Annotated in this window: 58 protein-coding genes, 1 tRNA gene and 1 pseudogene (1 of these 60 only partly in view); 29 read left to right on the top strand and 31 right to left on the bottom strand. The window is 61.4% G+C overall.

The features are described from left to right. The 6 genes from urtB to EC86_RS0100595 all read right to left on the bottom strand — a co-directional run. On the bottom strand, window positions 1-1477 hold the 5' portion of the coding sequence (gene urtB, locus EC86_RS0100615; protein ID WP_029523787.1) for an urea ABC transporter permease subunit UrtB. Its footprint begins 98 nt before the window's first position; 1477 of the gene's 1575 nt are visible here — the first part of the coding sequence; its start codon is at window positions 1475-1477; the stop codon falls past the left edge of the window. Between the two features lie 269 nt (window positions 1478-1746). Further along, the gene (urtA, locus tag EC86_RS0100610; RefSeq protein ID WP_029523786.1) at window positions 1747-3030 is read right to left on the bottom strand and encodes an urea ABC transporter substrate-binding protein; all 1284 of its coding nucleotides are present in this window, start codon (window positions 3028-3030) and stop codon (window positions 1747-1749) included. 251 nt (window positions 3031-3281) lie between these two features. Next, the gene (locus tag EC86_RS27415; protein ID WP_084181075.1) at window positions 3282-3863 is read right to left on the bottom strand and encodes an RES family NAD+ phosphorylase; all 582 of its coding nucleotides are present in this window, start codon (window positions 3861-3863) and stop codon (window positions 3282-3284) included. A gap of 8 nt (window positions 3864-3871) precedes the next feature. Next, a complete protein-coding gene (locus EC86_RS0100600; protein ID WP_029523784.1) occupies window positions 3872-4342 on the bottom strand; it encodes a MerR family transcriptional regulator in 471 nt (156 codons plus the stop codon). 24 nt (window positions 4343-4366) lie between these two features. Further along, a complete protein-coding gene (locus tag EC86_RS27410) occupies window positions 4367-4720 on the bottom strand; it encodes a hypothetical protein (RefSeq protein WP_084181073.1) in 354 nt (117 codons plus the stop codon). A 124-nt stretch (window positions 4721-4844) separates the two neighbouring features. After that, the gene (locus EC86_RS0100595; RefSeq protein WP_232229742.1) at window positions 4845-5540 is read right to left on the bottom strand and encodes a PDDEXK nuclease domain-containing protein; all 696 of its coding nucleotides are present in this window, start codon (window positions 5538-5540) and stop codon (window positions 4845-4847) included. Window positions 5541-5742: 202 nt separating this feature from the next. Here EC86_RS0100595 and EC86_RS0100590 point away from each other — a divergent pair, with 202 nt between their 5' ends. Next, complete coding sequence (locus EC86_RS0100590; protein WP_029523782.1) at window positions 5743-6051, top strand: EthD family reductase; 309 nt, start codon at window positions 5743-5745, stop codon at window positions 6049-6051. A gap of 17 nt (window positions 6052-6068) precedes the next feature. On the opposite strand, the gene EC86_RS0100585 is transcribed toward EC86_RS0100590, so the two are convergent. Beyond that, window positions 6069-6656, bottom strand: coding sequence for a hypothetical protein (locus EC86_RS0100585; protein WP_156955151.1), 588 nt, complete (start codon window positions 6654-6656; stop codon window positions 6069-6071). A 290-nt stretch (window positions 6657-6946) separates the two neighbouring features. On the opposite strand from EC86_RS0100585, the gene EC86_RS0100580 reads away from it, so the two are divergent. Further along, window positions 6947-8035 (top strand): NAD(P)-dependent alcohol dehydrogenase, encoded by a 1089-nt coding sequence (locus EC86_RS0100580; protein WP_029523780.1) that lies wholly within the window; start codon window positions 6947-6949, stop codon window positions 8033-8035. Window positions 8036-8100: 65 nt separating this feature from the next. On the opposite strand, the gene EC86_RS0100575 is transcribed toward EC86_RS0100580, so the two are convergent. Further along, complete coding sequence (locus EC86_RS0100575) at window positions 8101-9177, bottom strand: AI-2E family transporter (protein ID WP_036771668.1); 1077 nt, start codon at window positions 9175-9177, stop codon at window positions 8101-8103. Window positions 9178-9423: 246 nt separating this feature from the next. Continuing rightward, window positions 9424-9810, bottom strand: coding sequence for a hypothetical protein (locus EC86_RS27405; protein WP_029523778.1), 387 nt, complete (start codon window positions 9808-9810; stop codon window positions 9424-9426). On the opposite strand from EC86_RS27405, the gene EC86_RS28425 reads away from it, so the two are divergent. The 4 genes from EC86_RS28425 (at window position 9794) to EC86_RS28420 (ending at window position 13111) form a co-directional block, all read left to right on the top strand. Further along, the gene (locus tag EC86_RS28425) at window positions 9794-10063 is read left to right on the top strand and encodes a hypothetical protein (protein ID WP_156955148.1); all 270 of its coding nucleotides are present in this window, start codon (window positions 9794-9796) and stop codon (window positions 10061-10063) included. The genes EC86_RS27405 and EC86_RS28425 overlap by 17 nt on opposite strands. A gap of 19 nt (window positions 10064-10082) precedes the next feature. Continuing rightward, entirely contained in the window at window positions 10083-10493 is a 411-nt protein-coding gene (locus EC86_RS25765; protein WP_198026734.1) for an EF-hand domain-containing protein, read from the top strand. Between the two features lie 63 nt (window positions 10494-10556). After that, entirely contained in the window at window positions 10557-12947 is a 2391-nt protein-coding gene (locus EC86_RS0100560) for an ATP-dependent DNA helicase (RefSeq protein WP_084181071.1), read from the top strand. After that, a complete protein-coding gene (locus tag EC86_RS28420) occupies window positions 12944-13111 on the top strand; it encodes a hypothetical protein (protein ID WP_156955146.1) in 168 nt (55 codons plus the stop codon). The genes EC86_RS0100560 and EC86_RS28420 overlap by 4 nt, the downstream gene beginning before the upstream one ends. Before the next feature lie 274 nt (window positions 13112-13385). On the opposite strand, the gene EC86_RS0100550 is transcribed toward EC86_RS28420, so the two are convergent. Beyond that, a complete protein-coding gene (locus EC86_RS0100550) occupies window positions 13386-13613 on the bottom strand; it encodes a hypothetical protein (protein WP_029523775.1) in 228 nt (75 codons plus the stop codon). A gap of 303 nt (window positions 13614-13916) precedes the next feature. Between EC86_RS0100550 and EC86_RS0100545 the strand changes: the two genes are divergently transcribed. Beyond that, window positions 13917-15260, top strand: a complete 1344-nt coding sequence (locus EC86_RS0100545) for a dicarboxylate/amino acid:cation symporter (protein ID WP_029523774.1) — start codon at window positions 13917-13919, stop codon at window positions 15258-15260. Window positions 15261-15361: 101 nt separating this feature from the next. On the opposite strand, the gene infA is transcribed toward EC86_RS0100545, so the two are convergent. After that, the gene (infA, locus tag EC86_RS0100540; RefSeq protein ID WP_026780839.1) at window positions 15362-15619 is read right to left on the bottom strand and encodes a translation initiation factor IF-1; all 258 of its coding nucleotides are present in this window, start codon (window positions 15617-15619) and stop codon (window positions 15362-15364) included. Between the two features lie 62 nt (window positions 15620-15681). Continuing rightward, window positions 15682-15921: a hypothetical protein gene (locus tag EC86_RS0100535; protein WP_029523773.1), complete on the bottom strand. Its 240-nt coding sequence runs from the start codon at window positions 15919-15921 to the stop codon at window positions 15682-15684. A 166-nt stretch (window positions 15922-16087) separates the two neighbouring features. Here EC86_RS0100535 and EC86_RS28415 point away from each other — a divergent pair, with 166 nt between their 5' ends. Continuing rightward, a complete protein-coding gene (locus EC86_RS28415; RefSeq protein ID WP_156955144.1) occupies window positions 16088-16234 on the top strand; it encodes a hypothetical protein in 147 nt (48 codons plus the stop codon). Between the two features lie 30 nt (window positions 16235-16264). Here EC86_RS28415 and EC86_RS0100530 read toward each other — a convergent pair whose 3' ends face one another. Continuing rightward, window positions 16265-17302 carry a response regulator transcription factor gene (locus tag EC86_RS0100530; protein WP_051675651.1) on the bottom strand — a complete coding sequence of 346 codons (1038 nt, stop codon included), beginning with the start codon at window positions 17300-17302 and terminating at the stop codon, window positions 16265-16267. Continuing rightward, window positions 17286-20801, bottom strand: a complete 3516-nt coding sequence (locus EC86_RS0100525; RefSeq protein WP_029523771.1) for a hybrid sensor histidine kinase/response regulator — start codon at window positions 20799-20801, stop codon at window positions 17286-17288. Before EC86_RS0100525 ends, EC86_RS0100530 begins: the two co-directional genes overlap by 17 nt. 136 nt (window positions 20802-20937) lie before the next feature. Here EC86_RS0100525 and EC86_RS0100520 point away from each other — a divergent pair, with 136 nt between their 5' ends. The 8 genes from EC86_RS0100520 to EC86_RS0100485 all read left to right on the top strand — a co-directional run bounded on the left by EC86_RS0100520 (window position 20938) and on the right by EC86_RS0100485 (window position 26147). Then, on the top strand, window positions 20938-21240 hold the full coding sequence (locus EC86_RS0100520) for an urease subunit gamma (protein WP_029523770.1): 303 nt from the start codon (window positions 20938-20940) through the stop codon (window positions 21238-21240). Between the two features lie 94 nt (window positions 21241-21334). Then, window positions 21335-21928 (top strand): HupE/UreJ family protein, encoded by a 594-nt coding sequence (locus EC86_RS0100515; RefSeq protein WP_029523769.1) that lies wholly within the window; start codon window positions 21335-21337, stop codon window positions 21926-21928. A gap of 13 nt (window positions 21929-21941) precedes the next feature. Next, a complete protein-coding gene (locus EC86_RS0100510; RefSeq protein ID WP_029523768.1) occupies window positions 21942-22247 on the top strand; it encodes an urease subunit beta in 306 nt (101 codons plus the stop codon). Continuing rightward, on the top strand, window positions 22247-23965 hold the full coding sequence (gene ureC, locus EC86_RS0100505) for an urease subunit alpha (protein WP_029523767.1): 1719 nt from the start codon (window positions 22247-22249) through the stop codon (window positions 23963-23965). The genes EC86_RS0100510 and ureC overlap by 1 nt, the downstream gene beginning before the upstream one ends. Before the next feature lie 7 nt (window positions 23966-23972). Beyond that, window positions 23973-24587 carry an urease accessory protein UreE gene (gene ureE / locus EC86_RS0100500; protein ID WP_029523766.1) on the top strand — a complete coding sequence of 205 codons (615 nt, stop codon included), beginning with the start codon at window positions 23973-23975 and terminating at the stop codon, window positions 24585-24587. Window positions 24588-24624: 37 nt separating this feature from the next. Beyond that, entirely contained in the window at window positions 24625-25302 is a 678-nt protein-coding gene (locus EC86_RS0100495; protein WP_029523765.1) for an urease accessory protein UreF, read from the top strand. Between the two features lie 38 nt (window positions 25303-25340). Then, on the top strand, window positions 25341-25997 hold the full coding sequence (ureG, locus tag EC86_RS0100490) for an urease accessory protein UreG (protein ID WP_029523764.1): 657 nt from the start codon (window positions 25341-25343) through the stop codon (window positions 25995-25997). Window positions 25998-26057: 60 nt separating this feature from the next. Beyond that, window positions 26058-26147: transfer RNA gene (locus tag EC86_RS0100485), tRNA-Ser, on the top strand. Window positions 26148-26346: 199 nt separating this feature from the next. On the opposite strand, the gene EC86_RS0100480 is transcribed toward EC86_RS0100485, so the two are convergent. The 7 genes from EC86_RS0100480 to EC86_RS0100445 form a co-directional block, all read right to left on the bottom strand. Next, a complete protein-coding gene (locus EC86_RS0100480; RefSeq protein ID WP_156955142.1) occupies window positions 26347-26580 on the bottom strand; it encodes a hypothetical protein in 234 nt (77 codons plus the stop codon). A gap of 30 nt (window positions 26581-26610) precedes the next feature. Beyond that, on the bottom strand, window positions 26611-26841 hold the full coding sequence (locus EC86_RS0100475; protein ID WP_156955140.1) for a hypothetical protein: 231 nt from the start codon (window positions 26839-26841) through the stop codon (window positions 26611-26613). Between the two features lie 112 nt (window positions 26842-26953). Further along, on the bottom strand, window positions 26954-27184 hold the full coding sequence (locus EC86_RS0100470) for a hypothetical protein (RefSeq protein WP_029523761.1): 231 nt from the start codon (window positions 27182-27184) through the stop codon (window positions 26954-26956). A gap of 17 nt (window positions 27185-27201) precedes the next feature. Further along, window positions 27202-28404 carry a radical SAM family heme chaperone HemW gene (gene hemW / locus EC86_RS0100465; RefSeq protein ID WP_029523760.1) on the bottom strand — a complete coding sequence of 401 codons (1203 nt, stop codon included), beginning with the start codon at window positions 28402-28404 and terminating at the stop codon, window positions 27202-27204. Next, a complete protein-coding gene (gene rdgB, locus EC86_RS0100460) occupies window positions 28401-29030 on the bottom strand; it encodes an RdgB/HAM1 family non-canonical purine NTP pyrophosphatase (RefSeq protein WP_029523759.1) in 630 nt (209 codons plus the stop codon). Before rdgB ends, hemW begins: the two co-directional genes overlap by 4 nt. Window positions 29031-29193: 163 nt before the next feature. Beyond that, window positions 29194-30096 (bottom strand): PP2C family protein-serine/threonine phosphatase, encoded by a 903-nt coding sequence (locus EC86_RS0100450; protein ID WP_029523758.1) that lies wholly within the window; start codon window positions 30094-30096, stop codon window positions 29194-29196. Beyond that, window positions 30093-31100: a serine/threonine protein kinase gene (locus tag EC86_RS0100445; protein ID WP_029523757.1), complete on the bottom strand. Its 1008-nt coding sequence runs from the start codon at window positions 31098-31100 to the stop codon at window positions 30093-30095. The genes EC86_RS0100450 and EC86_RS0100445 overlap by 4 nt, the downstream gene beginning before the upstream one ends. A 68-nt stretch (window positions 31101-31168) precedes the next feature. Between EC86_RS0100445 and EC86_RS0100440 the strand changes: the two genes are divergently transcribed. From EC86_RS0100440 to EC86_RS0100425, 4 genes are all read left to right on the top strand, one after another. Continuing rightward, window positions 31169-32086: a YicC/YloC family endoribonuclease gene (locus tag EC86_RS0100440; RefSeq protein WP_029523756.1), complete on the top strand. Its 918-nt coding sequence runs from the start codon at window positions 31169-31171 to the stop codon at window positions 32084-32086. Between the two features lie 53 nt (window positions 32087-32139). Beyond that, window positions 32140-32760, top strand: coding sequence for a guanylate kinase (gene gmk, locus EC86_RS0100435; protein WP_029523755.1), 621 nt, complete (start codon window positions 32140-32142; stop codon window positions 32758-32760). Between the two features lie 39 nt (window positions 32761-32799). Further along, complete coding sequence (gene rpoZ, locus EC86_RS0100430; protein ID WP_029523754.1) at window positions 32800-33003, top strand: DNA-directed RNA polymerase subunit omega; 204 nt, start codon at window positions 32800-32802, stop codon at window positions 33001-33003. 109 nt (window positions 33004-33112) lie between these two features. Then, on the top strand, window positions 33113-35359 hold the full coding sequence (locus tag EC86_RS0100425; protein ID WP_036771655.1) for a RelA/SpoT family protein: 2247 nt from the start codon (window positions 33113-33115) through the stop codon (window positions 35357-35359). Window positions 35360-35393: 34 nt separating this feature from the next. On the opposite strand, the gene greB is transcribed toward EC86_RS0100425, so the two are convergent. Further along, the gene (greB, locus tag EC86_RS0100420; protein WP_029523752.1) at window positions 35394-35966 is read right to left on the bottom strand and encodes a transcription elongation factor GreB; all 573 of its coding nucleotides are present in this window, start codon (window positions 35964-35966) and stop codon (window positions 35394-35396) included. A gap of 210 nt (window positions 35967-36176) precedes the next feature. Between greB and EC86_RS0100415 the strand changes: the two genes are divergently transcribed. Continuing rightward, entirely contained in the window at window positions 36177-36980 is an 804-nt protein-coding gene (locus EC86_RS0100415; RefSeq protein ID WP_029523751.1) for a class I SAM-dependent methyltransferase, read from the top strand. A gap of 142 nt (window positions 36981-37122) precedes the next feature. After that, a complete protein-coding gene (locus tag EC86_RS0100410) occupies window positions 37123-38121 on the top strand; it encodes a CysB family HTH-type transcriptional regulator (protein ID WP_051675650.1) in 999 nt (332 codons plus the stop codon). 9 nt (window positions 38122-38130) lie between these two features. Here EC86_RS0100410 and EC86_RS0100405 read toward each other — a convergent pair whose 3' ends face one another. The 8 genes from EC86_RS0100405 to EC86_RS0100370 all read right to left on the bottom strand — a co-directional run bounded on the left by EC86_RS0100405 (window position 38131) and on the right by EC86_RS0100370 (window position 45349). After that, window positions 38131-38352, bottom strand: coding sequence for a TOBE domain-containing protein (locus EC86_RS0100405; RefSeq protein WP_029523749.1), 222 nt, complete (start codon window positions 38350-38352; stop codon window positions 38131-38133). A gap of 102 nt (window positions 38353-38454) precedes the next feature. After that, window positions 38455-39270: an ATP-binding cassette domain-containing protein gene (locus EC86_RS0100400; RefSeq protein ID WP_029523748.1), complete on the bottom strand. Its 816-nt coding sequence runs from the start codon at window positions 39268-39270 to the stop codon at window positions 38455-38457. Window positions 39271-39324: 54 nt separating this feature from the next. Further along, on the bottom strand, window positions 39325-40227 hold the full coding sequence (ssuC, locus tag EC86_RS0100395) for an aliphatic sulfonate ABC transporter permease SsuC (protein ID WP_029523747.1): 903 nt from the start codon (window positions 40225-40227) through the stop codon (window positions 39325-39327). 45 nt (window positions 40228-40272) lie between these two features. Next, the gene (gene ssuD, locus EC86_RS0100390) at window positions 40273-41436 is read right to left on the bottom strand and encodes an FMNH2-dependent alkanesulfonate monooxygenase (protein WP_029523746.1); all 1164 of its coding nucleotides are present in this window, start codon (window positions 41434-41436) and stop codon (window positions 40273-40275) included. An 11-nt stretch (window positions 41437-41447) separates the two neighbouring features. Further along, window positions 41448-42488 (bottom strand): sulfonate ABC transporter substrate-binding protein, encoded by a 1041-nt coding sequence (locus EC86_RS0100385; protein ID WP_029523745.1) that lies wholly within the window; start codon window positions 42486-42488, stop codon window positions 41448-41450. A gap of 24 nt (window positions 42489-42512) precedes the next feature. Next, a complete protein-coding gene (locus EC86_RS0100380; protein WP_029523744.1) occupies window positions 42513-43532 on the bottom strand; it encodes a sulfonate ABC transporter substrate-binding protein in 1020 nt (339 codons plus the stop codon). Window positions 43533-43656: 124 nt separating this feature from the next. Next, complete coding sequence (gene ssuE, locus EC86_RS0100375) at window positions 43657-44256, bottom strand: NADPH-dependent FMN reductase (protein ID WP_029523743.1); 600 nt, start codon at window positions 44254-44256, stop codon at window positions 43657-43659. A gap of 49 nt (window positions 44257-44305) precedes the next feature. Continuing rightward, window positions 44306-45349 carry a sulfate ABC transporter substrate-binding protein gene (locus EC86_RS0100370; protein WP_029523742.1) on the bottom strand — a complete coding sequence of 348 codons (1044 nt, stop codon included), beginning with the start codon at window positions 45347-45349 and terminating at the stop codon, window positions 44306-44308. A gap of 194 nt (window positions 45350-45543) precedes the next feature. Here EC86_RS0100370 and EC86_RS0100365 point away from each other — a divergent pair, with 194 nt between their 5' ends. The 3 genes from EC86_RS0100365 to EC86_RS0100355 all read left to right on the top strand — a co-directional run bounded on the left by EC86_RS0100365 (window position 45544) and on the right by EC86_RS0100355 (window position 48658). After that, window positions 45544-46434 (top strand): endonuclease/exonuclease/phosphatase family protein, encoded by an 891-nt coding sequence (locus EC86_RS0100365; protein WP_051675649.1) that lies wholly within the window; start codon window positions 45544-45546, stop codon window positions 46432-46434. 324 nt (window positions 46435-46758) lie between these two features. Beyond that, entirely contained in the window at window positions 46759-46992 is a 234-nt protein-coding gene (locus tag EC86_RS28410) for a hypothetical protein (protein ID WP_156955138.1), read from the top strand. A gap of 157 nt (window positions 46993-47149) precedes the next feature. Further along, window positions 47150-48658 (top strand): CYTH and CHAD domain-containing protein, encoded by a 1509-nt coding sequence (locus tag EC86_RS0100355; protein ID WP_029523739.1) that lies wholly within the window; start codon window positions 47150-47152, stop codon window positions 48656-48658. Window positions 48659-48729: 71 nt separating this feature from the next. Here the strand turns inward: EC86_RS0100355 and EC86_RS29760 are convergent. Continuing rightward, window positions 48730-48810 (bottom strand): annotated as a pseudogene (locus tag EC86_RS29760) (ArsB/NhaD family transporter); the annotation flags it as partial. Between the two features lie 6 nt (window positions 48811-48816). On the opposite strand from EC86_RS29760, the gene EC86_RS0100350 reads away from it, so the two are divergent. The 4 genes from EC86_RS0100350 to EC86_RS0100330 form a co-directional block, all read left to right on the top strand. After that, on the top strand, window positions 48817-49560 hold the full coding sequence (locus EC86_RS0100350) for a hypothetical protein (RefSeq protein ID WP_029523738.1): 744 nt from the start codon (window positions 48817-48819) through the stop codon (window positions 49558-49560). A 1034-nt stretch (window positions 49561-50594) separates the two neighbouring features. Then, window positions 50595-52550, top strand: coding sequence for a DUF47 family protein (locus tag EC86_RS0100340; RefSeq protein ID WP_029523737.1), 1956 nt, complete (start codon window positions 50595-50597; stop codon window positions 52548-52550). Next, window positions 52547-54187: a PEP/pyruvate-binding domain-containing protein gene (locus tag EC86_RS0100335; RefSeq protein ID WP_029523736.1), complete on the top strand. Its 1641-nt coding sequence runs from the start codon at window positions 52547-52549 to the stop codon at window positions 54185-54187. Before EC86_RS0100340 ends, EC86_RS0100335 begins: the two co-directional genes overlap by 4 nt. Window positions 54188-54281: 94 nt before the next feature. Continuing rightward, window positions 54282-55221 (top strand): PHA/PHB synthase family protein (locus EC86_RS0100330; RefSeq protein ID WP_198026732.1); only part of this gene is annotated, 940 nt, incomplete at its 3' end.

Genomic DNA, 55221 nt, shown 5'->3' with positions numbered 1-55221 from the left:
CGGCGCCGGTCCAGCCTTCGAGGAATTTGTTCAGGATGCCCAGCCCCATGGCGGCGTACACCGTTCCGGCCAGTTGGCCCACGCCGCCCAGCACCACGACCATGAAGGCATCGACGATGTAGCCCTGCCCCAGGTCCGGCCCGACGTTGCCGACCTGGCTCAATGCGCAGCCGGCGAGTCCGGCAATCCCGGAACCCAGCGCAAAGGCGTAGGTGTCGATGCGCGCGGTGTTCACGCCCATGCAGGAGGCAATCGGGCGGTTTTGCGTCACGCCGCGAACGAACAGGCCCAGCCGCGTCTTGCTGATCAGCCAAGCCATGCTAAGGAGCACGGCAATCGCAAAGCCGATGATGACCAGCCGGTTGTAGGGCAGCGACAAATTGCCCAGCACCTGCACGCCGCCGCTCATCCAGACCGGGTTCTCGACGCCGACGTTCTGTGCGCCGAAAATCGAGCGCACCAGCTGCTGCAGCATCAGGCTGATGCCCCAGGTCGCCAGCAGCGTCTCCAGCGGCCGGCCGTAGAGGAAGCGGATCACGCTGCGTTCCAGCGCCGCGCCCATCAGCGCCGAGGCCAGGAAGGCGACAGGCACGGCCGCCAGCAAATACCAGTCGAACGCGCCGGGCAGGTATTTCTGGAACAAGCCCTGCACCACGTAGGTGGCGTAGGCGCCGATCATCATCAGTTCGCCGTGCGCCATGTTGATGACGCCCATCAGGCCGTAGGTGATCGCCAGGCCAAGCGCCACCAGCAGCAGGATGCTGCCCAGGCTGATGCCGCTGAAAATCGCGCCCAGCTTGTCGCCCCAGGCCAGCGAGGCCTGAACTTTTGTCAATGCGGACTGCAAGGCGACCTTCACATCGGCATCGGTTTCAGTGCCCAGCCGCTCGATCAATACGGTCTTGGTGGCCGGGTTGTTGCTGGCCGACAGCAGCGCGGCCGCATCCAGGCGTTTGGCCTTGTCGCTGCTGCCGAGCAGGATGGCGGCGCGCATGACTTCGAGCTGGCTCTTGAGCGCAGGTACCGTTTCAGCCGCCCAGGCTTTCTCGATCAGCGGCAGGCGCGCCTCGTCGCTTTCGCCGGCCAGCGTCCTGATGGCTTCGCTGCGGAGCTTTTCGTCTTTGGACAGCAGCTTGATTGCCGCCAGGGCGTTGTCCAGTTCGCTGCGCATCAGGTTGGGATTGATCACGTCTTCGGCATCAGGCGGCAGCGGCTGCTCGGCGCCGGTGATCGGGTCAAAGGCTTTTTCATCCTTGACCACGAACACCTTCTCGCCGCTGGTCTTGACGGCATCGTCGGCCAGCGCCTGGATGAAGGCGGCGGTTTTTTCATCGGCGGTGACGGCCGCCTTGGCCAGCGCCTCGACGCGCGCTTCGGTTTCGCCAAAAATAATGCCTTTTACCTCGTCTGCGCTTAAGGCATGAGCGTGACCAGCTATGAATAGCGTAGCAAGCAGGAGTAGATGTCGAAATAGCATAAAAGAACCTGTAGGTTGGGCGGGCACGCCCTGTGGCGGTACGCCCAGACTGCAATTTCCTTGAAAAGCGGTTACGCCGATTTCAAATGGCTGTCATTGCGGGCTTGACCCGCAATCCATGGCCCCGAATTCATGGATGCCGGGTCCCCGGATCAGGTCCGGGGCAGGCTCAGACCGGCATGACATGGGGTACATCGGAAACTTCTGCGTCCCTTCCTCCCTCCCCCGCTGGGGGAGGGTCGGGGTGGGGCCGCACCCGAAATCCGGATTTACTTCTTGACGACGGTCATGCCCTTGACCGGCTCGTCAGGCTTCTTGTCGTTGCCTTCGATGTACGGGCTCCATGGCTTGGCTTTCACCGGGCCGGGCGTTTTCCAGACCACGTTGAACTGGCCATCGGCCTTGATCTCGCCGATGAACACCGACTTGTGCAGGTGGTGGTTCTTCTCGTCCATCTTGCTCAGGATGCCCGACGGCGCCTTGAAGGTCTGGCCGGCCATGGCGGCAATCACCTTGTCGGTGTCGGTGGACTTGGCTTTTTCAACTGCCTGCTTCCACATGTTGATGCCGATGTAGGTCGCTTCCATCGGGTCGTTGGTCAAAGGCTTGTCCTTGTGGCCGGCAATGTTCTTGGCCTTGGCATAGTCGCTCCACTTCTTGATGAACTCGGTGTTGGTCGGGTTCTTGATCGACATGAAGTAGTTCCAGGCCGCCAGGTGGCCGACCAGCGGCTTGGTGTCCACGCCGCGCAGCTCTTCTTCACCCACGCTGAACGCCACGACCGGCACGTCCTTGGCTTTGAGGCCGGCGTTGCCCAGTTCCTTGTAGAAAGGCACGTTGGAGTCGCCGTTGATGGTCGAAACCACCGCCGTCTTGCCGCCTTGACTGAACTTCTTCACGTCAGCGACGATGGTCTGGTAGTCCGAATGGCCGAACGGGGTGTATTTCTCGTCGATGTCCTTGTCGGCCACGCCCTTGGATTTCAGGTAGGCGCGCAGGATCTTGTTGGTGGTGCGCGGGTACACATAGTCGGTGCCCAGCAGCACCCAGCGCTTGGCGCCGCCGCCGGCCTTGCTCATCAGGTAATCGACGGCAGGAATGGCCTGCTGGTTTGGCGCTGCACCCGTGTAGAACACGTTCTTGCTCAGTTCCTCGCCTTCGTACTGGACGGGGTAGAACAGCAGGCCGTTCATTTCCTCGACCACCGGCAGCACCGACTTGCGCGACACCGAGGTCCAGCAGCCGAAGATGACGGAAACCTTGTCCTGGCCGAGCAGCTGCTTGGTTTTTTCGGCGAACAGCGGCCAGTTGGAAGCCGGGTCAACGACCACGGGTTCGAGCTTCTTGCCGAGCACGCCGCCCTTGGCATTGATCTCGTCAATTGCCATCAGGACGGTGTCTTTCAGCACGGTCTCGGAAATCGCCATGGTGCCCGACAGGCTGTGCAGGATGCCGACCTTGATGGTGTCTTCCGCCGCATAAGCGGGCAGCGCGGACAGGGTGGTCAGGGCGACGGCGGCGGTGAGCGCCTTGAGGGTGAATCGACGTTGCATGAGTGCTTCTCCGGTGGGTTGACAAGTTTCCGTTTCGCTGGGTGGGGCCTGGGGAACCGGGCCTTTTTCGTCGCGATGGGTGAACTTTAGGGAGAAGCTGGGGATTGGGGAATACGCCGGGTGGCGTATGGGCTTGCTTGAATTCAATACGCCTCCAGCATCAAAAAAGATCGTCATGCCGTGCAAACCTGAGCAGAAATTAGCGCCACAACATCCGAAGCCTTGAAAGAAAAGCTAAAGTACGTCGCTACCTACTCTCGAACAATTGGCACTTGAGAGCCCCAAGCGGCTGCCACCACCGCAGTGTGCAATTGCTCAGTGCCTGGTTTGACAAGCGGTGTTGAGGATGTTCGTTTTGTCTTGTCAATGCCAGATTTAAAAAGACAGACACAGCCATGGTGCGGATGTTGGGCCGAGGCATAGAAAATGCCGTCCAGGTCTTGCCGTCGGCAGTCCAGCGCAAAGCTTTGCGTGGATTCATAGCGGAGCGACTGCAACACGGGGTAGAGCTCTTCCAGCCCACGCAAATCAACCAGGCGCAGTCGATGCAGCGTTTCAAAGCGGGCCAGTACGCGCTGCTGCAACCTGTCCCAGTGGCAGCTGCGCACTTCTCTTCGGAACAGTGATTCATACAACGCCGTTTCCGGGCTGTCACCCAGGTAGGCAATGGGTTCGTCCGCAAGGTCAAAGCGGCCGGTCAAGCCACCCAGTGGCGCTAGCAAGAAACCATTGACTCGCACACTGTCGATGCGTGCCGTTTTGCGCTGCACGCGGTGCCAAATTTGGCGGGTAGGAAGTTCAGTGATGGGTGGGTTCAGTTCTTTGAAGTTCATGGATGAGGTCAATGTGCCTCAGCCGTTGCCAGTGTCAGGATTCGCTCCAGCGGGGCGCCTTGCTCCAGTGCGGCGCGCGGTGTCTGGCCGTCAAGCGCAGCGGCCGGCGACTCCAGAAACCCAAGCAGTTGCCAGCCATCGCTGGTGCCCAGGCTCTTCGCGATGGGCTGCAATGCGGGCCAGATGGCAGGCTCGAACTGCCAGCGCGGCAGTTTGAAGCCCCGGCGCAAGTTAGACACGCCGATGCAGCGCCCGCTTTTAATCCAGGCATTGATCGTCACACGGCTGGTGCCCGCCAGTTCGGCGGCTTCCTCGGTGGTGATCATGTCGGTAGCCTCCATGCGGTCGCGTCGGTACTGCACGCCCGAGCGCAACAAGGCCGCTGTCTGCGTGGCGGGGGCATATGGACTGTCATTCGCTTCTTGGCGTGGCTGAGCGGTTTTGGTGGAAAACGGTGAGTGGATGGTTAGGGTGTTCATGCGTTGACTCTGAAAAAATGCGCTTTAGGGCGCGTTACGCAGGTTGACTTTTCCGGACCAGAAAAAACAGATCAACCGAGGACAAGCCACGCTGTCGGCTCTAGAGCGCAGCAAAGGTCGCACCAGCAAGCGATGTATATGCAAGCTCATGAAGGCCACCATCCGACTTCCTGCTTGATGCATTTCATACACGCAAAGGCAATGCTCAACGTTGCCACTATGACCATCGTTCTTTCCATGAACCGCCAAATAAGCCTTCCTCATGGCTATCTCAATCTTGCTAGGCTCGAACGCCACCACTGAGCCATTGCGACGAATGATTTGGTAGTGAGCCAGTGGCTGTGTATCTGCGATGTCAATTTCGTCCCAAGTAAGCATTTAAGCCTCCAGGTCGCATGAACCGCACCGACGCGGGGCGATCAACATGCTGGCTAAATTCTAGTTAACTTCGATTGATTCGTCAACTTTGATTAACTGGTTAATTTCGTTAACCAAAAATCACTTAAACAGCACGAGGTATTGAGTAGTTGTAAAAAACCAGGTCGATATAGAAGTCCTTGTTCCCGGTGCTGATACTCTGCTGCCGCGCCACGAAGGCAAAGCCCTTGTCCAGTTCCAGCAAAAACGCCTGCAGCTTGTCCATCAATCCCTGCTCCAGGTCGGAGTCGAGCAAGCGCCCGGTGCCCGGCAGGCCCAAAAACTCCAGCAGCACCGGGTCGCGGACAAATTCGCGCGGCGTCTGGCGCAAGGGCGCCAGCAAGGCGTCGGCTTCCGACGCCACGGCGGCCTTGTCCTGGCTGGCCAGCAGGCGCTCGTAATACAGCGTGCTGATCTGCCGCTCCAGCGCGCGGGAACTCCAGTTCTGGCGGACCGCTTCGCTCACATACCACTGGCGGGCAGCTTCGCTTTCGACCCGTAATAGGCGCCGGTAATGCGTCCAGCTCAATTCGTGACGCAGTGCGTCACGAATTGGAAACGTTTGAAAAAACATCCGCATATTGCGCAAATTGCTGGCGTCAAAACCCCGGCCAAACTCTTGCGTCAAGCGTTCGGCCAGGCGCGCGCCATACGTTGCGCGCGCCTGGCCCTGCTGCTCGAACTCCACGATATGGCGGCCAATTTCCCAGCAGGTCTGGACCTGGATTGCATCGACCGCACGCAGCGCCTGCGTGCGCACCTGCACGATCAGTTCGCGCAAGCGGCCCAGCAGAGGCCCGGGCGCGACGGCTTCAGGCTCGGCGGGTCAAACTTTGTCACCAGGGTTCATTCGATTGCTTTTCGTGTACGTCGAAGTGCCGATGTTAAGGCTGTCGTGCATTACGGCATGGCCCCCGATCAACTGCTAAATTGCATCCCTGCCCGCGCGTTGCGGGCCAGATCACTCAAACCGGAGACAAACCATGGCCAAGCTTTTCGCGGTTTACCAGCAGCCCGCCGACACCGCTGCATTCGATGACTACTACTTCAGCAAGCATGCGCCGCTGGCCAAGACGCTGCCGGGCCTGCGCGGCTATGAAGTCACGCAGGGTGACGTGATGGGCGCGACCGGCAAGCACGGCGTGTACCGGGTCGCCATCCTGGAATTCGATTCGATGGCGGCTATTGAAGCGGCCATGGCGTCGCCGCAAGGCCAGGCCGCCGCCGCCGACCTGGCCAACTTTGCCGGCGCCGGCGTGGACCTGATGATGGGCGAGACGCGGCTGATCTGAACCAAGCCAGCGCCGGATCAATGGCGGGCGCCTGGCAGGGCCATCAGCAGCCACCATGCGCAGGTCACGTTTTCCAGATCGCAGGCCACCGGATCAAGCGGCGCGGGGTATTTTCTGGACGGCGAACCTTTCTGCGAACCAAACAGGCGAGCCAGTTCCCGCCGCAGGCCAGGGTCTGTCCCTGCCTCGAAACCGGGGCGCATGCCATCGGCGAGCAGGTGTTTTTTGGCTGACCATGAAAATCTGACCATTTCCAGGCCGTAGAGCGATTCCAGACGGTCGCAACGTTCAAAACAGGCGGCCGGCGTGCTGTTGTAGCCATGCAGGTAAAGCAGCAGCGGTCGCGCTTCCTGAAACAACTGTAACAATTCATTCATGGATTCGGCATCGTCCACGTCGCAGTCGATTTGCACCACTTTCCAGTCTTCTTCCTGTGTCTGCGGCGCATGCTGGCGGGTGGCCCGCGCCAGCGGGTCCGCACCGGCTGTAAATTGTTGCTCGACGGCTGACGTGGCAGCGCGGCCTTCCGATTCACGGCTGCTGAAAATAAGCATCTTCATCCCCCTTGTTACTTTTTGTCCAACGGTGCTTGCGCGCACCGTCAAGCCATCGTGACCAAAGCGCTTGATGATGGCTATCCCCCAAACAAGGGGGGTTTGCAGGCAGGCGCGGCGGCAAATTCAGCCCGCGTTTTAAACCCCCGTTTACTGCCTGCTACAAAATATATAGCTGCCTATGCTTACCTGATATGCGCAAAGCATGCAAACCATGCATGAAATGGACGATTGGACAATGAAGCCGGGTCCTACGCGGGTTTGGGCAGTCGGGTCATGCGGCAGACTCGCTAAAGGGCTAGCATGAGTCGCTTGCCAACTCACAACTCCTGGATTTCGTCATGACCCAAGCACTCGGCTACGCCGCCACCTCCGCCACCACCCCGCTCGCGCCCTTCACCTTCGAACGCCGTTCACCCGGCCAGCTTGATGTGGCGCTCGACATCCTGTATTGCGGCGTCTGCCACTCCGACCTGCACACGGCGCGCAATGAATGGCAAAACACCGTGTATCCATCGGTGCCGGGCCACGAAATCGTCGGGCGCGTCACGGCGGTTGGCGAGCTGGTGAGCAAGTTCAAGGTCGGCGACATCGTCGGCGTGGGCTGCATGGTGGACAGCTGCCAGCATTGCGCGCCCTGCGAAGGCGGCCTGGAGCAATACTGCGACAACGGTTTTACCGGCACCTACAACGGCCCCGAGCAGGGCACCGGCGCCAACACCTACGGCGGCTATTCCAGCCACATCGTGGTGCGCGAATCGTTCGTGCTGCGCATTTCGCATCCCGAGGCCGACCTGGCCGCTGTCGCGCCGCTGCTGTGCGCGGGCATCACCACCTATTCGCCGCTGCGCCAGTGGAAGGTCGGCCCGGGCCACAAGGTCGGCATTGTCGGGCTGGGCGGGCTGGGGCACATGGGCGTGAAGATTGCCGCCGCTATGGGCGCGCATGTGGTGCTGTTCACCACCTCGGCGAACAAGCGCGAGGACGCGCTGCGCCTGGGCGCCAAGGAAGTCGTGGTGTCCAAAAATGCCGACGAAATGGCCGCGCATGCCGGCAGTTTCGATTTCATCCTGAACACGGTGGCCGCGCCGCATGACCTGGACGCTTTTTTGGTGCTGCTCAAGCTCGACGGCACCATGACGCTGGTCGGCGCGCCCGCCACCCCGCACCCGTCGCCTGGCGTGTTCAACCTGATCATGAAGCGCCGCCGCCTGGCCGGCTCGCTGATCGGCGGCATCCGGGAAACCCAGGAAATGCTGGATTTCTGCGCGCAGCACGGGCTGGTGTCGGACATCGAGGCGATCCGCATGGACGAGATCGAGACGGCCTACGAGCGCATGCTCAAGAGCGATGTGAAGTACCGCTTCGTGGTGGACATGGCCACACTGCCCATCGGCCAGCAGCCGACCCCGGTCCAGCCTGCTATTTAATCAATAGCTGCCCGCGCCCGCAGCTACTGCGCAAACAGCCTTTTTTATCGATAAAACCCGGTGGTTCAGGGCAATGGCGGTTCGGCCAGTTCATCCTCCCGGGCCTTCATGAAAATGTCCCACGCCGCCATGAACATGGCCGCGATCACCGGGCCGATGACAAAGCCGTTCAGGCCGAACAGCGACATGCCGCCAATCGTGGAAACCAGCACCACATAGTCGGGCATCTTGGTGTCCTTGCCGACCAGCACCGGGCGCAGGATGTTGTCGACCAGGCCGATCACCAGCACGCCATAGGCAATCAGCAGCACGCCCTGCCAGATCGCGCCGGTGGCCAAAAAATAGATGGCGACGGGAATCCACACGATGGCCGCGCCGACGGCTGGCAGCAGCGACAAAAACGCCATCAGCGTGCCCCACAGCACCGGCGCGTGAATGCCGAGGAACCAGAAGATGAGCCCGCCCAGGGCGCCCTGCAGCATGGCCACGACGATGTTGCCCTTGACGGTGGCGCGAATGACGGTGGTGAACTTGCTGAAGATGTTGCGCTTGATCTCGGCTTCGAGCGGAATCGCTTCCTTGATGCGCCGCGACAGGGCGCCGCCGTCGCGCAGAAAGAAAAACAGCAGGTACAGCATGATGAAAAAGCTGACGAAAAAATCGAAGGCGTTCTGCCCGATGTTGAGTGCCTGCGTGGCGATGAACTGGCTGCCCTGCGTCAGGCTGCTGGTCACGCGGTCCTGGATCAGCCCCAGGTTGTCCAGGCCCGAACGGCCAAGGATTCCGTTCACCCATGACGGAAGGGCGTTGTAGATTTGCTGGAAATAGCGGCCAAAACTCAGTTCGCCGGACTGCACGCGCTGGTACACGCTGGCCGCTTCCTGCGTCAGCAAGGCGCTGATCAGCCCGACCGGCAAGATGACCAGCACCAGGATGATGGAAAGCGTCAGCAAGGCGGCCAGCGTTCGCTTTTGCGGCATTTTTCTGAGCAGGCGCAGGAACAGCGCATTGAACAGGATGGCCAGCACCGAGCCCCAGAAGACCGCGCCGTAATAAGGCCAGAGCACCCAGAAAAAAGCCAGTGAAACCAGGACCAGCAGGAGCAGGAAGGAGCGGTCTTCCAGACGGGAAGACTTGGCCATTTTTGAGAGTTTCATAGGCTTGCACAAAGGGTTGAAGGAACTGGAGCGCCCATGGTAACGGTATCGATTGCCAATACTGGAAGCTGTTGCGCGCAAGCCAGCGGGCCAGGCCCAAATTGTCTTGGCTGCCCGGTTCGAGGCCTGCCCAGGAGCCCGCTACGCTGCGCAGGCATGAGTTGAAAACGTGGCTACCGCGACGGGTTCGGCGCATGGCCGCAAGCCGCTGGCCGGGAAAAGGGCAGGATTTCAGCGTGACGCGTTCGCAGTTTCGTCGCCGTCATCTTCCACATCGATGTCCAGGTCATCGCCGTCATCGGCCAGGTCCTCGACTTCGCTCAGGTCATTGAAGTCGTCGCCGGCATCGGCGTCGACATCGCTGTCCGAATCGGTGCCAGGCGCCTGTTCGATGCGGTCGGGCAGGATGTCCGCATCGGGCTGGTTGCGGTCAAGGCCTGCGGAGGCGCGCTCGCCGGTGCCCACGGCGTCGCTGTCGCTCGACAGTTCGTCGTCGCCATAGGCGCCCACCGCATCGCTGCCGCTGTCGGAGTTGTCGCTGGGACCCAGGGCATGCAGGTCTTTACCGCTGATTTCCTCGGGGGCCTTGGAGCCGCCCAGAATGCTGCTGGTTGCCATGGTGTTTCCTTGTGCTTTTAAAATCCATATGGAAGCCCTGATTGTCGAAAGCCGGCCCAGTGGCTGCTGTGGGACAGTCCATGCCCGTGCTGTCAGCCGCAAGCGCATGCATTGCCATGGCATGAAACCGGATCAGGCCCGTCGCAACGGCAAAGCAGTGCGCGCGGTGTGCCCGCCAGGTAAAGCTGCGAAACACGCTGCAAGTTTGCTGGAGCCGCCGGGCAAACTGGCGTCCAATCGCAGGCATGTTTGACCTTTTAATGAGCCGACCCATGAATTTTTCCACGGTCTTTTCCGTCCATCCCGTTAACCGAAATCCGGCCCTTTCCGCCGTGCGCACTGGCAGAACTTCGTTGCAGGTCTGGTCCAGGATGCTCGGCGTGAGCGCGGCCGCTGCGCTGTGGGCCCTGGGCGCCCAGGCCCAAGGCACCGATTCCCCCACTGCCGCCACTTCGGGCGCGGCCGCTGCGGAAGTTTCTGCGCCGGCGCCGCGCTACGCGGCCAGCGACCTGGAACGGGCCTTTGGTTTCATGGACGGCAACCGCGACGGCAAGGTCAGCTGGCAGGAAGCCTCGGGCTTTCGCGGCGTGGCGAAAAATTTTGATCGGGCCGACACCAACCAGGACGGCTTCCTGTCGCGCGAGGAATTCGACACGGCCATGAACTACGTCAAGCCCCAGTGACGGCGCTTCACAACTTGGCCCGCGCCCCAGCCAGCCAGCCGACGCTGCCAGCGGGCGCCTGAATTGCGCTATGTCGTCGCCGTCCGGGCGCTGTGCGAATTCACCGCCAAGCAGGGGGACCTGGACCTGCGTTTCACGCCCTCGCCTTCCGCGCAGGAAGGCATTGCCGGCCATGCGCTGGTCGCATCCCGACGCGGCGCGCTCTACCAGGCCGAAGTGAGCCTGAGCGGCGACTACAAGGAGCTGCGGGTGCGCGGCCGCGCCGATGGCTACGACGCGCAAAACAGGCAGCTCGAAGAGGTCAAGACCTTCCGGGGCGACCTGGCCGACATGCCGGAAAACCACCGCCAGTTGCACTGGGCGCAGGTCAAGGTCTATGGCTGGCTGCTGTGCCAGAAGCTGGAGCTGGCCGAGGTGAGGCTGGCGCTGGTTTACCTGGACATCGGCAGCCAGCAGGAAACGGTGCTGGCGGAATGCTTCACCGCCGAGGCGCTGAAAGGCTATTTTGAAGCGCAGTGCGAAAAATTCCTGGACTGGGCGCGGCAGGAACTGGCGCACCGCGCGGCACGCGATGCAGCGCTGGCGGCGCTGGCTTTTCCGCATGCGGCCTTTCGCACCGGCCAGCGCGAACTGGCCGAGGCGGTGTACCGCTCGGCCGCCAGCAGCCGCTGCCTGATGGCGCAGGCACCCACCGGCATCGGCAAGACCATAGCCACGGTCTTTCCGCTGCTCAAGGCCGCGCCCCGGCAGCACATCGACAAGGTGTTCTTTCTGGCGGCCAAGACCCCCGGCCGCCGGCTGGCACTCGATGCGCTGGCGCTGATCAATCGAAGCGCGCCGACCCTTCCCCTGCGCATCATCGAGCTGGTGGCGCGCGACAAGGCGTGCGAGCACCTGGACAAGGCCTGCCATGGCGAGTCGTGCCCGCTGGCCCGGGGGTTTTACGACCGCCTGCCGGCTGCGCGCAGCGCGGCGCTGGCCGAACCGGGGGCGGGCGGCCTGCTCGACAAGGAAGCGCTGCGTACGGTGGCGCTGGCGCATGGCGTGTGCCCGTATTACCTGAGCCAGGACCTGGTGCGCTGGAGCGATGTGGTGGTCGGCGACTACAACTATTACTTTGACGTGAGCGCCCTCCTCCATGGCCTGACGGTGGCCAATGGCTGGCGCGTCAGCGTGCTGGTCGATGAAGCGCACAACCTGGTGGACCGGGCGCGAAAGATGTATTCGGCCGAACTGGACCAGGCCGAACTGGCCGGCGTGCGGCAGTCGGCCGGGCCGGCGCTGAAAAAGCCGCTCGACCGCCTGCACCGCGCTTGGCGCGACCTGGCCAGGGGGCCACAGCATCCGCCAGAACAAGCCTATCAGGTGTGCGACAGTCCGCCGGACAAGTTCCTGCTGGCCTTGCAACAGGCTACGGCCGCCATAACCGATGACCTGGAGGCGCATCCGACGCGAGTGGATGCTGCGCTCCAGCGCTTTTACTTCGATGCGCTGCATTTCTCGCGCATTGCCGAAAGCTTTGGCGCGCATTCGCTGTTTGACATCACGCTTGACGATGCGCGTGTCCGCAATGGCCCTTTCGGCTCCAGCCGCCCGGCGGCCCGGTTCAGCCGGCTGTGCATCCGCAACGTCGTGCCCGCGCCTTTCCTGGCGCCGCGCTTTGCCGCTGCCCGGTCGGCCGCGCTGTTTTCCGCGACGCTGAGCCCGCAAAAATATCATGCCGACACGCTGGGCCTGCCGGCCGACACGGCCTGGGTCGATGTGCCGTCGCCGTTCCTGGCCGAGCAGCTGGCGGTGCAGGTGGTGAGCGACATCTCGACCCGTTACCAGCACCGCGAGGGGTCGCTGGCGCCCATCGCGCACCTGATGGCGCGGCAGTACGACGACAAGCCGGGCAACTACCTGGTGTTCCTGAGCAGCTACGACTATCTGGAAAAGCTGGCCGAGCGCTTCCGGCAATTGCACCCGCAGGTGCCGATATGGCAGCAGACCCGGCGCATGGATGAAGCGGCGCGTGACGAATTCCTGGCGCGCTTTGTGCCGGAGGGACGCGGCATTGGTTTTGCCGTGCTGGGCGGCGCGTTTGCCGAGGGCATCGACCTGCCCGGCCAGCGGCTGATTGGCGCCTTCATCGCCACGCTGGGCCTGCCGCAGGTCAACCCGGTCAACGAGCAGATCAAGCTGCGGATGGCTGAAAATTTTGGCGCCCGGCAGGCTTATGACTACACCTACCTTTACCCGGGAATCCAGAAAGTCGTGCAGGCCGCAGGCCGGGTGATACGCACCACGCGGGACCAGGGCGTGATCTTCCTGATGGACGACCGGTTTGCGCGGCCGCAAGTCCAACGCTTGCTGCCTTCATGGTGGCAGGTGCGGCAAATGCGCCTCCGCCCTGCCAGCGTAACCGATGCAGACAGGCGCGTGTGGGTGTCAGCCGATGGCGTGCAGCCATGAAAAAACCCGCCGAGGCGGGTTTTTTTGCATCCTTTTCAGGGTGGCAGGCAGCTTTTCAGAACACCCCGAAAAGCATCAGCAACAAGATGACGGTGATGGGGACACCGAGTAACCAGGCAATGATGGGCATGTTGATTTCCTTTGAAGTGGATCTGTCCGGTTGACAGCCCTAAGTTAAAAGGAATCGCTTGCGGTGCTTGCCAGCCTGCAAGACAGACGCCCGTAAGAAATCTCCGAAGACCGTGTAGTTCTGTAAAACCGTGCCGCCACTGGGAAAGCCATGGAACGCGGCCTGAAATAAATGACAAACAGGCTTCTTGCGCAATACTGGCGGTCGTTAACAGCTATAAAAAATAGAGCGCCGCGCCTTGTAGGAAAACACTCCGCCGCGCACGCTGTCAGGCGCGTTTTGCAAACATTCTTCGAGCTTGCAGCAACTCATTCATTCGGGTTGTTGCCCTTGATGCCGTGCTGTTCCTTGAAGGCGAGCTGAACCAGTTCAAGCTGGTCAACCAGCGCATCAATTCTTTGAAAATCCTTGTCCGGCTCGGTCAGCAGGCGCTCCAGCTCTTCACGCATACGGGCGTATTCAGTCTGGAGGTCGGCATTCGCCAGTTCATTGGCAAGGTAGCTGCTGTGAAGCGAAGGTGTCGTGTTCAAAGACATGGAGGAACTCCTTGTGTAGGGAATGCAGTCGTAGCGGGCTGATGGCTCGCACCGGCAGGACAGTCATCTAAGCATTCGCTCCTGTGCATGAATGTAGGACGGCAGCGTATTTTTTGTTTTTCAGCTCCTGTCGAGATATCCACAAGAACTGGCCGGTCATAGAATCCGAAAAAAACGTCCATCCCGAATTTAAGTGTTGAAAACATCCCTTTTTGTGGCTACTACGTATATTCAATCGGGACACGCTGGCTATATTGGCTTTCCTCAATCTTTTACTGCCGCATCAGCCGATGCACCCCACGCATGACCACCTCAACACTCCCGCGCAAATTGCCGCTTTACCGTTCCCTGTATTTCCAGGTGATCTGCGCCGTCATTGCAGGCGTCGCACTGGGGTTTTTCTACCCTTCGGTGGGCGAAAGCATGAAGCCGCTCGGCGATGGCTTTATCAAGCTCATCAAGATGATGATCGCGCCGATCATTTTCTGCACCGTGGTCGTCGGCATCGCCGGCATGGAAGACATGAAGAAGGTGGGCAAGACCGGCGGACTGGCGCTGCTGTACTTTGAAGTCGTCAGCACCTTCGCGCTGATCATCGGGCTGGTGCTGGTCAACGTGCTCAAACCGGGCGTCGGCATGAATGTGGACCCGGCCACGCTGGACACCAAGGCCATTGCAGCCTACACCGGACCGGGCAAGATGGTCAGCACGACCGACTTCATCATGAACGTCATCCCGACCGCCTTTGTCGATGCCTTTGCCAAAGGCGAGATCTTGCAGGTGCTGCTGCTGGCGCTGCTGTTCGGCTTTGCCTTGCACCGCTTCGGCGGCCGGGGCACGATGGTGTTCGACATGATCGAGAAGACCTCGCATGTGCTGTTCACCATCGTCGGCTTCATCATGAAGGTCGCGCCGATCGGTGCGTTTGGCGCCATGGCGTTCACCATTGGCAAATACGGCGTCGGCTCGCTGTTTTCACTCGGCAAGCTGATGGGTGCGTTCTACCTGACCTGCCTGATCTTCATCTTTATCGTGCTCGGCACGATTGCCAAGCTCCACGGCTTCAGCATCTGGAAATTCATCAAGTACATCAAGGAAGAACTGCTGATCGTGCTCGGCACCTCGTCGTCCGAATCGGTGCTGCCGCGCATGATGGAAAAGATGGAAAACCTGGGCGCCAAAAAGACGACCGTGGGCCTGGTCATTCCCACCGGCTATTCGTTCAACCTGGATGGAACATCGATCTACCTGACGATGGCGGCGGTCTTCATCGCGCAGGCGACCAACACGCCGATGACGCTGATGCAGGAAATCACGCTGCTGGGCGTGTTGCTGCTGACCTCGAAAGGCGCTGCGGGCGTGACCGGAAGCGGCTTCATCGTGCTGGCGGCCACGCTGTCGGCGGTCGGCACCGTGCCGGTGGCCGGCCTGGCCTTGATTCTGGGCATCGACCGCTTCATGTCGGAAGCGCGCGCGCTGACCAACCTGATCGGCAACGGCGTGGCGACGCTGGTCGTGGCCAAGTGGACCAACGAGCTTGATGTGGAGCGGCTGCATGCCGGCCTGAACAACGAGACGTGGGAGGAAGCCCAGGAACCGGAAATGGTGCTGGACGAAAAGACGGAGCACATGGCCGTGGGGCACTGACCTGCCTGGGAAAACCGCACCCAGCCGGGTGCATCGGGTGCATGGTGCCCGAAAGCCATGGCACCGGGTGCCATGGAAAACTGCGGGAAGGGCTTGGCTAGTTAGCGGTTCTGGCGTGGCGCAGGTCCTGGCCCGCGACCGGCGATGTGACGGAAGGTGATACGGCCCTTGCTCAGGTCGTAGGGTGAGAGTTCCAGCGACACCTGGTCGCCTGCCAGGATGCGGATATGGTTCTTGCGCATCTTGCCCGAGGTGTAGGCCACGAGCTTGTGGCCGTTGTCCAGCGTCACGCGAAAGCGCGAGTCGGGCAGGACTTCATCAACCAGACCATGCATCTCAATCAATTCTTCTTTGGCCATCTATCAACTCCTGATATTTCAAAATTATGGGGTGTCGCCAGCCCACGCGGGCTGGCTGTGCATCATGCGCAAACCGGCGATGAACGCTCGTGAATCCAGCCCAGGGCGTGTTCGGTAGCGTAATGTACGGCAGCGGCGGCGCTGTCAAAAATTCCGGTGAAACGCAGCACCCGGTCATGGGTGCCGCTGCCGCGACCGGAGCGGATGGAAACTGAAGCCGCGAAGCGGCCTTCGCCCTGCGCTTTGGCAGTGGGCGAGACGAGATATTTGCCTACCTCTAATTGGGTATCGTTCATGTTCATAAAAGTCTTTGCCGGATATTTTTTCCGGCTTCATGGGAGAGTAACCAGCTTGGAAGCCAAGCCAACGTGTATTCGGTACTGGCCGCCAGGCTCTTGAAAGCCGGACAGATTGAGCCATGAGTGGGCACCGTTGGTGGAAGTGCTCGCCAGGAGATGAAACAGTGCTGTGGGCATCAAGGCTGAAAAACCTGTGAAAGCAGTGCCAGATCGCTGGGAATTCGGGCTCTGGGAAGCGCCGCATTTGAGAAAGAAGCCGGATGAAATGGTGACTTCGATGAAAAACGCTGATGCGTTACCGAACCCGCCATTATAACCGGACAGCCAGTCAGGTACCTTTCTTTCTTCAGCATTCAAACTGCGGATGAAGCTGGCGGATGCGGTTCATGGCCCGGCCGGCTGCTGCCGTGCGGGTTTCCACGCCGAGCTTGGCGTACACGCGCTCCAGGTGTTTCTTGATCGTCGCCGGGCTGGCGCCCAGGATGTCGCCAATGTCGCGGTTGACCTTTCCCTTGACCACCCAGTACAGCACCTCGGCCTCTCGGGCGGTGAGCTTGAAGCTCAAGGCTATCGCCTCGACCACGGCATCGTCGGAAATTTCACGCATCACGATGAGCCAGTCGCCGCCGCTGTCGTTGTCATCGGTTTGCTGGTGCAGCCGGAATGTCAGGCGGCGCGGCCCTTGCTCGACCGTCAGGCGCGGCGGCTCGATCTGTCGTTCGGCATCCGGCAGATGGCGGCGCAGCCATTGCAGGACCGGTTCAGGCGTTTGCGGCGCCGTGGTGCCGTAGTAGCGCATGAGCAGCTCGCGCGCCAGCGGCGTTTGCCAGACCAGCTTGCCGTCGCCTTGTCCATCGGCATTCATGCGCACCGTCATGCTGGCGTAGCCAAACGCGTCGAGCGCGTTGCGCGCCTGGCCGGCCTGCCGCGCCTCCTGCCTCGCCCGGCGCGCGCCCTGCAGGTGTACGCCCATGCGCGCCATCACTTCCTTGGGCTTGATCGGCTTGGTCACATAGTCCACGCCGCCGGCCTGCAAGGCGGCCACCAGGTGCTCGGTTTCGGTCAGGCCGGTCATGAAGATGATGGGAATGTGAGCCGTTTCCGGCATCGCCTTGAGTCGCCTTGCCACTTCAAAGCCATCCATGCCTGGCATCATGGCGTCCAGCAATACGATGTCGGGCACGGCCTGCCGGGCCCGCTGCAGCGCGGCTTCGCCGCTGGTGGCGACCAGCACGGTGTAGCCCGATTCATCGAGCGCGTCATGCAGCACCGACAGGTTGTCAGGCACATCGTCAACAATCAGCACGACGTCGCTGTTGGCGCGGTCCAGCGTCTGGTCCAGGCGGCTGTCCGGCATCGGGCTGTTTTCAGGCATCTTGTTCATGGCCGGGTTCTTTCTGTGTGAGCTCTCTGGCCATGGCTTCAAACCGGAATTGGCGCGCCATCAGGCGCATTTCCTCGACAAAGGCAGCGGTGGCGGGTTGCTGCGTTTCAATTTCCGCCAGCTTGTTGAGGATGCCACGGTAAAAGCCCAGATGGACCACTTCGAGCAGGCTGGCGAGCTGCAGCGCATCCGGCAGGACACGCTTTGCGGGCACGTCAAGCACCGGAACAGGGTTTTCTGCCGGGGCGTCATAGGACCAGACCAGGCCCAGGTTTCGCTCCAGCCAGTCGAGCAATTCGGTGTGGCGCACGGGTTTGAGGATGAAGTCCTCGGGGCGTATGCCGACGTCGTTGTCGAGCCCCTTGTCAAAGGCGTTGGCCGACACAATCGCCAGATCAATGCCGGCATGCCCCGACTTGCGCACGCGGCGCATCGTTTCCCAGCCGTCAATGCCTGCCATGGCCAGGTCCATGAAGATCACGTCGGGCCGATAGCCCGCCGCCAGCAGGTCCAGGCAGTCGTGGCCGCTGGCGGCGGTGCGCAGTTGGAAACCCATGGGTTCCAGCAGATGCACCAGCAGTTCGCGGTCGGGCTCCTCGTTGTCCACCACCAGCAGCTTGCGGCGCGGGCCTTCGTAACCCTGCGGCCGGCGCCTGGCATCACGGACCTTGGTGTCAGGAAAACTGCCCGCCGCCAGATGCACTTCCGGCAGGAACAGCCGGATGCGAAACACCGAGCCCCGGCCCGGCGTGCTGTCCACCCGCATCTCGCCGCCCATCAGGTCGGTCAGCATCTTGGCGATAGTCAGCCCCAGGCCGGCGCCCGATGCGCCGCCCACGCTCTGACCCGCCGTGCTGCCGCGCGCGAAGGGCTCGAAAATCTTCTCCAGTTCGGCCGCGCGCATGCCGGGGCCGGTGTCCTCGATGTCGATATAAGCCATTTCACGCGTGTGGCGCACCCGGAAGGTGACCTGGCCCTCGGCGGTGAACTTGATGGCGTTGCCCAGCAGGTTGATCAAGACCTGGCGGACCCGCTGCTCGTCGGCGCGAACCAGTTCGGGCAGATGGCCTGTAGCTTCAAAAACAAAGCGCAAGCCCTTGGCCGCCGCCTGCAGCTCGAACATGCCGGCCACCTCGTGCACGCAGTCGGCGAACTGCATCGGCCTGACGTTGAGCGTGAGCTTGCCGGCCTCGATGCGGGCGATGTCCAGCGTGCCCTCGATCAGCGACAGCAGATGCTCGCCGCCGCGCTTGATGACGCTGACCGCCTGCTTGCGATGCGGCGGAATGCAGGCATCCTCGCCCATGAGCTGCGCATAGCCCAGAATGCTGTTGAGCGGCGTGCGCAACTCGTGGCTGATGGCGCTGATGTAGCGGCTCTTGGCCTGGTTGGCCTGGTCGGCCACGCGCTTGGCCTGCTGCAGGGCTTCGTCAGTCTGCCGGTGCGACTCGATTTCCTGCATCAGCAAGTGCGTCTGGCGGTTCGACTCTTCCTGCGCCACCTGCCGGCTCTTGTGCGCCAGCACCAGCCACCAGGCGACCAGCCCGGCCATCACCAGCAGCGCCATGTAGGCCTTCAAAAAACCCGAGCGCAAGGCCGATTCGGACGCCGCCAGTTCGGCCAGCGAACTGATTTCCTGCCGATAAAGCAGGCCGAACATGGCGGCCAGCAGCGGCACGATGATTCCCATCAGCAGCAAGAAGTGGCTCAGGCCGGTGTCCAGGTAGGGCCAGATGCGGCGCGGCAGCAGCCAGCGCAGGGCCGCCGACCACTGCACCGACAGAGAAGCATGGGGCTTGCACAAATCGCCGCAACGCGCGTCCAGCGTGCAGCACAGCGAGCAGATCGGCCCCTGGTAGGCCGGGCAATGCGCCATGTCGGGGCCTTCGTAGCTGCGCTCGCAAATCACGCAGCGCTGGGTCGCGTAGCGTTGGTAGATCCCCTCGGCGGCCAGTGGCTCCGAACGGCGGGCGATGTAATAGCGTCCTTTTGTGGCCCAGGCGATCAGCGGCGCCGCCACGAACGCCGTGGTCATCGCGATGACGGCCGAGAATGCCTGCGCCAGCTCGCCGTACAGCCCCAGGTGCGCGGTGACCGACAGCAGCGACGCCAGCGCCATCGCGCCCACGCCGACCGGATTGATGTCATACAGATGAGCGCGCTTGAACTCGATGCCCGGCGGCGACAGGCCCAGCGGCTTGTTGACGACCAAGTCAGCCACCACCGCCATGACCCAGGCAATCGCGATGTTCGAATACAGCCCCAGCACGTCGCCGAGTGCCTGGAACACATTCATCTCCATCAGCATGAAGGCAATGGCGGTGTTGAACACCAGCCAGACCACCCGGCCCGGATGGCTGTGCGTCAGGCGCGAGAAAAAGTTCGACCAGGCCAGCGAGCCGGCATAGGCATTGGTCACATTGATCTTGAGCTGGGACACGACGACGAACAGCGCCGTCGCCCCGACCGCCCAGCCGTAGTCCGCAAACACATATTCATAAGCCGCCAGGTACATCTGGTTCGGGTCTACCGCCCGGTCCAGCGGAACCATGTTGGAAATCGCCAGGTAGGCCAGCAGCGCGCCGCCCAGCATCTTGACCACGCCCAGCAGCACCCAGCCCGGCCCGCCGACAAGCACCCCGCCCCACCAGCGCCATCGGTTGGCTGGGGTCTGCACCGGCATGAAGCGTAAATAGTCAGCCTGCTCGCCCATCTGGGTAATCAAGGCGATGCCGACCGTCAATGCAGCACCAAAAAGGTGCAAATCAAACACGCCGCTGCGACCTTTTTCGCCGGCGTAATTGACGACGCCTGAAAATGCACCAGGAGCGAGCACAAAAACGTAAACGAAAGGCACCACCAGCAAGACCAGCCAAAGCGCCTGCGTCCAGACCTGCAGCCGGCTGATGGTCGAAACCCCGTGGGTGACCAGCGGAATCACAATCAGCGCGCAAACCAGATAGCCCCATTTGGGCGGGATGCCAAAGGCCAGTTCCAGCGCATAGGCCATGACAGCGGCCTCCAGCGCAAAGAAAATGAAGGTGAACGAGGCGTAGATCAGCGATGTCAGCGTCGAGCCGATGTAGCCAAAGCCCGCGCCGCGCGTCAACAAATCCATGTCCACGCCATAGCGCGCTGCATAAATGCTGATCGGCAACCCGGCCAGGAAAATGATCAGCCCTGTCGCCACGATGGCCCAGAACGCATTGGTGAAGCCGTATTTCACCAGCAAGGTCGCGCCCACGGCCTCAAGAATCAGGAACGAGGCCGCGCCAAAGGCAGTGTTCGCCACCCGCCATTCCGACCATTTGCGAAAGCGCTGCGGCGTGAAGCGCAGCGCGTAATCTTCCATGGTTTCGCTGGCGACCCAGCTGTTGTAGTCGCGCCGGATTTTGATGATGCGCTGCACCGGCACCTCGGCAGTCGCGCCTGCGCCCCGTCCCTCATCCGACGGGGCCGGGGAAAGCGGTGGCGGTGAAGGCGTGGCGGAAGTGTCCATGAAAAAAAATGGGGCAGGTCAAGTGAAGATTGGAAGGCCGGTGATTGCTGCACCTTCTGTGCCACCCGGGCAACGGCCCAAAGGCCGGTGGCACCAATCTTGCATTTTTCAGGAAGCCGAACCCGAAAGAGCCCTCATGGAATTGACCCCCCGCGAAAAAGACAAGTTGCTGATTTTTACCGCCTCGCTGCTGGCCGAGCGGCGCCGCGCCCGTGGCCTGAAGCTCAACTACCCTGAAGCCGTGGCGCTGATCAGCGCCGCCGTGATGGAAGGCGCGCGCGACGGCAAGACCGTCGCCCAGCTGATGAGCGAAGGGCGAACCATCTTGAGCCGCGCCGACGTAATGGACGGCATCGCCGAGCTGATTCCCGACATCCAGGTCGAAGCCACCTTTCCGGACGGCACCAAGCTGGTGACCGTCCATCAGCCGATTGTGTGAAACGCCTGTTCATTCACTCATTTTTTGATAGCTGCATATGCAATACCAGCTTGCGGAAAATCCATTTTTCGACACTTTTTTGAGGAAATTACTTATGTCCGGCAAACTGCATCGCGCTCTTTTATTGATAGCTGCCTGCGCCCTGGCGACAAGCGCATCAGCCCACATTGGCACGGATTCTGGCACCCATGCAGAGATTGGTTTCATCGACGGCCTGCTGCACCCCTTCACCGGCCTGGACCACCTGGCCGCCATGCTGGCCGTGGGTTTCTGGAGTGCCTTGAGCGCACGGCGCCTGTGGGCCGCACCGCTGGCTTTCGCCGCCATGCTGCTGGCAGGCGCACTGATCGGCCAGGCCGGCATCGAACTTCCGGCGGTCGAGCCGATGATTGCCGCCTCGCTGCTGGTGCTGGGCTTGCTGGTGGCCTTGCGCATGCACCTGCCAGCCGTGCTGGCGGCGGCGCTGGTCGGCGTGTTTGCGGTTTTTCATGGTGCGGCGCATGGCACCGAACTGGCCGGTTCGGCAAACTTCATGGCGCCGCTGCTGGGCATGCTGATCTCGACGCTGGCGCTGCACGCCGCCGGCCTGGCATTGGGCCGGGCTGCGCGCAACACCTCCCTGGTGACGCGGCTGGCAGGCGCAGGCGTTGCGACGCTGGGTGTGACGCTGCTGGCCCAACTGGCCTGAAGAAAGCACCATCATGATTCCAGGCGAACTCTTTACCGACGGCCCCGACCACCAGCTCAACGAAGGCCGGCGTACCTTGACGCTGGTCGTGCAAAACACGGCCGACCGGCCGATCCAGGTCGGCTCGCATTATCACTTTGCCGAAACCAACGCGGCGCTGGGTTTTGACCGCGAGGCCGCGCGCGGCATGCGGCTCAATATCGCGTCGGGGAGCGCCGTGCGCTTCGAACCCGGCCAGCAGCGCACGGTCGAACTGGTGGAGTACGCCGGCGAACGCAACATCTACGGCTTTCGCGGCCTTGTTCAGGGAGCGCTTTAATGGCAACGATTGGCAGACGCGCGTACGCGGAAATGTTCGGCCCGACCGTGGGCGACCGGCTGCGGCTGGCCGACACCGATTTGATGGTTGAAGTCGAGGCCGACTACACGCTGCGCGCCGGCAGCTACGGCGAAGAAGTCAAGTTCGGCGGCGGCAAGACCATCCGCGACGGCATGGCGCAATCGCAACGAACCAACGCCGAAGGCGCGATGGACACGGTGATGACAAATGCGCTCATCCTCGACCACTGGGGCATCGTCAAGGCCGACATCGGCCTGAAAGGCGGGCGCATCGCCGCCATCGGCAAGGCCGGCAACCCCGATGTGCAACCGGGCGTGGACATCATCATCGGCCCCGGCACCGAGATCATCAGCTGCGAAGGCATGATCGTCACCGCTGGCGGCATCGATTCGCACATCCATTTCATCTGCCCGCAGCAGATCGAGGAAGCGCTGACCTCGGGCATCACGACCATGATGGGCGGCGGCACCGGCCCGGCCACCGGCACCTTCGCCACCACCTGCACGCCCGGCCCGTGGAACATAGAGCGCATGCTGCAGGCCGCCGACGCCTTTCCGATGAACCTGGGCTTCCTGGGCAAGGGCAACGCCAGCCAGCCCGCCGCGCTGCACGAGCAGGTCAACGCCGGCGTGATCGGCCTGAAGCTGCATGAAGACTGGGGCACGACGCCCGCCGCCATCAGCAACTGCCTGGACGTGGCCGAGGAAGCCGACGTGCAGGTGGCGATTCACAGCGACACGCTCAATGAGTCGGGCTTTGTCGAGAACACGATTGCCGCGACCAAGGGGCGCAGCCTGTGCGCCTTTCACACCGAAGGCGCGGGCGGCGGCCATGCGCCGGACATCCTGCGCGTGGTCGGCGAGGCGAACTTTTTGCCGTCATCCACGAACCCGACCATGCCCTACACCATCAACACGCTCGACGAGCATGTGGACATGCTGATGGTCTGCCACCACCTAGACCCTTCGATTGCCGAAGACCTGGCGTTTGCCGAAAGCCGCATCCGCAAGGAAACGATTGCCGCCGAGGACATCCTGCACGACCTGGGCGCCATCAGCATGATGTCGAGTGACAGCCAGGCCATGGGACGCGTGGGCGAAGTCATCATCCGCACCTGGCAAAACGCCCACAAGATGAAGCAGCAGCGCGGCAAGCTGCCAGGGGACACCGAGCGCCACGACAATTTCCGCGTCAAGCGCTACATCGCCAAATACACCATCAACCCGGCGATTGCCCACGGCATCTCACACGAGGTCGGCTCTATCGAAGTCGGAAAATTCGCCGACCTGGTGGTCTGGAAACCGGCGTTTTTCGGCATCAAGCCGTCGATCATCCTGAAAGGCGGGTTCATCGCCATGGCCGCCATGGGCGACCCGAACGCCTCAATCCCGACACCGCAGCCGGTGCATTACCGGCCGATGTTCGGCGCTTTCGGCGGTGCCATCGCCAAGGGCTCGCTGACCTTTGTGTCGCAGGCCGGGCTGGCGGCGGGGATCCAGGAGCGCTTCGGCCTGGCCAAGAAGCTGAGCGCGGTGAAGAACATTCGCGGCGTGCGCAAGCAGCACATGGTGCACAACGACTACCTGCCGAAAATGGAAATCGACGCCCAGACTTACCTGGTGCGCGCCGACGGGCAGCTCTTGAGCTGCGAGCCGGCGACCAGCCTGCCGATGACGCAGCGCTACTTTTTGTTTTAATCAGGCGATGCTTCAAATCTCCAAAATCATTTCGCAGGGTGCCGGTCTGGCCCCGGTGCTGGTCAAACGCGCGTCCACCCTTGAGCTCGACTGGGATGTGCGCCAGAAAAGCCGCTTTGACGCGACCGACTCGCTGGGCCGCCAGCTCGGCGTGTTCCTGCCGCGGGGCACGCTTGTGCGCGGCGGCGATGTGCTGGTGGCCGAAGACGGTTCCATGCTCCGCGTGATTGCCGCGCCGCAGGCCGTGCTGCGCATCACGGCCTGCACGACGCACGGCTCGCCGTTCGACCTGACCCGTGCCGCCTACCACCTGGGCAACCGCCATGTGCCGATAGAACTCAAGCCCGACCACCTCAAAATCGAACCCGACCATGTGCTGGCCGACATGCTGCGCGCAATGCACCTGACGGTTCAGGAAGTTGCCGAAGCCTTCGAGCCCGAAGGCGGCGCCTACAGCGCAGGCGGTCATGGCCATGCGGACGGCCACGCCCATGCACCGGTTACGGCGCCCGCGCCCCATGTGCATGGGCCCGACTGCAACCATGGCCACGAGCACGGGCCGGCTGACGCCATCAAGCCGGTCGCGATTCAGATCCATCCGCGTAAGCCGCACAGCCACTGAATCAGGCCCGGGATTGCCTGATCAAACCGCACAAGCCCTGCCAGCGGCCAGCCTGCTCCAGCTGATCTGGCTCGCCTCCCCGGCCTTGCCCGTGGGCGGATTTTCATATTCAGAAGTGCTTGAAGCAGCCGTAGACCGTGCGGGAGTAGCTGCAGAAAGCATAGCATCCGACTGGCTGACAGACCAGCTTCACCTGACGCTGGCCCGCGGCGACCTGGCCGTGATTGCCCAGTCCATCCCGGCCTGGCGCGAAGCCGACCTGATTCGTATCCGGCAGCTCAACGACTGGGTGCTGCAAACCCGCGAAACCAGCGAGTTGCGCTTGCAGGCCGAGCAGATGGGCCGCTCGCTGCTCGACTGGCTGCGCAACCATGACGGAGCCAACGCCGCGCACATTGACGCCTGCGCCAAAATGCAGCCGACCTATCCCGTCGCCTTTGCGCTGGCGGCATCACAAACGGCGGCCGGTACGCGCGACTGCATGCTGGCCTACGCCTTTGGCTGGGCTGAAAACATGATGCAGGCCGCGCTCAAGTCGGTGCCGCTCGGGCAAAGCGCTGGTCAGCGCATCCTGGCCCGCCTGAGCCGGGACATTCCGGCAGCGGTCGAATCGGCCCTGCGGTTGCCAGAGTGCGAACGCCAGGCGTTTTCGCCCATGCTGGCGATTCTTTCGGCCCAGCACGAAACCCAATACTCACGGCTTTTTCGCTCCTGACGAAACGCCGCATCTTCAACCCTCTAAGGAGAATCCTCATGAGCCTGCACCACATCGCCAACCGCACCAAAAAACTGCCGCCCCTTCGCGTGGGCATAGGTGGCCCCGTAGGCTCGGGCAAAACAACTCTTTTAGAAATGCTCTGCAAGGCCATGAAGGGAAAATATGACCTGGTGGCCATCACCAACGATATCTACACCAAGGAAGACCAGCGCCTGCTGACCGTCAGCGGCGCGCTCGACGCCGAGCGCATCATGGGCGTGGAAACCGGCGGCTGCCCGCACACGGCCATCCGCGAAGACGCATCGATCAACCTCGAAGCCATCGACCGCATGCTGGAGGAGTTTCCCGATGCCGACGTGGTGTTTATCGAATCGGGCGGCGACAACCTGGCCGCCACCTTCAGCCCCGAACTGAGCGACCTGACGATTTATGTGATCGACGTCGCCGCCGGCGAAAAAATCCCGCGCAAGGGCGGCCCGGGCATCACCAAGAGCGACCTGTTCGTCATCAACAAGACCGACCTGGCGCCTTACGTCGGCGCTGATCTGGGCGTGATGGAGCTTGATACCATCCGCATGCGCACCACGGCCAAGGGCCTGAAGCCCTTCGTCATGACCAACCTCAAGACCAACACCGGCCTGGCCGAGGTGATTGCCTTCATCGAAACCAAAGGCATGCTGCAGGCCGCATGATCCTTATTTTTCAAGACCGCTCCCGAAGTCGGCATGCCCTGCGGTTAAACTAGCGGGCTTGGAAGCGTGGCAGAGCGGTTGAATGCAGCAGTCTTGAAAACTGCCGAGGATGCGAGTCCTCCGTGAGTTCGAATCTCACCGCTTCCGCCAGGAACCCTGGCATTCATGCAGGTTTCATGACAATCAGGTGACACCACCGCACTGTTACCCCCCAATCGCTGAAATTCCTGAAAACGGTTTTTATTGTGCCCTTAATCCTTCGGGACATTGGCATCAGCTTCAACGTTCAAAAATCTAGTCCGGCGACCCGCAGGATTTCGCGCCCAAGCCGCATTCGGCAAGCTCGCACCTACAGCAGGAATGCGCGCGTAAAACTGGAGACGTATTCCGAGTCAGACTTCAACTTGGCGGCCAACGCCTTGTGGACAGCCGCGTAGGCGAGGTGCTCACCCATCTCTACGAAAGGCGTTTTCACCCGGTCGCCATCGGAGTCGGTCCAGTATCCGTCCCGCGCCAGGAGCACGGCGTTGAGTTTTCGCGAGACGGATCGGTCATCGACTTTTTTCTCATCGGTGAAAATCATCGCGGCGCCCACATGGCCGTCGTCGAAGGTCTAGGCGGCAGTGGCAAAAAGGTCGCCAAACGGCGTGATGATGCGCAGGCGGGCCGGGCCATCTCGCTGGGGCATCAACTCTGAAGAAATATCGAGGCGCAGAAGCGCCGGCCTGAACTCGTCGAACAGCGCGAAAAACTGCGCATGGAGTTCCCGTGCATGCTCGACGCCCTTGCTCAGCTTGTCAGCCCTTGTCGCATACTGGTATTTCTTGAGTTCTGGGTTTGCCACGTTCACCTCCAAACGCCAATTTCGGCATTCGGAAAGTTGCACCTCTTCCGTGGTGCCGGGCCATGCCCGCCTGAAAAATCACGCGGCCTTTCCTGGCCTGGTGTGAAGCGGTTCAGCGCTTCGGGCCGGAGAACCCTTTTTGCGCCTGCTGAAGCTGCCGCTTGCGTTTGCTCTTGTTTTTCGATTCCGGCTCGGCAGGCTGCTCGCGCAGGGCTCGCGCCTCGCGTTCCTGGGCGTCTTTTTTCTGCTTCTTCTTGCGAAAATGCATGAAGGTGCGCCCCAGGCCGAAGCTCACGGCGGTGCTGACGGCCAGCAGGACAATGCTTGAAGTTTCCAGTTCCATGGTGTGTGGTTGCCCGGTCAGTCAGCCAGGAAAAGCGATTGCAGGTCGTTCAAAAAATCAAAGCCGCGCTCGGTCGGCCGGACATGGACAAAATCGCGCTCGATCAGCCCCTTGCGCTCGGCCTCTTCCAGCCCTTTCTGGATCGCGGTGAACGGCAGGCCGGTCTTGTCGGTAAAGTCTTGCAGCTTGAAGCCGTCCCGCAGCCGCAAGGCGTTGAGCATGAATTCAAACGGCAGATCGGCACGGCTGACCTCGGTTTCCTGCGCCACCGCCTGGCCGGCCAGCGCCTTGTCCATGTAGAGCTTGGGTTCGCGGTAACGCACCTGGCGCACCACCCGGTGCGCAAAACTGAGCTTGCTGTGCGCGCCGGCGCCTATGCCCAGGTAGTCGCCGAACTGCCAGTAGTTGGTGTTTTGAAAGCAGCGGTGGCCGGGCTTAGCATAGGCCGACACTTCATAGCGCTGCAGCCCGGCGCCTTCGGTCATTTCGGTGATCTGGTCGAGCATGGCGTAGGCCGTATCTTCCTCGGGAATCACCGGCGGAAACTTCGCGAAGTAGGTGTTGGGTTCGATCGTCAGGTGGTAGATCGAGATGTGGGGTGGGTCCATGGCCAGCGCCTGGCGCATGTCCTGCGCCTGGTTTTCCAGCGTCTGGCCGGGCAGCGCGTACATGATGTCGAGGTTGAATGTGTCGAAGGCCTGCGCCGCCTCTTCGACCGCCGCAATCGCCTGGGCGCGGTCGTGAACCCGGCCCAGCGCCTTCAGGTGCGAATCGTCGAAACTCTGCACGCCGACCGACAGGCGGTTCACCCCGGCGCTGCGAAACGCCTTGAAGCGGTCTTTTTCAAACGTGCCGGGATTCGCTTCGAGGGTGATTTCGCAGTCGGCCGTCAGCTTGAGCCGGGCGCGGATGTCGCCCAGCAGGCGGTCGATGGCCTGCGGCGAAAACAGGCTGGGCGTGCCGCCGCCGATGAAAATGCTGTGTACCGTGCGGCCCCAGACCAGCGGCAGCGACGTCTCCAGGTCGGCCACGAGTGCATCGATGTAGCGCTGCTCGGGCATCTCGCCAGTCATTTCATGCGAATTGAAGTCGCAGTACGGGCATTTTTTGATGCACCAGGGCAAATGCACATACAGCGACAGCGGCGGCAAGGCCGCCAGTTGCAGCGTGCCAGCGCGCATGTAGTGCTGAACGTCGTGTGGGGTCAGGGAGGGGATCATGGCGATGTGATTCCGGTTGGCAGCCATCGTTCACGCAGCAATTCAATCATCTGCCGCATGGCCTTGCCGCGGTGGCTGTTGGCGTTCTTCACGCTGACCGGCAGTTGCGCAAAGGTCTGGCCGAACGCGGGAACGAACATCACCGGGTCAAAGCCAAAGCCGTTGCCACCGACGGGCGCCAGGGCGATTTCGCCGGCCACGCGCCCGCTGGCGATCAGCGGCTCGGGGTCATCGGCCGAGCGCACCGCAACCAGCGTGCTGACCAGGGCGGCGCGCCGTTGCTCGCGCTGCGTCAGGTGCGCCATTTGTTCCAGCAAGGCCTTGACGTTGTTGTCGTCGCCCTTGGCATAGCCAAACTGCGTGGCATAAAACGCGGTGTCCACGCCCGGCTGTCCGCCAAACGCTTCCACGCACAGGCCGGCGTCATCGGCCAGCGCCGGCAGGCCGCTGAGGAGTGATGCATGGCGTGCCTTGGCGAGCGCATTTTCGACAAAGGTGCGAAATGGCTCTTCGGCCTCCGGGATGGCCAGATCGGACTGCCTGACCAGTTCCAGGCCGAGCGGCTCCAGCATGGCCTGGAGTTCGGCCAGTTTGCCCTGGTTGTTGGATGCGAGAACGATTTTCATGATGAAATAGTGCTTTTGCGCTTACCTGGCATGCGTAAATAGCTATTAATTTAATAGTGAATTTTAATGCAATGCCACAAGTTCGCGGATGCTGCTTTTGGCCAGGCAGAGCAGCGTATCCATTTCCTGGAAAAAAACGCCACGCCGGCAACGAAAACGCCGATCAGGTTTTCCTGACACCCGAACGGCGGATGGCTGCGTTGATTTCGGCAATCGAGCGCTCGATCATGGCTTCATCGAGGTCGTCGGCGGTGTCAAAGCCCCCTCCTGCTTCGAGGGTAGAGGCGAAACCGCCGTCCATCGCGCTGTCGGCAGCGCCGAAGCGTGTGGGCGCAAATTCATCGGGCGTCTCCCACTCCATGGCCAGCACGGTCACGTTGTCGCTGTGCTTTCCCCCGGCTACCAAGGCGCTTTCCACCAGGGCCGGGACCGCCTCGGAAACGCGCTGGCCGCTTAATTGCGCAACGATCTGCGCATCGCTCAGGCTGCCCCACAAACCGTCCGAGCAGAGCATCAGCCTGTCGCCCTGCTGCAAGGCAAACGGCCCCGCAATTTCCAGTGTTGGCCTGGCGGGCGAGCCCAGGCAGGTGAACAGGATGTTGCGGTTCACGGGCTCGAATTCGTTCAGCCCGGCCTGCTCCTGCTCAAGAAATGAATGGTCCCGGGTGCGCAGCAGCAACTGGCCATCGCGCACCAGGTACAGGCGCGAATCGCCGCAATGCACCCAGGTGGCACTGGCGCCCTGCACCACCGCTGCCACCAGCGTGGTTCGCGGGGTGTCAAGCATGCCTTTCTGGGAAGCATGGCGAATGATCCGGTGATGCGCCGCCAGCGCCGCGTCGGCAAGAAATCCAGCGGGATTGCTGACCAGGGGCTTGGCCTCCTTCTGGTACAGGGCCGAAATCGTGTCGAGCGCGAACTGGGCGGCAACTTCGCCTTCAGGATGTCCGCCCATGCCGTCGGCCAGCACAAACAGGCCAGACTCGCGGGTATAGCAGTAGCCCATGCGGTCTTCGTTCATGGCCCGGCCGCCGCTACGGCTGAGCTGAAAAACCGAAAATTTCATTTGAACCGGGTTCCCGGCACATTGGCCTTGCGCGCTGTTTTCTTGGTGTCGGACACCACGCTGTCAAACTGCAGCCGGACCCGTTCGCCGACCGTGAGCTTGGTGTAGCGGCGCGCGCTTTCACGGCTCAGTTCCTTTTGCAGGGCAAACACCGATTGCGGCCGGGCCAGCGGGTCGAGCGCCATGCACCACTGGACGACCTCGATCAGGTTGTCCGAATAAACGCCACGCAGCCTGGACAAGGCCAGCGACAGCCGGTCTTTTTCAATCCGCTGCGGCGCGTCGTTGGGCGGATAGCCCTGCATGCTGGCGTAGATGCAGGCGCCTATTGCATAGATGTCGGTCCAGGGCCCCATGGACGAGTCGCGCCGGTACATTTCGGGCGCTGCAAAGCCGGGCGTGTACATGGGCCGGATGAAGTTGCCCTCCTTGCTCAGCACCTCTCTGGCCGCGCCAAAGTCAATCATCACTGCCCGGTTGTCGTCGGTGATGAAGATGTTGGCCGGCTTGATGTCCAGGTGCAGCATCTTGTGCTGATGCACGATGCGCAGCCCGCGCAGGATTTCGTCGAACAACGAGCGAATGGTTGACTCGCGAAACACCTTGGAATTTTTCAGGTCGCGCGCCGTGATGATGAAGTCCTGCAGGGTTCCCCCCTCCAGATAGTTCATGACCATGTAGACGGTTTCATTCTCACGAAAGAAGTTCAGCACGCTGACCACCGAGCCGTGCGAAATCTGGGCCAGCGAACGGCCTTCCTCGAAAAAACTCTTCAGGCCCAGGCGGTAGAGCGAAAGTTTTTCGGGCAGTACCTGCGGCAGCAATTCGCCGGCGGCGCGGCTGGCCAGGGAGGACGGCAGGTACTCCTTGATGGCAAACTGCTGGCCCCCGCTGTCAACGGCCAAGTAAACTACACCGAATCCACCGGCCGAGAGTTTTCGTTCAATGCGATAGCCCCCGATCATGGTGTCAGGCGGCAGGGGTGAAGGCTTGACCTTTGACATAAATTCTCTGGTGGGCTGGGTAAAAGTTCGCCCAGTCTCTTTTCTCTTTAGTAAGGCGTAGAAAGCGAATGTCAGTTTACAGCATGACGGGCTATGCAAGCCTGCAGTCCAGCACCGCGCAAACGGCCCTTGAAACCGAACCGTCGCGCGACAGCAGTTCCCGGCTGGGCATTGAAATCCGTTCCGTCAACAGCCGCTTTCTGGACCTGGCTTTTCGCCTGCCCGATGAACTGCGCCAGGCCGAACCGGCGCTGCGCGAGTTGCTGACCAGCAAACTCAAGCGCGGCAAGGTCGAGGTGCGCGTCTCGCTTGAAAGCACGGCGGCCAGCAGCCTGCGCGCGCCGTCTCCGGCCACGCTGCAGCGGCTCGGTTCGCTCGAAGACAGCATCAAGTCCTGGCTGCCGCAGGCTGCGCCGCTCAGCGTGGCCGATGTGCTGCGCATTGCCACGAACGAAGATAAAAAGCCGCACGACTACAGCGAGGAATTGCTGCAGACTGCCCGACAGGCGGTGCATGAGTTGATGGCTGCGCGTGAGCGGGAAGGCGCCCGCCTGAGCCTCATGCTGCTGGATCGCACCGCGCAACTGCGGGTATTGGCCGAATCCGCCGTACCCATGGTTCCCAAACTGGTCGAGCAGCAAAAAAACCGTTTTCTGGAACGCTGGAAAGAAGCGCTGAAGCTGGGCAGCAGCAGCGTGCTGCCGGAAATAGCCGAGGACCGGGCGCTGACCGAGGCGACCGCGTTTGCCATCCGGATTGACGTGGCAGAGGAAATCACCCGCCTGGCATCGCACCTCGATGAAATCGACCGCCTGCTGGCCAGTGGCGGCGAACTGGGCAAGCGACTGGATTTCCTGATTCAGGAACTGCACCGCGAGGCCAACACCCTGGGCTCCAAATCGGCATCGCTGGAACTGACGCGCGTGTCGGTCGACATGAAGGTGCTGATCGAGCAGATTCGCGAGCAGGTGCAGAACATCGAATAAGACCGCACGCTTTCTATAACTTCTAAATCAATAGCAAACATCGCTCGCCAAGTATGGACTATCCCGGAAATCTCTTTGTTGTAGCCGCCCCCAGCGGGGCTGGAAAATCCAGCCTGGTCAAAGCCTTGATGGAACTCGATTCGGCCATCCAGCCTGCGGTTTCGCATACCACCCGCCCGCCACGCGGACAGGAAAAGCACGGCAGGGAATACTTTTTTCTCTCGCCCGAAGAGTTTGACGGCATGGTGACGCGCGACGCCTTCCTGGAATGGGCGCATGTCCACGGCCACCGCTACGGCACGTCGCGCCACACCATCGAGGAACGGGTGGCGCATGGCGCCGACGTGATCCTGGAAATCGATTTCCAGGGCGCCATCAACATCAAGCAGATTTTTGCCAACGCGGTCCTGATCTTCATTCTTCCGCCCAGCTGGGAAGAACTGCGCTCGCGCCTGCAGCGACGCGGCGAAGACAGTGCGCAGGTTATCGAACTGCGGCTCCAGAACGCTGCCGTGGAGATGGCACAGGCGCAAAGATTCGACTTCGTTATAATTAATGAGTTGTTTGAGCGGGCAGTTTTCGACTTGAAAACCATTGTGCATGCCCAGCGGCTGAAATATTCGGCCCAGCGACGCGCCAGAGCCGAGACTTTCATGGCGCTTCAAATTCCCTAAATAAACGTCACCAAGTCAACGATCACCTGAAAGAACACCATGGCCCGCATTACCGTTGAAGACTGCCTTGAAAAAATCCCGAACCGCTTCCAGCTGGTTCTGGCCGCCACCTACCGCGCCCGCATGCTCAGCCAGGGCCATGCCGCCAGGATCGAAAGCAAGAACAAGCCCGGCGTCACCGCCCTGCGGGAAATCGCCGCAGGCAAGGTTGGCCTGGAGATGCTGAAAAAAGTCCCCAACTAGAACTGCCAAATTCATGAAAAAAGCACCTTGACAGGTGCTTTTTTCATTTTGAAAGCTTTCCAAAGCCATTTTTCATCGTCTTTATTCAGCTGGCGTTACAGTCGGGGATATGAACGCCATGCCGACCACCGCCGTTCCCCACAAGCCGACACCTGCCGCAGCCAATGCGGCGGCGGCAAGTTTTGCGGCCCTGACCGCCAAACTCGACTACTTGAACGCCGCCGACATAGAAAATGTCCGGCAGGCCTACCGCTTTGCCGACGAGGCCCACCTGGGGCAATTGAGGAACAGCGGCGAGCCCTACATCACGCATCCGATTGCCGTGGCCCAGCAGTGCGCCGAATGGAAACTCGATGCGCAAGCCCTGATGGCGGCGCTGCTACACGACGCGATGGAAGACTGCGATGTCAGCAAGCCCGAGCTGATCGAGCGCTTTGGCGCGCCGGTGGCCGATCTGGTCGATGGGCTGACGAAGCTGGAAAAACTCGAATTCAACACCCGCGAAGAAAACCAGGCGGAGTCTTTCCGCAAGATGCTGCTGGCCATGGCGCGCGATGTGCGGGTCATCTTGATCAAGCTGGCGGACCGCATCCACAACATGCGAACGCTTGGCGACGCGCCGCGCACGAAGTGGAAACGGATTTCCAGCGAAACGCTGGACATCTACGCCCCGATTGCGCACCGCCTGGGCCTGAACTCGACCTACCGCGAACTGCAGGACCGGTCGTTCCAGCACCTGCATCCGTGGCGCTATGCCATTTTGTCCAAGGCCCTGACACGGGCGCGCGGACGCCGACGCGACGTGATCAAGCGGGTGCAATCTGAAGTCGAGGCTGCATTTGCCACCGCGCAGATTCCTGTCCGGATTTATGGCCGCGAAAAAACGCTTTATTCCATCTATCACAAGATGGATCAAAAGCATTTGTCTTTTGCACAGGTGACCGACCTGTATGGTTTCCGGGTCATCGTGAACGATGTGACCGCCTGCTACAGCGCCATGGGCATCCTGCACCAGCTCTACAAGCCCTTGCCGGGAAAGTTCAAGGACTACATCGCCATTCCCAAGGTCAACGGCTACCAGTCGCTGCACACCACACTGGTCGGCCCGTTCGGAACCAACATCGAGTTCCAGATGCGCACCGATGCGATGCATGTGGTGGCCGAGGCAGGCGTGGCGGCCCACTGGCTGTACAAGGCGTCCGATCCGAACAGCGACACGTCGCAGCGTCTGGGAACCAAATGGCTGCAGTCGCTGCTCGACATCCAGAATGAAACCCATGACGCAGCCGAGTTCTGGGACCACGTCAAGATCGACCTGTTCCCCGAGGCGGTCTACGTCTTCACCCCCAAGAGCCAGATCATGGCGATGCCGCGCGGCGCCACGATTGTGGACTTTGCCTATGCCATTCACAGCGATGTGGGCCACCATGCAATTGCCGCCAAGGTCAACGGCGAACAGGTTCCGCTGCGCACCGAACTGCTGAACGGCGATGTCATCGAAATCATCACCGCGCCGGTTTCCACGCCGAATCCTGCCTGGCTGGGGTTTGTCCGAACCGGCAAGGCACGTTCAAAAATACGCCATCACCTCAAGAGCATGGCCATCACCGAATCACAGGAACTCGGTGAAAAAATGCTTGCCCAGGCGCTACGTGCCGAGGGCATCGACCGGCAGCGTCTTTCGGAAGACGACGACGCCCACCACGCGACCTGGGAGAAAATCCTTCGCTTCACCGGCAACCGTTCGCGCGCCGAGTTGCTGACCGACATCGGCATGGGCAAGCGCATTGCCAGCATGATCGCCAAGCGCATCGTCTCGTTTCTGGCTGAGAAAGGCGAGAAACCCGATGCCTTGCTGATGAGCCGGGAACGCTACATTCCGCACGAATCCATCTCGCAAGGCGGCCTGGTGCTCGATGGCAGCGAGAAAAGCTCGGTCCAGTTTGCCCGATGCTGCAGCCCGATTCCCGGCGACACCATCGTGGGTTACCTCGGGCGGGGCGAGGGCCTGTTCGTGCACACCGAGGACTGCGCAGTGGCCAAGCGCCTGCAGCAACGCGACATTGAACGCTTCATTGCCGTGGACTGGTCAGACGAGCCCACCAGAACGTTTGAAACCAATCTCATGGTCACGGTTTCCAATGGCAAGGGCGTGCTGGCCAAGGTGGCCGCCGCGCTTGCCGGTGCCGAGGTGGACATCACCCATGTGGACATGGGCCATGAACCGGCCAACGGAGCCACCGACCTGAGGTTCAGCGTGGCGGTGCGCGACCGCGTTCACCTGGCCGCTGCGATGCGCAATGTCAGGCGCACTCCGTCGGTGCTTCGGGTTCAGCGCTTCAAGGCCAGCGCCTGAAAAGCGTGGCCTTGGCTTTCGTGGATTGAACCGATCAGGCTGGCCCGGCCGCCGCGCCGGCCTCGGGATAGGCCACCTTCAGCACTTCCAGCAACTGCGTTCCCTGGGGCGTGACCAGGCTCACTTCGTCGCCTGTGCGCGCTTTCAGCAACGCGCGGGCCACGGGCGAAATCCAGCTGATCTGCCCCATGGCACTGACGGCTTCGTCAATGCCGAGAATGGTCACGGTTCTTTCGAGCCCTTCCTCATCGGCGTAGGTGACCGTGGCGCCAAAAAACACCTGGTCGTTGCCGTGGTGAAGGCCGGGGTCGCTGATTTCAGCGATTTCCAGCCGCTGCGTCAAAAAGCGGATGCGCCGGTCAATCTCCCGAAGGCGTTTCTTGCCGTACAGGTAATCGCCGTTTTCCGACCGGTCGCCGTTGCTTGCCGCCCAGTGGACGATATCGACAACCTTGGGCCGCTCGTTGTCGATCAGGTCGAACAACTCCTCCCGCAAACGCGCATAGCCCTGAGGCGTGATGTAGTTCTTTCCGCTGGCCGGCTGGCTGGGAACGGGCAGTTCGTCCTCGTCGTCCGCATCGGATTCTTTGGTGAATGCTTTGTTCATGCTGGCGCCAGAATAGCATTCGCGCGCGCCAACTTTGCCCGTGGCGAACGGTGCCAAACGAAAAAGCCTGCAACTTTCGTTGCCGGTTTTTCCCTTTATGGGCCCGGCAGCGAAAAACTTTTGAAACATGTGGAAGGATGGACTGGCGTAAAAAACGGGGCAGGCGCATGCATCATGGTGGCATTGGCTGATTCGGAAAGGAGTTTTTCCATGCACCCGAAGCAAGTGCCCGATACGTGGGAGCGCGGCGATCCCTATGAGCGCTATGTCGGCCGGTGGAGCCGCAAGGTCGCGCCCTTGTTTCTGGACTGGCTGGACGTTCCGGCTGGCCGCCGATGGCTGGACATCGGCTGCGGCACAGGCGCCCTCTGCGCTGCCATTGTGCAAGCCTGCGCGCCCTCGTCGCTCGATGGGGTTGATCCTTCGCAGGGGTTTCTGGCGTCCGCGCGTCGGCAGATCGGCAGCCGGGCAACGTTTCATTGCGGCAACGCGACCGCCCTGCCCCTGGACGATGGCTCGGTTGATGTGACGGTGTCAGGGCTGGTGCTCAACTTCGTTCCAGACCAGGCGGCTGCACTGGCCGAAATGAAAAGGGTCACGCACCAGGAGGGAATCATTGGCGCCTACGTCTGGGACTACACGGACAAGATGGAACTGATGCAGTTTTTCTGGGATGCCGCTGTCTCACAAGAAGCCGGCGCCCTCAAGCTCGACGAGGGAAAACGCTTCCCCCTGTGCCGGCCCGAAGCCCTGACCGGACTTTTTACCCGTGCAGGGCTCGAACATATCGAGGTCACGGCTATCGACATCGCCACGCCGTTTGCGAATTTTGACGACTACTGGCAGCCATTCCTGGGCGGCCAGGGGGCCGCACCGGCCTACGCCATGTCGCTTGATGCCGCGGCACGCAAGCGGCTGGAGGAACGCCTCAGGGAGCGCGTCCCCATGCTTGCCGATGGCTCCATCCCGATGACAGCCAGGGCATGGGCGATTCGCGCGCGGGCCACTGCGTAGCCCGATTCGCAAGCCGTGCGCTTTGCCAGCGCTGCCGGCCAAAATCCAGATCAATAAGCCATATCGAATCTACAATTTATTCTTTGTAGAAATAAATATTGGATTTCATAATCCTCCTGGTTATGAAGGAGGCTTGTTTTTTATGAATTTCCAGCAACTGCGTTCCGTGCGGGAGGCGGTGCGGTGCGGCTTCAACCTCACCGAAGTGGCCAACACGCTGCACACCTCGCAACCGGGCGTCAGCCGGCAGATCCGCGAACTGGAGGAGGAACTCGGCATTGAACTGTTCGCTCGCGCCGGCAAGCGACTGACCGGCCTGACCGACCCGGGCCGCCACGTCTTGCCCATCATCGAACACATCCTGCTCGGCAGCAGCAACCTGCGCCAGGCCGGGGCGGAATTTGCGTCGCAGCAAAGCGGCCTGCTGTCGATTGCCGCCACGCACTCCCAGGCGCGTTACGCCCTGCCCATGGCCGTGCAGGCATTTCGCGCGCAGTTCCCCGACATCAAGCTGCACCTGCACCAGGGCTCGCCCGAACAGGTGGCCGAAATGCTGCTGTCCGGCGAGGCCGATGTGGGCATCGCCACCGAGGCGCTTGCCCAGTACGATGAACTGATCGCGCTGCCCTGCTACCGCTGGACGCACTCGGTCATCGTGCCGCCGGGACACGCGCTGCTCGATGAGCCGCTGACGCTGCAGCGGCTGGCCGGCTATACCTTGATCACCTACGACACCGGTTTCACCGGCCGCACGCGCATTGACGAGGCCTTCAAGGCGCAACACCTCACGCCCGACATCACGCTCAATGCAATGGACGCCGACGTCATCAAGACATATGTGGAACTCGGCATGGGCGTGGGCATCGTGGCGTCGATTGCTTTCGAGGCCGAGCGCGACCTGGCGCTGCGCGCCATCGATGCAGGCGAGCTGTTCGGCATCAACCTGACCAAGCTGGCGGTGCGGCGCGGCACCTACCTGCGCGGCTACGTGTACGCCTTCGTCGAGTCTTTCGCACCCATGCTCACCCGCAGCATCGTCGAGCAAGCCTTGAGCAGCGCCGGAACGCCTTTGGAACGGGCGGAGTCTGCGGCCTTGCCTGAAAGGCTGTCGCTCAGCGGGCCGGAGGAAATCACGATATAAAAATCTGCCTCACAGCTTGGCAATCGACACTTCGGTCGATTTGACCAGCGCCACCACCTCGCTGCCGATGACGAGTTCGAGCTGGTCCACTGATCGCGTGGTGATCACCGAGGTGACGATGCCCCACGGCGTTTCGACATCGATCTCGGACACGACATCGCCGCGAATGATTTCCTTGACCTTGCCGCGAAACTGGTTGCGCACGTTGATGGCCTGGATGGCTTGGGACATGAAGGTTCTCCTGGAACGGTTAAAAAATTGGAAAATCAAAAATACTATGAAATCAATAGCTGCATGCGCACGCCCCACTTGCGCAAAAGGCTTTTTTTATCATCAAACTGCCCAGCGCAGGCCATGCGCGGGGGTGGCGGGCCAGGCCGGCTCGCGTGACGGCATTTCTTCCGCCGGCTGCTGCAGCACGCGGTCCAGAATCCGTTTTTCGATCACGCCGAACAGCGGGTCGCTGCGCTGGCGCGGACGCGCCAAGGGAATCCGCTCGTCAAGCGCGATGCGGCCGTCCTCGATCAGGATCACCCGGTCGGCCAGCGCCACGGCTTCCTGCACGTCGTGCGTGACCAGCAGCGCGGTGAAACCATTGCGCTGCCACAGGCCCTCGATCAGCTGGTGCATTTCGATGCGGGTCAAGGCGTCGAGCGCACCCAGCGGCTCATCTAACAGCAGCAGGCGCGGGTTGTGTACCAAGGCTCGGGCCAGCGAGACGCGCTGGCGCTGCCCGCCCGACAGCCGCGCCGGCCAGTCCACCTGCCGGTCGGCCAGCCCGACCTGCGCCAGCACGCCGGCCGCTGCGTGGTGACCGGCAGCGCCCAGACCCAGCGCCACGTTGTTGATCACCCGGCGCCACGGCAGCAGGCGCGAGTCCTGGAACATGACGCGGATGTCGTCGCGCAGGCCTTTGACCTCCTGCGCATCGAGTTCGATCACGCCCTGCGTCGCCGGCTCCAGCCCGGCCACCAGGCGCAGCAAGGTGCTTTTGCCGCAGCCGCTGCGGCCGACGATGGCGACGAACTCGCCCGGTTCAATCATCAGTTCGGCATGCCGCAGCACCTGGCGCTGGCCGTAATGCTTGGACAGGCCGCGCACGTCAAGGCGAAGGCCGCGTGCATTCTCTTTGGCAGTTTTAATGGTCAAAATGGTCTCTCCCGCACGCAGGTATTGCGCAAGCAGCTATCAAAAAATGATTATTCATGCCGTTGAAGATGCGCTCTGGTAGCCCGGATGCCAGCGCAGCCAGTAACGCTCCAGCCCGCGCGCAAACACATCGGCCAGCTTGCCGAGCAAGGCGTAGAGCAGGATGCCGACCAGCACCACATCGGTCTGCAAAAACTCGCGCGCATTCATCGTCAGGTAGCCGATGCCGGCCTGCGCCGAGATGGTTTCGGCGACGATCAGGATCACCCACATCAGCCCCAGCGAAAAACGAAGCCCGACCAGGATCGACGACATTGCGCCGGGCAAAATCACTTCGCGGTACAGCTGCCAGCGCGTGAGTCCGTAGCTGCGGCCCATCTCGATCAGGCCTGGGTCCACATTGCGGATGCCGTGAAAGGTGTTGAGGTAGATCGGAAAGAACACCGACACGGCAATCAGGAACAGCTTGGCGGTCTCGTCGATGCCGAACCACAAGATCACCAGTGGAATCAGGGCCAGCGCCGGAATGTTGCGCACCATCTGGAGGGTCGAGTCCAGCAAGGTCTCGAAAAACTTCACCGAACCGGTCAACAGGCCCAGCGCCAGCCCCAGCCCGCCGCCGATGGCCAGCCCCGACAGCGCGCGCCCGGCGCTGACCTTCACATGCGTCCAGAGTTCGCCTGACAGCGTGAGCGCCCAGGCGGCCTTGACGACTTCCGCGGGAGCGGGCAGCACGCGGGTCGAGAGCCAGCCGAGCGACGCCGCCACCTGCCAGAACACGATCAACCCGACCGGCACCAGCCAGGGCAGCGCGCGCTGGCCCAGGTCGCGCAGCAAGGCGCTGTCGTCAAGGCGCGGCAGTCGCAGGCCGCCGCTCCACGGTAAAAGTCCCAGCCCCGGCCTGTTGATCACGTCGGGCATGGGCGTTATCTGGAGTTCGCGCGTTGCTTGTGTCATCGGTAGTTCCTTGAAAAGTCGTCCATGCGAATCTGCTGTGCCGCATCAGCTTTGCGACGCGCGCGGCAGGTAGTTGTTGGCCACGACTTCGCCAAACGGGCCGGTCAGGCCGCTGCCCGGCAGCTTTTGGCGCAGCTTGCGCGGCAGCAGCGGAAACACCAGTTCGGCGAAGCGGTAGGCTTCCTCCAGATGCGGATAGCCCGAGAAGACAAAGGTGTCAATTCCCAGCGCGGCATATTCCTCGATACGGGCGGCCACGGTTTTGGCGTCGCCCACCAGCGCCGTTCCCGCGCCGCCACGCACCAGCCCGACGCCGGCCCACAGGTTGGGGCTGATTTCCAGGTCAGCGCGCGTGCGCTTCTTGCCACCAGAATGCAGCGCGGCCATGCGGCGCTGGCCTTCCGAATCCATGCGCGCAAACGCCGCCTGCGCCCGGATCACCGTGTCGTCATCGAGCCGGCTGATCAGGCTTTCAGCGGCGCGCCAGGCGTCGTCGTCGGTCTCGCGAACGATGATGTGCAGGCGGATGCCGAACTTCACCGTGCGGCCATGTTTTGCGGCGCGCGCTCGCACATCGGCCACTTTCCTGGCCACCTCGGCGGGCGGCTCGCCCCAGGTCAGATAAGCATCGACCTGCTCGGCCGCCAGGTCGTGGGCTGCTGGCGACGAGCCACCGAAATACACCGGCGGATAAGGCTTTTGCACCGGCGGATAGAGCAGCTTGGCGCCCTTGACGCTCAGGTGCCTGCCTTCGTAGTCGAAACTCTCGCCGGTGTGGCTGCGCGCGATGATCTCGCGCCAGATGCGGATGAACTCGGCCGACTGCTCGTAGCGTTCGGCATGGTTCAGGGATACGCCGTCGCCCTCCAGCTCGGTCTGGTCGCCGCCGGTCACCAGGTTGATCAGCAGCCGCCCGCCCGAGAGCCGGTCAAAGGTCGCGGCCATGCGCGCGGCCAGGCTGGGCTGGTGCAGCCCCGGCCGCACGGCCACCAGGAACTTGAGGTTTTTCGCCACTGGCAGCAGGCTGGACGCCACCACCCACGGGTCTTCGCACGAGCGGCCGGTGGGAATCAGGACGCCTTCGTAGCCCAGCGTGTCGGCGGCCACGGCGACTTGCTTGAGGTAGTCAAAGCTGACTTCGCGGGCGCCTTCACTGGTGCCGAGGTAGCGGCTGTCGCCGTGGGTGGGGATGAACCAGAAAACTTGCATGGTGAAACTCCTTATTTGTGGGTGATGGGGTTGCGCTGTGCCAGCCGCGCCGCGTCAAGCTGCCAGACGATCTGCGCGACCTGTACCGGCCGGGGAATCAGGCCCAGCTTGAAAAAGGCGTCGGCCACGCGCTGCTGGTCGGCCACTGTCGCCGCGCTCAGCGGGCCAACAGGCGAGGCCGGGCGGCGCCGGAGAAACAGGCTGACGATGCCAGCGTCCAGCCCGCTGAAATCGGCGATCAGCTTGATGGCGTCCTTGCGCCTGGCCTGCACGAAGGCGTCGGCGCGCGTCAGTTCGTCCAGCAGCACCGCCAGCGCCTGTCCGTGCTGCACGGCAAAGGCCCGCGACGCGAGGTAAAACGAGTTGTTGCTCGACAGCTCGCGGCCGGAGGCGAGCACGCGCGGCCTGATGTCGAGTTCGATGGCGGCATAAAACGGGTCCCAGATGGCCCAGGCATCGACGCTCTTGCGTTCAAAGGCGGCGCGCGCATCGGCCGGCACGAGGTAAATCGGCTGGATGTCGCTCCACTTCAAACCGGCTTTTTCAACGGCGCGCACCACGAGGTAGTGCTCGCTGGAGCCTTTTTGAAGGGCGATTTTCTTGCCCTTCAAATCAGCCAGCGTCTTGATGGGCGAGTCGGCCAGCACCAGGATTGCCGAACTGTCGGGCTTGGGCGGCTCGGCGGCGACATACAGCAAATCCTTGCCGGCGGCCTGGGCGAACACTGGCGGCGAGTCGCCCGTCAGGCCGAACTCCAGGCTGCCGACCGCCAGCGCTTCGAGCAGTTGCGGGCCGGCCGGAAACTCGGCCCAGGTCATCTTGACACCAGGAAAGCGCTTTTCGAGCACGCCCTGCTGCTTCAGGACGACCAGGTTGACGGCGGACTTCTGGTAGCCGATCCTGAGTTGCTGCAGTGGCTGCAAGGGTTCGGCGGCTTTTTCGGGCGCTGGCTGCGCATGGGCGCGGCCGAGCCCCAAGCCCCACCAGGCGGCGGTGGTGCCGGCAATGGCGAGAAAGCGCCGGCGTAGCTGAAAAGGTGTTTGCGTGTTCATGACGTGTTTTCCTTTCAGTGCGCTTCAGGGCGCGGCTTTGTAGGCGGCATCGCGCACGGCGATGGCCTTGGGAATCAGCTTGAGGTCAAAGAAGGTGTCGGCCAGCTTTTGCTGCTCGGCAATCACGCTGTCAGGAACCGGCCTGACGTTGAATTCATAGCGGTGCAGGCTGAGTTCAACGACCTCGACCGGCAAGCCCTGCAGCGGCGCGATCTGTTCGGCTGCTTTTTTGATGTTGGCCTTGAGCCAGGCGCCCCGCTCGACGGAGTCGTCGAACAGCGCCTGGATGACCTTGGGGTTCCTGGCGGTGAAATTGCGTTCGGCCAGGTAATAGGCGTAGTTGTTGACCACGCCCCGGCCGCTGGCCAGCACGCGGGCGCCAATGGCTTTTTCAGCGGCGGCGGCAAACGGGTCCCAGATCGCCCAGGCATCGACGCGGCCGCTTTCGAAGGCGGCGCGCGCATCGGCCGGCGGCAGGTAGATCGGCTGGATGTCACCTGGCTTGAGGCCGTTTTTCTCCAGCAGCCTGACCAGCAGGTAATGCACATTGCTGCCCTTGTTCAGCGCGACTTTCTTGCCCTTGAGGTCGGCCACGGACTTGATGGCGGAGTCCTTGGGCACCAGCAGCGCTTCAGCTTCAGGCGCGGCCGGGTCGTAGCCGATGTAGGCAAACCGGGCACCGGCAGCCTGGGCAAAAATCGGCGGCGCTTCGCCCACGTAGCCGACATCGACCGAAACCAGGTTCAGCCCTTCGAGCAGTTGCGGGCCGGCTGGAAACTCCACCCATTTGACGCTGGCCTTCAGCGGCGCCAGGCGCCTTTCCAGTGTGCCCTGGACTTTTTGCAGCACGAACAGGCTGGCCGACTTCTGGTAGCCAATGCGCAGTTCGATCTTGTCCTGGGCATGCGCTTTCGGCAGCAGAAAAAGGCTGACCAGCGCCACGGCGGCAACCAGCAGGACGCTTGCGATCAGATCGTGCAGGATCAGCCGAAAGGCACATGAAGAGGCCGCCAGAGGAGGCTGGGCAGTAAGGGAAAAAGTCATTTTGAAGCCTTTGATGGGATTTGCCGGCGCTGGCTGGGTGTCTGCAGGCAAGGCGCTGCCACCCGACTGCATGGCGGTATTTAAAAAAATTGGAATTCAGGCCAGGCCGCAAGGACCGGCAGCGTCAGACGCTACATCGCACCTGCGAAAACAGCACCGGATCGAAGCGGGTCGGCTGCGGCATTCGAAAGCCCTCGGCCAGCAGCGTGGCCACGGCCTCGTCGAGCCGGGTCGCGATGTCCGCATCGAGCGTGTAACGGCCGTCGGCCGAGCGCGCAATCTGTGCATCGGTGGCATACACGCCGGGCAGGATGTGGCGCGCCGAGAGCGACTGCAGCACCGGCCGCAGCGCATAGTCGAGCGCCAGCATGTGGTGAGGACTGCCGCCGGTGGCCAGCGGCAGCACGGTTTTTTCCTTCAGCGCGGTTTGCGGCAATAAATCCAGGAACACCTTGAGCACGCCGCTGTAGGCCGCCTTGTACACCGGCGTGGCCACGACGATGGCCCGGGCGCGCTGCACCTGCGCCAGCGCCTTGACAATTTCGGGATCGCCCCACTCGGCCAGCAATAGCGCCTGGGCAGGCAGCTCGCGGATGTTCAGGCGTTCGACCTTCAGGCCGCCGCTGCGCGCCAGCCGGAGACTGACCGAATCGAGCAGCGCGGCGGAACGGGAAGACTCGGACGGGCTGCCGGCAATCAAGAGGACGGTGGACGCTACGGACATGTGGGGGGTTCTCTGGTGGCTCGATGGAAACAGTTGTTGGCGGAAGGCTTTACTTCTGCGTGTAGATCTGGTCGAACGAGGCGCCGTCAGCGAAGTGGTCCTTGTCCGCCTTCGTCCAGCCGCCAAAACCCTGGTCGATCGTGAACAGCGTCAGCTTGGGGAACTGGCTGGCGTACTTGGCCTTGGCCTTCTCGCCGGTCGGGCGGTAGTAGTTGCGCCCGGCAATGTCCTGGCCTTCTTCGGAGTAGAGGTAGTCGAGGTAGGCGGTGGCCACCGCGCGTGTACCCTTCTTGTCAACGTTTTTATCGACCAGCGTCACCGTCGGCTCGGCCAGAATGCTGATGGACGGCACGACGACCTGGAACTTGTCAGCGCCAAACTCCTTGAGTGCCAGGAAGGCTTCGTTTTCCCAGGCCAGTAGCACGTCGCCGACATTGCGCTGCACAAAGGTGATGGTCGAGCCGCGCGCGCCGGTGTCCAGCACGGGGACGTTTTTATACAGCTGGCCGACGAATTCCTTCGCCTTGGCGTCGCTGCCGGCGTTCTTGCGCTTGGCGAATTCCCAGGCGGCCAGGTAGTTCCAGCGCGCGCCGCCCGAGGTCTTGGGGTTGGGCGTGATGACGGCCACGCCGGGCTTGGCCAGGTCGTCCCAGTCCTTGATGCCCTTGGGGTTGCCCTTGCGCACCAGGAACACGATGTTCGAGGTGTAGGGCGCCGAATTGTGCGCCAGGCGTTTTTGCCAATCCTTGGGAATCAGGGCGCCGTTCTTGACCAGCGCATCGACATCGCCGGCCAGCGCCAGGGTGACCACATCCGCATCAATCCCGTCGATCACCGAGCGCGCCTGCTTGCCCGAGCCGCCGTGCGACTGCTTGATCGTCACATCCTGGCCGGCCTTGACCTTCCAGTATTTGGCAAAGGCCGCGTTGTAGTCCACATAGAGTTCGCGGGTCGGGTCGTAGGACACATTGAGCAGCGTCACGGGTGGCTGCTGGGCGTGGCTGACCAGGCTTGTTCCGGCAAGTGCCCCCCCGAAGCTCAGGGCCAGCAGGGTACGGGTTGAAAAAGTGACAAAGTGACGACGTGTGGCCATAGCGGTGTTCCCCGATCAATAGATGCAAAAAGTTGAATGCGTGAATTTTGAAAGCCTTCGCTTAAAACTCAAAAGAAGAATATGTAGCTTCTTTATGCAAAAAACGTTTTTGCCGTCTGGAGTCGTTAACCAGGGTACGCTAAAGTTATCGCAGACTCAGGCGATTGCTTTTGAACCAAATTTTCTGACGAAGTATGAAACTCGTTACGTGGAACATCCAATGGGGACGCGGCGCCGACGGCAGGGTTGATCTCGACCGGATCGTGGCCCATGCACGCCGTGTGGCTGATTTCGACGTGCTCTGCCTGCAAGAGGTTTCAGCCGGTTATCCCGAATTGCCGGGCTGCGATGGTCGAGACCAGTTCCAGTATCTGGCCGATCGTCTGCCGGGCTACACCGCAATCGCGGGCGTGGCTACCGACACCCCCCATCCAACGGGTGGCCGCCGCACATTCGGCAACATGATTTTTTCGCGTTTTCCTGTGCAGCAGGTATTCCGCCACCTGTTGCCGTGGCCGGCTGACCCGGGTGTCCCAAGCATGCAACGGATTGCCCTGGAAGCCACACTGGACACTCCATTGGGTTTGGTTCGCGTCACCACCACCCATCTGGAATTTTATTCCAGCCGGCAACGCGCGTCCCAGATTGAACGGCTGCGCCAATTGCACCAGGAAGCCACGGCACAGGCATGTAGCGTGCGACCCGGTCAGGCATCAGAAGGCCCGTTCTTCTTCGTGCCACGTGCTGCAGCATCGATTCTTACCGGTGACTTCAACTGCCTGCCAGAGTCGGCTGAAAAGGCGAGACTGCTCGCTGCGATGGACAATGCCACGCGGCCTTACCGTGATGCTTGGGAAATCACCCATGGCAGCGAACCACATGCCCCGACAGTGGGGATTTACGATAAGAGCCAGTGGCCGGACCCGCCGTTTACCTTCGACTTCATTTTGGTTAGCGAGGATCTTGCGCCCCGGGTAAAGGAAATGCGGGTGGACGCGATGAGTGACGCATCTGACCATCAACCTGTACTGCTTGTACTGGGCCAAGAAGGAAACAAGTCCGATTCAACGTCTGATTTGAGATAAAACGCCAGGATTTTTGCAACAACTTAGCGTCTTCCAAGCCAGCTTTTCAGTGCATGGGTGCAGAGAACGCTTCCTTGCGCTCCCAGTGTCGACCTTGGTTTTCACTGAGATGATTCTTTGAATACCTGGTCATATTTGACTCGATTTCACGCTTCACCTGCATGACCAACTCATCGTCCTGGCCATACCGGAACTGCAGTTTTTGGCAGAGTCTTTCGAGATTTTGAAGGTGTTTGTGCATCAGCTTTTTCTCCATTTGAAAGGCACAATGGCCTCTGAAAGCGCCTCAAACCTCGCAACTTTGCACCGAAGGTGTGAAATTCCGTGTCATTGGCAACGAATCCATGCAAAACCGCATGGGGGTATCGAATTCGGCAGTGCAACAAAAACCGCAACGAAACCGGGCGTGGTCAATTACGCGACGCCGTGACTGCACTGGTGGCGATTTCCTTGTTCACGCTTTGCCTGCATGCTGTCATGCCGCGTATTTTGCATGCTTGCCCTAAAGAGACTACTTTGAAATTGGTAGAAAATCGTAACTTGAAACAGGGCTTCTGAAGACCGATCAAGCAGCTTTCATGAGTTCTGGCGACCTTGGGTAAAAATTGGCTACAGCGGCCGTAACAATTTTCGGTTGCATACCATCAGGTAGCCCGGCATCCTCTTGGGTCAGTCGCCCCTTGCGCCATCAACTGTGAAATGTGAACGGAACGCCATGAAAAAAGACGACGCCTTATCCCGCCGACCACAAGAGTTAGAACTCAAGCTTGCGCTACCAGCATGCGACCCGGCTGAACTGGAAAAAAAACTGGCCCGCATGCCTGGGCTGGCGCGCCGCAAGCCAAGCCATCTGCAGTTGCACAATACCTACTACGACACCCCTGAGCAAACGCTGCGCCGCAAGCGTGTGGCCTTGCGGCTCAGGCGCGTGGGCAGTGATGCAAAGCCTGAATGGCTGCAGACCCTCAAGATGGGTGGCACAGGCAACTCGGCCTTGAGCCAGCGCGGCGAATGGGAAACCTCCGTGCCTGGTGCCCAATTGGCCTTGCCGGCGCTTGAAGCCACGCCTTGGATAGACATCGATCCTGACGGCGATCTGTTTCGCAAGCTTGCGCCATGCTTTGTGACCAGCTTTGACCGGACCAGCTGGGCCGTGCGCAAGCCGGGCGGCAGTATCGTCGAGGTGTCGCTCGACGTCGGACAGATTGTGGTTGAGGGCAAAAGCATTCCTATTTGCGAGCTTGAACTCGAACTGCTGGCAGGCCAGCCATCAGCGCTGTTTGGTCTTGCCCGGCAGATCGCACGCAGCATCGCGGTGATGCCGGAAACGCGGAGCAAAGCCGAGCGCGGTTATGCATTGGCCGAGGATTCGCTGGACCGCCCACTGCGAGCGCAGCCGCCACCGTTGCACGCCAAAATGGTTCCCGCCGAGGCGGCGCAGTGCGTGCTCCGGGAAATGTTCTGTCAGTTCACGGCCAACCTCAATACACTGCGTCATTCAAATGCCCCTGAGGTGCTACATCAGGCACGGGTCGGCTGGCGACGATTCAGAAGTGCCTGCCGGCTTTTCAAGCCCGTCCTTGATGCCGATACGGTACCCTCCTGGGAGCCACTGAAAACGCTTTTGACGCTGGTCGGTGAACTGCGAGACCTGGATGTGGCACGAACTGAAACCCTGCCGAAGTTCGCGGACGCCTACACGGCAGGCAATGTCCGTCGGGAAGAAAAGTGGCAGGCGTTGAATCAAGCCTTGACGCAGTCGGCAGACGTTCAGCGCAAAGCCATTTGCTACGCACTCGAAGTGCCAAGTGTCGGCGCGGCCTTGCTTGGAATCACGCAATGGCTGGAAGAGCTGCCTCAGCAGAAGGAATCAGGGAAAGCTCTGGATGCTCTCGACATGTCGTTTCGCCGCTGGGCCAGGCGCTGCATTGCCCGCCTGCACAAGCAGCTCAAAGGGGCGCTGCATGATGCCGATACGCTCGAAGGTCAACACCAAGCCCGCATTCTGGCCAAGCGAACGCGCTACGGCATCGAAGCATTGAAGCCGCTCCTGAACCGGCAGCGCACCAAACGCTGGTATCGGCAGGCCACGGATTTGCAGACGAACATTGGCATGGCGCGCGATCTCGTGCAGGCAAATCTGCTGGTGGTTAAGGTTGAAGCAGACCATGAACTGGCAGAGTTCTTGCGCGGCGTCGCGGTGGGGCAGGAGCGTTCGAACTGACTTTCACGCGAGGTGCTCAATGGGGGGGTTGTGATGGATCGCACTGTCCGAGATGCGCCGCCCTTCCCTCTCTAGCTCAGCCGAAGGGCGAGCGCTGCCAGCGTGACCAACAAAACAGGCAACGTCAGCACAATGCCAACGCGAAAGTAGTAGGCCCCATGCAAGACTACCTGCAGATGGGCGTGATGGAAGCCATGGCCGCCGTCAAGTCGCTTACGGGTGCGCCCCGCATTCACGCGATGGGCTACTGCCTGGGCGGCACGTTCCTGTCCATCGTGGCCGCCGCGCTGGGCCTGAAGGAAAATGCCGCCCGATGGGGCTATCTGCCCGAGTTGGCCACGGTCACCCTGCTGGCGTCGTTGACCGACTTCAGTGAACCCGGCGAACTTGGCGTTTTTATCGACGATGACCAGATCCAGACCTTACGCGAGACCATGGCACGCACCGGCTACATGTCGGGGCGGCAGATGGGCGGCGCCTTCCAGTTTCTCAATTCCCGCGAGTTGATCTGGTCTCGCCAGACGCATCGTTACCTGCTGGGCGAGGACGACGTGGGCAACGACATGATGAGCTGGAACACCAACGTGACGCGCCTGACCGAGCGCATGCATTCGGAATACCTGTCTTCGCTTTATCTTGACAACGCGCTGGCCTGCGGGCATTACCGTTTGGGGGGCACGGGCGTGTCCCTCATGGACATCAAGGCGCCCATGCTGGTAGTGGGCACCATGCGGGATCACGTCTCGCCTTGGCGCTCTGTCTACAAGATTCACCTTCTCGATGCCGGACCCGCAAGGCCACTGGCGGAAGTGGGAAGTCCATTGTCGGCAGACAATGGACGCTGGTGCAATGGAAACAGACCTGCCCATTGCAGGCATCAGCACGAAGAAGGAATTCAATGAACACTCCTATTCCAGCGCCTTCCGGGGAGGCTCCCGCACCCACCGGATGGCTCAAACGCGCGGGCCTCATCGCTGCGCTAGTAGCGCTGGCCGCCGTCGTGCTGATGCCCTCCGCGCAAGGTCTGCCTGCGTCGGGCCAGGTGACACACCGACACGTTCGAGGCGCGCGACTTCGTGCGCACCGGCTTCGTCCTCACCCTGGCGGCCGTGCTGCTGGTGGTGTTCGACCTGACCTACTGGCCCATGATGGGCTACATGACGCTGCCTGGCGCCTGAGCCACGGGTTGCAAGTCAAAAGAGCTGCCAGCGCTTGCCTATCAAGCGCTGGCAGCTCCTATTTTCGACAGTATTCATTGTTCGCGGGGGTTGCCACGCCTGCAATGTGTCGGCTATCTACCCCAGCATTCAAGTTAGGTTGGGCAGACTGACAACGATGGGGAAGTAGCCCTGTGATTTGATTGCATTAATGGCGTGTACTTGACTTCAGTCTCTAGGCGAGCGCGGTACGTTATCAACTCGGCAATGATTACTACGCGGCCGATCACGGCCGGTAAACCCCCTTTGGTTCAGGCTCCGGAAAAATTGGGCGCCCCTCATACCGTTCAGCGAGCTGTTGCTTGTCACGTCGGCGTTGGCTGGTACGACTTTGCTCGGCATGCCGTTCCTTGCGCTCAGATCGTTCTTTGCGGCTTTCGCTCATTTGATACCTTTCATGGTTAGCAAAAAAGTAGCTCCCGAGAAAAAGACTACCAGAATTGCGTATACGAATCATGACAAGGACGCGGATAGGAAAAGGCGTATTGCGACACGAAAGCGAGTCAGACTCAGAGTGAATTCACGTCCCCATGGAAGGCTGTGACCCATGCATGGTCAGTAACCTAATGCGAATCGAATGAAATCATTCCTAGTATCAGCAAAGGCTTTTTTAACTAAAGATGTAAGCATTTAGAAACACAAAGACTGTCATTGTCATCAATTCGACACATCCAACTTTTAGCATTGCCTGTGAATTTCACTCCAAATCGAGAATTCACATGCTTAAAGAAAAAGCGGTCGCATCCCTGGGACAGTCATCCCTGCTGATGCCCGCCTGGGTCAAGGCGGCGCTGCTGGCGAATGATCGCCTGAAGTTGTACCTGTCAATGATCCAGTCCGCTGCCCAGCATGCCGCTTCGCCGGATAACCCTGCGGCAGACTGGGGACGGGAGCTTGCGCAGTGCGGCCTGCATGGCACGGCCTGGCTCCAGGAACTGGTCAAGACGGCTTACCTTGATGACCGGACGCTGGTCATTCCCCAACTGGGGCAGTTGCTTGGTGCGCTGGCGTCGGATTTAACCCTGATGGCCCGTCCTCTTGCAGAAGGGGGGCGTGAACGTCATCCGGAGCTGATGGCCCGGCGAGACCTTTGGTTGCAGAAACTTCATGTCATGGAAGACGAGGAAGGGCTTGGGCCTCAGGCACTGGCTGACCTGACCCGTGGAGACCGAAAGCATGGCGACAGTTTCCATATCCTGGTGATGGATTTGCACAAGCAACTCAACGCCATGGCCAGCGAGATCGCCACCGAAGACATTGATGGAGCCCATGTCTGGCAAATCGACGAAGCTGATCGCCCGCTGATCAAAGCCTTCATGCGAGGCCTGCATCGAACGGCGCCGCTCAAGTTTTACCACCCCGGCCTGGACACCGCCGTGACCCGCAATGGCTCGCAACTCCTGATCCAGAACGACATTGGCACCAACGATGTGCATGTCCTGGTGATCGAGGTGGAGCATCGCACCATCAACCTGACCTATTCCGATCTTCATGCCGGGCGCTTTGAATTTTTTCGCCAGATGCTGGAGGCCGCAGGTTTCGAATGGACGGTGTACGACCCTGTAACCTCCGACGGTCTCAATGCAGGCAAGCCGTACCAGGTGGGAAAGGCCGAACTCAAAGCCGATGACGACGAGCTGCTCATGGACGGACTCGAGGCCGTCGCCTCCCGCATCGTGTTTGTCATTGACTGGAACCGCGCCCGCAAACGCCTGCAGAACTTCGTTAAAAAGCCTCAGGCGCAGGCGATCCTGCGCCGTGCCGCAGATGAGGAACTGGGACACATGGCATGGCTTCTGGCGGGCGGAGAACGGCTGGTTTTCAGCACAATGCAGGCGGTGGACAGCGAGGCTTTTCGCGTCGGTGATCGGCTTGATGACGTTCTAGGGGAGGCATCGGCAAGCGAATTTTTGCTGGCGCTCCTGCGCATGTCCAGCATCATGCTGCGTCAGCAGCAGCCTGTGGCACTGGTGGCCGACGAAGCACAAATGCTGCTCGCTCGCGTGCTGCGCCAGCGCACTTTCGAGTTCGATTTGCTGGCCGAGCATGCGGCGTACTGTCATGCGATTGCGCTGGCACTGTGCGATGCACTTGAAAACGGAGCAGCGATGGATTCGTCGCAAAGCGCCAGCCTCGTACTGCGCGCAAAAACCTGGGAACGGCAGGCGGATCATCTGCTAATGGACGCTCGCCAGCGCGCGGAGAGGCAAAGCCGGTGGCGCCCGGTAGTAGAACTTCTGGAGAAGTCCGATGATGTGGCCGATGCCCTGGAAGAAGCCTTCTTCATCCACTCCATGACACTAGGGGAGCCTCTTCAGGGGCTTCCGACACCGGTCACCGAGGTGCTGCGCAAGCTGGCGGACACGACCCTGACAGCCATTCAGGATCAGGTCAAGGTCATCGAGATCGCGCGCCAGGTCAGTGAGCACGGCGACGCGGCCGACAGCGACCTGTTTCTGCAGACACTCTGGCGCATGTTGCGCGCGGAGCGGCTGTGCGATGAATTGTCGCGTCAAGCCCGCAAGAGCATTGTCATCTCGCTCCATGCCTCGCCTGCCGGCATGCTCCTGGCCAACGACCTGGCCACCACGATCGAAAAAGCTTCTGACGGCCTGCTCGCAGCCGGTTATGCGCTGCGCAAGATGGTCCTCACCAAAACAGGTATGACGGCATGAACTCAGTAAGCCTCTGGCCCAAACATCTGTATCTGATTGCCGAGGGCAACACGCCCCCCCATCACAAGCCGAACCGGGAGACCATGGGGTCCAAGGCCTACAACCTTCTGCGCATGACAGGTATCGGACTGCCCGTTCCGCCGGCGCTGGTGATCGGAACGCATTACGCAAAATCACCCGAAGAATGCATGCTGCCCGTGTTCACCATCGGGCTGCCGGCCCTGCAGGAAGCGACGGGACGCGTACTTGGCGATGTGCGCAGGCCATTGATCGTTTCAGTCCGCTCCGGAGCCCCCGTGTCCATGCCGGGCATGATGGAGACGCTGCTCAACATCGGGCTGTGTGACCAGACCCTGCCCGGCCTGCTGCGCCAGACCGGTAATCCCAGACTGGTCTGGGATGCTTACCGGCGGCTTATTGCCAGCTATGGCGAAGTAGTGGCAGGCTTGCCGGGCTCCCTGTTTGAGGACGAGATCGAGCGCCTCACCCAAGGGCGCGACGAGCGGCAGCTGGACTTCGCTGAATTACGCAGCCTGACGCGCCAGTTTCTGGCGCTCTACCAGTTGCACACCGGGCAGCCGTTCCCGCAGGATGCCAATGCACAGCTGTCCGGAGCTATTCGGGGGGTTTTCATGTCATGGCACGCGGAAAAGGCACAGGCCTACCGCGAGATCAATCAGATCGACGCTGCCGTGGGGACGGCCGTGACGATTCAAAGCATGGTGTTTGGCAACAGCGGTGGACATTCGGGTGCCGGCGTCGGCTTCACCCGCAATCCCACGACCGGCGAGCGCCAGCCATGGGTGGATTTTCTGGCCAATGCCCAGGGCGAAGACGTTGTTTCGGGTCGCAGGAATGCCCATGGACACGAGGCTCTGGCCAGCGTAGCGCCGGACGCCTGGAGCAAGCTGCAGGACGCGGTGCAGACCCTGGAGCGTGAGTTCTCTGACATGCAGGATTTCGAATTCACGGTACAGGACGGCGTGCTGCACATGCTGCAGACACGGTCTGGCAAACGAACACCCCTGGCTGCCGCCCGCATCGCACTCGATCTCCTGGATGAGGGCCTGATAGACGCCGCCACCGCCCTGGAGCGCACGAAGGACTTTAGCGAGGAAGACCTTGGCACGGTGCAACTGGCGTCGCAAGGCGAACCGGATGCGCAGGCTAGCCCGGTCGGCCGGGCCATGTCGGCCTGCTCCGGCGTGGTGTCCGGTGAAATTGTGCTGGACAGCGCACGCGCCGCAGTCCGTGCTGCTGAAGGTGCCAGCCTGGTTCTGGTCCGCCAGGACGCCGAAACCAGTGACATCGCGGCCCTTGAATTTGCAGCCGGCTTGCTGACGGGGCGTGGCGCGCGCACTTCCCACGCCGCTGTGGTGGCTCGACAGCTGGGCAAAGTCTGTCTGGTCGGTTGTGAAACACTGCGAATCGACCTGAGCGCACGGACCATCCGCCTGGGGGATCTGCTGCTTAAGGAGGGCGATGTCATCAGCCTGGACGGCAACGAAGGCATCGTTTACGCCGGCGAGGTTGCCGCCGTCTTCGTGCCCGATGCCGCCATGGCCGATCGGCTCAGAGCACTTCGAGAGGCGCAGGCCCCCGCCCATCATCACCACCCCAAACACAGCACTTCATGAGTGCCGCCATACCGGCATGACCGGCCAGACAATTTACGTCGATGGCGGTTGCCACACCGCTGCCTGATTGTTCAATTCATTCGCACAAGACCTCATGAAATTCATCCCTTCTGCGTTGACACTAAAACCGTCACATCCGATCGAGACATCGATTGACAGGGCGTTGCATTTGCAGCTTTCCAAGTCCAGCATGGGCCTGTCACCAATCTCGCTCGGTTTGGCATTTGCAGATTGGGCCCTGCACCTTGCCGTCTCGCCGAGCCGCCAAGCGCGCCTGGGCAGGTTAGGCATGTCGCTTTCCTGGGAGGCCTGGGTCAATACCTTGCAAACCCGAACTGGCGTCGATGCGCATGAAACACCGGGCCAGGAAAATGACCACCGCTTTAACGATGAATCATGGAAATCATGGCCTTACAAAGCACTGAAAGAAGGCTTCAAGGCCAGTGACTCCTGGCGACGGGAATCCGCCAGAGTGGATGGCGTGGCCAAACATCACCAGCATGTCGTTGACTTTTTCAGCCGCCAATGGCTCGATGCGCTGTCGCCTTCCAACTGGCCGCTGACCAATCCCGAAGTGCTCAAGAAGAGCCAGGCGTCCATGGGGAAGAGCTTGCTCCAGGGGCAAAAAAACTACCTTCGGGACCTGAAGGAGGATTACAAGGCCCGAACCGTCGTCGGTTCCGGATCGCTCAAACCACTGGCTTACGAAGTTGGCAAGGACGTGGCGGTGACCCCGGGCAAGGTGGTGTTCCGCAATCACCTGGTGGAGCTGATTCAATACCTACCGACCACTGACAAGGTGGTGCCGGAGCCTTTGCTGATCGTGCCCTCATGCATCATGAAGTATTACATTCTTGACTTGTCGCCCGCCAATTCCATGGTGCGCTACCTGGTCGGCCAGGGGTATACGGTGTTCATGATCTCGTGGCGCAACCCGGATGCCCGCGATCGCGATCTGGGCATGCAGGACTACCTGCAGATGGGCGTGATGGAAGCCATGGCCGCCGTCAAGTCGCTTACGGGTGCGCCCCGCA

The organism is Polaromonas glacialis, from assembly GCF_000709345.1.
GTDB lineage: Bacteria > Pseudomonadota > Gammaproteobacteria > Burkholderiales > Burkholderiaceae_C > Polaromonas > Polaromonas glacialis.
Note: the sequence above shows the minus strand (reverse complement) of the source record. Positions and strands in the feature narration are given on the sequence as shown.

Bases quoted from the DNA above. Each gene is read 5' to 3' on its own strand.
- urtA (WP_029523786.1), bottom strand. From the start codon at position 3,030: ATGCAACGTCGATTCACCCTCAAGGCGCTCACCGCCGCCGTCGCCCTG.
- EC86_RS27415 (WP_084181075.1), bottom strand. From the start codon at position 3,863: ATGAACTTCAAAGAACTGAACCCACCCATCACTGAACTTCCTACCCGC.
- EC86_RS0100600 (WP_029523784.1), bottom strand. From the start codon at position 4,342: ATGAACACCCTAACCATCCACTCACCGTTTTCCACCAAAACCGCTCAG.
- EC86_RS27410 (WP_084181073.1), bottom strand. From the start codon at position 4,720: ATGCTTACTTGGGACGAAATTGACATCGCAGATACACAGCCACTGGCT.
- EC86_RS0100590 (WP_029523782.1), top strand. From the start codon at position 5,743: ATGGCCAAGCTTTTCGCGGTTTACCAGCAGCCCGCCGACACCGCTGCA.
- EC86_RS0100580 (WP_029523780.1), top strand. From the start codon at position 6,947: ATGACCCAAGCACTCGGCTACGCCGCCACCTCCGCCACCACCCCGCTC.
- EC86_RS0100575 (WP_036771668.1), bottom strand. From the start codon at position 9,177: ATGGCCAAGTCTTCCCGTCTGGAAGACCGCTCCTTCCTGCTCCTGCTG.
- EC86_RS28425 (WP_156955148.1), top strand. From the start codon at position 9,794: ATGCTGCTGGTTGCCATGGTGTTTCCTTGTGCTTTTAAAATCCATATG.
- EC86_RS27405 (WP_029523778.1), bottom strand. From the start codon at position 9,810: ATGGCAACCAGCAGCATTCTGGGCGGCTCCAAGGCCCCCGAGGAAATC.
- EC86_RS25765 (WP_198026734.1), top strand. From the start codon at position 10,083: ATGAATTTTTCCACGGTCTTTTCCGTCCATCCCGTTAACCGAAATCCG.
- EC86_RS28420 (WP_156955146.1), top strand. From the start codon at position 12,944: ATGAAAAAACCCGCCGAGGCGGGTTTTTTTGCATCCTTTTCAGGGTGG.
- EC86_RS0100550 (WP_029523775.1), bottom strand. From the start codon at position 13,613: ATGTCTTTGAACACGACACCTTCGCTTCACAGCAGCTACCTTGCCAAT.
- EC86_RS0100545 (WP_029523774.1), top strand. From the start codon at position 13,917: ATGACCACCTCAACACTCCCGCGCAAATTGCCGCTTTACCGTTCCCTG.
- infA (WP_026780839.1), bottom strand. From the start codon at position 15,619: ATGGCCAAAGAAGAATTGATTGAGATGCATGGTCTGGTTGATGAAGTC.
- EC86_RS0100535 (WP_029523773.1), bottom strand. From the start codon at position 15,921: ATGAACATGAACGATACCCAATTAGAGGTAGGCAAATATCTCGTCTCG.
- EC86_RS0100530 (WP_051675651.1), bottom strand. From the start codon at position 17,302: ATGAACAAGATGCCTGAAAACAGCCCGATGCCGGACAGCCGCCTGGAC.
- EC86_RS0100525 (WP_029523771.1), bottom strand. From the start codon at position 20,801: ATGGACACTTCCGCCACGCCTTCACCGCCACCGCTTTCCCCGGCCCCG.
- EC86_RS0100520 (WP_029523770.1), top strand. From the start codon at position 20,938: ATGGAATTGACCCCCCGCGAAAAAGACAAGTTGCTGATTTTTACCGCC.
- EC86_RS0100515 (WP_029523769.1), top strand. From the start codon at position 21,335: ATGTCCGGCAAACTGCATCGCGCTCTTTTATTGATAGCTGCCTGCGCC.
- EC86_RS0100510 (WP_029523768.1), top strand. From the start codon at position 21,942: ATGATTCCAGGCGAACTCTTTACCGACGGCCCCGACCACCAGCTCAAC.
- ureC (WP_029523767.1), top strand. From the start codon at position 22,247: ATGGCAACGATTGGCAGACGCGCGTACGCGGAAATGTTCGGCCCGACC.
- ureE (WP_029523766.1), top strand. From the start codon at position 23,973: ATGCTTCAAATCTCCAAAATCATTTCGCAGGGTGCCGGTCTGGCCCCG.
- ureG (WP_029523764.1), top strand. From the start codon at position 25,341: ATGAGCCTGCACCACATCGCCAACCGCACCAAAAAACTGCCGCCCCTT.
- EC86_RS0100480 (WP_156955142.1), bottom strand. From the start codon at position 26,580: ATGATTTTCACCGATGAGAAAAAAGTCGATGACCGATCCGTCTCGCGA.
- EC86_RS0100470 (WP_029523761.1), bottom strand. From the start codon at position 27,184: ATGGAACTGGAAACTTCAAGCATTGTCCTGCTGGCCGTCAGCACCGCC.
- hemW (WP_029523760.1), bottom strand. From the start codon at position 28,404: ATGATCCCCTCCCTGACCCCACACGACGTTCAGCACTACATGCGCGCT.
- rdgB (WP_029523759.1), bottom strand. From the start codon at position 29,030: ATGAAAATCGTTCTCGCATCCAACAACCAGGGCAAACTGGCCGAACTC.
- EC86_RS0100450 (WP_029523758.1), bottom strand. From the start codon at position 30,096: ATGAAATTTTCGGTTTTTCAGCTCAGCCGTAGCGGCGGCCGGGCCATG.
- EC86_RS0100445 (WP_029523757.1), bottom strand. From the start codon at position 31,100: ATGTCAAAGGTCAAGCCTTCACCCCTGCCGCCTGACACCATGATCGGG.
- EC86_RS0100440 (WP_029523756.1), top strand. From the start codon at position 31,169: ATGTCAGTTTACAGCATGACGGGCTATGCAAGCCTGCAGTCCAGCACC.
- gmk (WP_029523755.1), top strand. From the start codon at position 32,140: ATGGACTATCCCGGAAATCTCTTTGTTGTAGCCGCCCCCAGCGGGGCT.
- rpoZ (WP_029523754.1), top strand. From the start codon at position 32,800: ATGGCCCGCATTACCGTTGAAGACTGCCTTGAAAAAATCCCGAACCGC.
- EC86_RS0100425 (WP_036771655.1), top strand. From the start codon at position 33,113: ATGAACGCCATGCCGACCACCGCCGTTCCCCACAAGCCGACACCTGCC.
- greB (WP_029523752.1), bottom strand. From the start codon at position 35,966: ATGAACAAAGCATTCACCAAAGAATCCGATGCGGACGACGAGGACGAA.
- EC86_RS0100415 (WP_029523751.1), top strand. From the start codon at position 36,177: ATGCACCCGAAGCAAGTGCCCGATACGTGGGAGCGCGGCGATCCCTAT.
- EC86_RS0100410 (WP_051675650.1), top strand. From the start codon at position 37,123: ATGAATTTCCAGCAACTGCGTTCCGTGCGGGAGGCGGTGCGGTGCGGC.
- EC86_RS0100405 (WP_029523749.1), bottom strand. From the start codon at position 38,352: ATGTCCCAAGCCATCCAGGCCATCAACGTGCGCAACCAGTTTCGCGGC.
- ssuC (WP_029523747.1), bottom strand. From the start codon at position 40,227: ATGACACAAGCAACGCGCGAACTCCAGATAACGCCCATGCCCGACGTG.
- ssuD (WP_029523746.1), bottom strand. From the start codon at position 41,436: ATGCAAGTTTTCTGGTTCATCCCCACCCACGGCGACAGCCGCTACCTC.
- EC86_RS0100385 (WP_029523745.1), bottom strand. From the start codon at position 42,488: ATGAACACGCAAACACCTTTTCAGCTACGCCGGCGCTTTCTCGCCATT.
- EC86_RS0100380 (WP_029523744.1), bottom strand. From the start codon at position 43,532: ATGACTTTTTCCCTTACTGCCCAGCCTCCTCTGGCGGCCTCTTCATGT.
- ssuE (WP_029523743.1), bottom strand. From the start codon at position 44,256: ATGTCCGTAGCGTCCACCGTCCTCTTGATTGCCGGCAGCCCGTCCGAG.
- EC86_RS0100370 (WP_029523742.1), bottom strand. From the start codon at position 45,349: ATGGCCACACGTCGTCACTTTGTCACTTTTTCAACCCGTACCCTGCTG.
- EC86_RS0100365 (WP_051675649.1), top strand. From the start codon at position 45,544: ATGAAACTCGTTACGTGGAACATCCAATGGGGACGCGGCGCCGACGGC.
- EC86_RS0100355 (WP_029523739.1), top strand. From the start codon at position 47,150: ATGAAAAAAGACGACGCCTTATCCCGCCGACCACAAGAGTTAGAACTC.
- EC86_RS0100350 (WP_029523738.1), top strand. From the start codon at position 48,817: ATGCAAGACTACCTGCAGATGGGCGTGATGGAAGCCATGGCCGCCGTC.
- EC86_RS0100340 (WP_029523737.1), top strand. From the start codon at position 50,595: ATGCTTAAAGAAAAAGCGGTCGCATCCCTGGGACAGTCATCCCTGCTG.
- EC86_RS0100335 (WP_029523736.1), top strand. From the start codon at position 52,547: ATGAACTCAGTAAGCCTCTGGCCCAAACATCTGTATCTGATTGCCGAG.